The 57,671-nt window shown below is 47.5% G+C and carries 50 protein-coding genes and 2 pseudogenes (1 of these 52 only partly in view); 40 read left to right on the top strand and 12 right to left on the bottom strand.

Annotated elements, in window-relative coordinates:
* From DBK98_RS10795 to DBK98_RS10760, 8 genes are all read left to right on the top strand, one after another.
* On the top strand, positions 1-3,719 hold the 3' portion of the coding sequence (locus tag DBK98_RS10795; RefSeq protein ID WP_005809615.1) for an alpha-2-macroglobulin. 1,870 nt of this gene lie to the left of the window's left edge; the window shows 3,719 of its 5,589 coding nt (coding positions 1,871-5,589); the start codon falls outside the window, past its left edge; the stop codon is at positions 3,717-3,719.
* Between the two features lie 19 nt (positions 3,720-3,738).
* Positions 3,739-6,099: a penicillin-binding protein 1C gene (pbpC, locus tag DBK98_RS10790; RefSeq protein ID WP_005809617.1), complete on the top strand. Its 2,361-nt coding sequence runs from the start codon at positions 3,739-3,741 to the stop codon at positions 6,097-6,099.
* A gap of 24 nt (positions 6,100-6,123) precedes the next feature.
* On the top strand, positions 6,124-7,299 hold the full coding sequence (locus tag DBK98_RS10785) for an MFS transporter (protein ID WP_005809619.1): 1,176 nt from the start codon (positions 6,124-6,126) through the stop codon (positions 7,297-7,299).
* A gap of 31 nt (positions 7,300-7,330) precedes the next feature.
* A complete protein-coding gene (locus tag DBK98_RS10780) occupies positions 7,331-7,768 on the top strand; it encodes a hypothetical protein (RefSeq protein WP_005818972.1) in 438 nt (145 codons plus the stop codon).
* On the top strand, positions 7,720-8,652 hold the full coding sequence (locus DBK98_RS10775) for a VIT1/CCC1 transporter family protein (protein ID WP_234072732.1): 933 nt from the start codon (positions 7,720-7,722) through the stop codon (positions 8,650-8,652). The genes DBK98_RS10780 and DBK98_RS10775 overlap by 49 nt, the downstream gene beginning before the upstream one ends.
* 24 nt (positions 8,653-8,676) lie before the next feature.
* The gene (locus DBK98_RS10770; RefSeq protein ID WP_005776069.1) at positions 8,677-10,107 is read left to right on the top strand and encodes a Na+/H+ antiporter NhaC family protein; all 1,431 of its coding nucleotides are present in this window, start codon (positions 8,677-8,679) and stop codon (positions 10,105-10,107) included.
* A 68-nt stretch (positions 10,108-10,175) separates the two neighbouring features.
* The gene (locus tag DBK98_RS10765; protein ID WP_005776068.1) at positions 10,176-10,766 is read left to right on the top strand and encodes a DUF4251 domain-containing protein; all 591 of its coding nucleotides are present in this window, start codon (positions 10,176-10,178) and stop codon (positions 10,764-10,766) included.
* A 103-nt stretch (positions 10,767-10,869) separates the two neighbouring features.
* On the top strand, positions 10,870-11,547 hold the full coding sequence (locus tag DBK98_RS10760; protein ID WP_005809625.1) for a response regulator transcription factor: 678 nt from the start codon (positions 10,870-10,872) through the stop codon (positions 11,545-11,547).
* Between the two features lie 31 nt (positions 11,548-11,578).
* Here the strand turns inward: DBK98_RS10760 and mnmA are convergent, their stop codons facing one another.
* Both mnmA and DBK98_RS10750 read right to left on the bottom strand, forming a co-directional pair.
* On the bottom strand, positions 11,579-12,640 hold the full coding sequence (gene mnmA / locus DBK98_RS10755) for a tRNA 2-thiouridine(34) synthase MnmA (protein ID WP_005776066.1): 1,062 nt from the start codon (positions 12,638-12,640) through the stop codon (positions 11,579-11,581).
* 3 nt (positions 12,641-12,643) lie between these two features.
* Entirely contained in the window at positions 12,644-13,930 is a 1,287-nt protein-coding gene (locus DBK98_RS10750; RefSeq protein WP_005809628.1) for an O-acetylhomoserine aminocarboxypropyltransferase/cysteine synthase family protein, read from the bottom strand.
* Positions 13,931-14,098: 168 nt separating this feature from the next.
* Between DBK98_RS10750 and DBK98_RS10745 the strand changes: the two genes are divergently transcribed.
* Positions 14,099-14,920 carry a DUF4595 domain-containing protein gene (locus DBK98_RS10745; protein WP_005809630.1) on the top strand — a complete coding sequence of 274 codons (822 nt, stop codon included), beginning with the start codon at positions 14,099-14,101 and terminating at the stop codon, positions 14,918-14,920.
* A gap of 128 nt (positions 14,921-15,048) precedes the next feature.
* Here the strand turns inward: DBK98_RS10745 and DBK98_RS10740 are convergent, their stop codons facing one another.
* Together DBK98_RS10740 and DBK98_RS10735 are read right to left on the bottom strand one after the other, a co-directional pair.
* A complete protein-coding gene (locus tag DBK98_RS10740; RefSeq protein WP_005809632.1) occupies positions 15,049-15,867 on the bottom strand; it encodes an alpha/beta hydrolase family protein in 819 nt (272 codons plus the stop codon).
* Positions 15,868-15,899: 32 nt separating this feature from the next.
* Positions 15,900-16,337, bottom strand: a complete 438-nt coding sequence (locus tag DBK98_RS10735) for a putative signal transducing protein (RefSeq protein WP_005809635.1) — start codon at positions 16,335-16,337, stop codon at positions 15,900-15,902.
* 107 nt (positions 16,338-16,444) lie between these two features.
* Between DBK98_RS10735 and DBK98_RS10730 the strand changes: the two genes are divergently transcribed.
* The 4 genes from DBK98_RS10730 (at position 16,445) to DBK98_RS10715 (ending at position 21,620) form a co-directional block, all read left to right on the top strand.
* Positions 16,445-18,817 carry a TonB-dependent receptor gene (locus DBK98_RS10730; protein WP_005809637.1) on the top strand — a complete coding sequence of 791 codons (2,373 nt, stop codon included), beginning with the start codon at positions 16,445-16,447 and terminating at the stop codon, positions 18,815-18,817.
* 42 nt (positions 18,818-18,859) lie between these two features.
* A complete protein-coding gene (locus tag DBK98_RS10725; protein WP_005776059.1) occupies positions 18,860-19,660 on the top strand; it encodes a M48 family metallopeptidase in 801 nt (266 codons plus the stop codon).
* A 158-nt stretch (positions 19,661-19,818) separates the two neighbouring features.
* Positions 19,819-21,105, top strand: coding sequence for a hemolysin family protein (locus DBK98_RS10720; RefSeq protein WP_005776058.1), 1,287 nt, complete (start codon positions 19,819-19,821; stop codon positions 21,103-21,105).
* Between the two features lie 41 nt (positions 21,106-21,146).
* Positions 21,147-21,620 carry a copper resistance protein NlpE N-terminal domain-containing protein gene (locus tag DBK98_RS10715; RefSeq protein WP_005809642.1) on the top strand — a complete coding sequence of 158 codons (474 nt, stop codon included), beginning with the start codon at positions 21,147-21,149 and terminating at the stop codon, positions 21,618-21,620.
* Positions 21,621-21,699: 79 nt separating this feature from the next.
* Here the strand turns inward: DBK98_RS10715 and DBK98_RS10710 are convergent, their stop codons facing one another.
* Positions 21,700-23,289, bottom strand: coding sequence for a glycoside hydrolase family 31 protein (locus tag DBK98_RS10710; RefSeq protein WP_005809644.1), 1,590 nt, complete (start codon positions 23,287-23,289; stop codon positions 21,700-21,702).
* Between the two features lie 224 nt (positions 23,290-23,513).
* Between DBK98_RS10710 and DBK98_RS10705 the strand changes: the two genes are divergently transcribed.
* The gene (locus DBK98_RS10705) at positions 23,514-23,909 is read left to right on the top strand and encodes a PH domain-containing protein (protein WP_032530848.1); all 396 of its coding nucleotides are present in this window, start codon (positions 23,514-23,516) and stop codon (positions 23,907-23,909) included.
* A gap of 51 nt (positions 23,910-23,960) precedes the next feature.
* Positions 23,961-26,534, top strand: coding sequence for a hypothetical protein (locus DBK98_RS10700; RefSeq protein ID WP_005809648.1), 2,574 nt, complete (start codon positions 23,961-23,963; stop codon positions 26,532-26,534).
* Positions 26,535-26,723: 189 nt separating this feature from the next.
* Here DBK98_RS10700 and DBK98_RS10695 read toward each other — a convergent pair whose 3' ends face one another.
* Together DBK98_RS10695 and DBK98_RS10690 are read right to left on the bottom strand one after the other, a co-directional pair.
* A complete protein-coding gene (locus tag DBK98_RS10695) occupies positions 26,724-27,863 on the bottom strand; it encodes an acyltransferase (protein ID WP_005809650.1) in 1,140 nt (379 codons plus the stop codon).
* Between the two features lie 109 nt (positions 27,864-27,972).
* A complete protein-coding gene (locus DBK98_RS10690) occupies positions 27,973-28,536 on the bottom strand; it encodes a Crp/Fnr family transcriptional regulator (RefSeq protein WP_005776050.1) in 564 nt (187 codons plus the stop codon).
* A 461-nt stretch (positions 28,537-28,997) separates the two neighbouring features.
* Here DBK98_RS10690 and DBK98_RS23615 point away from each other — a divergent pair.
* The 12 genes and pseudogenes from DBK98_RS23615 to DBK98_RS10640 form a co-directional block, all read left to right on the top strand.
* Positions 28,998-29,150: pseudogene (locus DBK98_RS23615) on the top strand (TetR/AcrR family transcriptional regulator); the annotation flags it as partial.
* 231 nt (positions 29,151-29,381) lie between these two features.
* Positions 29,382-29,813: pseudogene (locus tag DBK98_RS23220) on the top strand (site-specific integrase); the annotation flags it as partial.
* Between the two features lie 81 nt (positions 29,814-29,894).
* The gene (locus DBK98_RS10680; RefSeq protein ID WP_007845707.1) at positions 29,895-30,449 is read left to right on the top strand and encodes an imm11 family protein; all 555 of its coding nucleotides are present in this window, start codon (positions 29,895-29,897) and stop codon (positions 30,447-30,449) included.
* Between the two features lie 688 nt (positions 30,450-31,137).
* Complete coding sequence (locus DBK98_RS10675; protein ID WP_033572529.1) at positions 31,138-31,839, top strand: PoNe immunity protein domain-containing protein; 702 nt, start codon at positions 31,138-31,140, stop codon at positions 31,837-31,839.
* A gap of 9 nt (positions 31,840-31,848) precedes the next feature.
* On the top strand, positions 31,849-32,370 hold the full coding sequence (locus tag DBK98_RS10670; RefSeq protein WP_007480238.1) for a hypothetical protein: 522 nt from the start codon (positions 31,849-31,851) through the stop codon (positions 32,368-32,370).
* Positions 32,371-32,455: 85 nt separating this feature from the next.
* Positions 32,456-32,653, top strand: coding sequence for a hypothetical protein (locus DBK98_RS23215; protein ID WP_005924149.1), 198 nt, complete (start codon positions 32,456-32,458; stop codon positions 32,651-32,653).
* 10 nt (positions 32,654-32,663) lie between these two features.
* Positions 32,664-33,215: a hypothetical protein gene (locus DBK98_RS10665; RefSeq protein ID WP_004326093.1), complete on the top strand. Its 552-nt coding sequence runs from the start codon at positions 32,664-32,666 to the stop codon at positions 33,213-33,215.
* A gap of 30 nt (positions 33,216-33,245) precedes the next feature.
* On the top strand, positions 33,246-34,088 hold the full coding sequence (locus DBK98_RS10660; RefSeq protein ID WP_033572530.1) for an AraC family transcriptional regulator: 843 nt from the start codon (positions 33,246-33,248) through the stop codon (positions 34,086-34,088).
* A gap of 31 nt (positions 34,089-34,119) precedes the next feature.
* Entirely contained in the window at positions 34,120-35,022 is a 903-nt protein-coding gene (locus DBK98_RS10655) for an RteC domain-containing protein (RefSeq protein ID WP_004326095.1), read from the top strand.
* A 35-nt stretch (positions 35,023-35,057) separates the two neighbouring features.
* Positions 35,058-35,486 carry a helix-turn-helix domain-containing protein gene (locus tag DBK98_RS10650; protein WP_007845709.1) on the top strand — a complete coding sequence of 143 codons (429 nt, stop codon included), beginning with the start codon at positions 35,058-35,060 and terminating at the stop codon, positions 35,484-35,486.
* The gene (locus DBK98_RS10645) at positions 35,449-37,521 is read left to right on the top strand and encodes a bifunctional DNA primase/helicase (protein ID WP_033572531.1); all 2,073 of its coding nucleotides are present in this window, start codon (positions 35,449-35,451) and stop codon (positions 37,519-37,521) included. Before DBK98_RS10650 ends, DBK98_RS10645 begins: the two co-directional genes overlap by 38 nt.
* A 406-nt stretch (positions 37,522-37,927) precedes the next feature.
* Positions 37,928-38,446: a dihydrofolate reductase family protein gene (locus DBK98_RS10640; RefSeq protein ID WP_033572532.1), complete on the top strand. Its 519-nt coding sequence runs from the start codon at positions 37,928-37,930 to the stop codon at positions 38,444-38,446.
* Between the two features lie 97 nt (positions 38,447-38,543).
* Here DBK98_RS10640 and topB read toward each other — a convergent pair whose 3' ends face one another.
* Positions 38,544-40,631, bottom strand: a complete 2,088-nt coding sequence (gene topB, locus DBK98_RS10635; protein WP_007845711.1) for a type IA DNA topoisomerase — start codon at positions 40,629-40,631, stop codon at positions 38,544-38,546.
* 26 nt (positions 40,632-40,657) lie between these two features.
* On the bottom strand, positions 40,658-41,980 hold the full coding sequence (locus DBK98_RS10630) for a DUF4099 domain-containing protein (protein ID WP_007845720.1): 1,323 nt from the start codon (positions 41,978-41,980) through the stop codon (positions 40,658-40,660).
* A gap of 544 nt (positions 41,981-42,524) precedes the next feature.
* Between DBK98_RS10630 and DBK98_RS10625 the strand changes: the two genes are divergently transcribed.
* A complete protein-coding gene (locus tag DBK98_RS10625; RefSeq protein WP_007845725.1) occupies positions 42,525-43,226 on the top strand; it encodes a DUF6088 family protein in 702 nt (233 codons plus the stop codon).
* A 9-nt stretch (positions 43,227-43,235) separates the two neighbouring features.
* The gene (locus DBK98_RS10620; RefSeq protein WP_005924177.1) at positions 43,236-44,252 is read left to right on the top strand and encodes a nucleotidyl transferase AbiEii/AbiGii toxin family protein; all 1,017 of its coding nucleotides are present in this window, start codon (positions 43,236-43,238) and stop codon (positions 44,250-44,252) included.
* A 43-nt stretch (positions 44,253-44,295) separates the two neighbouring features.
* Here DBK98_RS10620 and mobC read toward each other — a convergent pair whose 3' ends face one another.
* From mobC to mobA, 3 genes are read right to left on the bottom strand one after another with little or no spacing between them, the layout of a single operon-like run.
* Positions 44,296-46,305, bottom strand: a complete 2,010-nt coding sequence (gene mobC / locus DBK98_RS10615; RefSeq protein WP_033572569.1) for a conjugal transfer protein MobC — start codon at positions 46,303-46,305, stop codon at positions 44,296-44,298.
* Positions 46,306-46,325: 20 nt separating this feature from the next.
* Positions 46,326-47,594: a conjugal transfer protein MobB gene (gene mobB / locus DBK98_RS10610; RefSeq protein ID WP_087879958.1), complete on the bottom strand. Its 1,269-nt coding sequence runs from the start codon at positions 47,592-47,594 to the stop codon at positions 46,326-46,328.
* The gene (gene mobA / locus DBK98_RS10605; protein WP_007754154.1) at positions 47,579-48,001 is read right to left on the bottom strand and encodes a conjugal transfer protein MobA; all 423 of its coding nucleotides are present in this window, start codon (positions 47,999-48,001) and stop codon (positions 47,579-47,581) included. The genes mobB and mobA overlap by 16 nt, the downstream gene beginning before the upstream one ends.
* 562 nt (positions 48,002-48,563) lie before the next feature.
* On the opposite strand from mobA, the gene DBK98_RS10600 reads away from it, so the two are divergent.
* The 11 genes from DBK98_RS10600 (at position 48,564) to traM (ending at position 57,647) form a co-directional block, all read left to right on the top strand.
* Positions 48,564-49,346 (top strand): ParA family protein, encoded by a 783-nt coding sequence (locus DBK98_RS10600; RefSeq protein WP_028728951.1) that lies wholly within the window; start codon positions 48,564-48,566, stop codon positions 49,344-49,346.
* 1 nt (position 49,347) lies between these two features.
* Positions 49,348-49,776, top strand: a complete 429-nt coding sequence (locus DBK98_RS10595) for a DUF3408 domain-containing protein (protein ID WP_007478184.1) — start codon at positions 49,348-49,350, stop codon at positions 49,774-49,776.
* A gap of 2 nt (positions 49,777-49,778) precedes the next feature.
* Positions 49,779-50,408: a hypothetical protein gene (locus DBK98_RS10590; protein WP_007478186.1), complete on the top strand. Its 630-nt coding sequence runs from the start codon at positions 49,779-49,781 to the stop codon at positions 50,406-50,408.
* A gap of 170 nt (positions 50,409-50,578) precedes the next feature.
* Positions 50,579-50,875 (top strand): DUF4134 domain-containing protein, encoded by a 297-nt coding sequence (locus tag DBK98_RS10585; RefSeq protein WP_004308755.1) that lies wholly within the window; start codon positions 50,579-50,581, stop codon positions 50,873-50,875.
* A gap of 10 nt (positions 50,876-50,885) precedes the next feature.
* Positions 50,886-51,248 carry a DUF4133 domain-containing protein gene (locus tag DBK98_RS10580; RefSeq protein WP_055284436.1) on the top strand — a complete coding sequence of 121 codons (363 nt, stop codon included), beginning with the start codon at positions 50,886-50,888 and terminating at the stop codon, positions 51,246-51,248.
* Positions 51,245-53,758, top strand: a complete 2,514-nt coding sequence (locus tag DBK98_RS10575; RefSeq protein ID WP_055284438.1) for a TraG family conjugative transposon ATPase — start codon at positions 51,245-51,247, stop codon at positions 53,756-53,758. The genes DBK98_RS10580 and DBK98_RS10575 overlap by 4 nt, the downstream gene beginning before the upstream one ends.
* Positions 53,759-53,769: 11 nt before the next feature.
* Complete coding sequence (locus tag DBK98_RS10570; protein WP_007566703.1) at positions 53,770-54,396, top strand: DUF4141 domain-containing protein; 627 nt, start codon at positions 53,770-53,772, stop codon at positions 54,394-54,396.
* A gap of 19 nt (positions 54,397-54,415) precedes the next feature.
* Positions 54,416-55,411, top strand: a complete 996-nt coding sequence (gene traJ / locus DBK98_RS10565) for a conjugative transposon protein TraJ (protein WP_028728967.1) — start codon at positions 54,416-54,418, stop codon at positions 55,409-55,411.
* Positions 55,412-55,431: 20 nt separating this feature from the next.
* Positions 55,432-56,055: a conjugative transposon protein TraK gene (traK, locus tag DBK98_RS10560; protein ID WP_055284440.1), complete on the top strand. Its 624-nt coding sequence runs from the start codon at positions 55,432-55,434 to the stop codon at positions 56,053-56,055.
* A 4-nt stretch (positions 56,056-56,059) separates the two neighbouring features.
* Positions 56,060-56,356: a TraL conjugative transposon family protein gene (locus DBK98_RS10555; RefSeq protein ID WP_007754134.1), complete on the top strand. Its 297-nt coding sequence runs from the start codon at positions 56,060-56,062 to the stop codon at positions 56,354-56,356.
* Positions 56,334-57,647 (top strand): conjugative transposon protein TraM, encoded by a 1,314-nt coding sequence (gene traM, locus DBK98_RS10550; protein WP_007754131.1) that lies wholly within the window; start codon positions 56,334-56,336, stop codon positions 57,645-57,647. The genes DBK98_RS10555 and traM overlap by 23 nt, the downstream gene beginning before the upstream one ends.
* Positions 57,648-57,671: the final 24 nt, after the last annotated feature.

Here is a 57,671-nt window from a genome sequence, read left to right as displayed (position 1 = left end):
GCAAGGACATCCAAAAAGGCTTGAAAGGATTTGTGTACGGTGAAAGAGGAGTATGGCGTCCGGGAGACACTCTGCATATCTCGTTTATTCTGGAAGATCGTGCCAAACGTATCCCGGACAAACATCCTGTAGCATTGGAGCTCTATAATCCAAGGGGGCAATTTTATAGCAAACTTATTTCAACCAACGGACTGAATGGATTCTATACATTCAAGATACCGACGCAGGCAGAAGACCCAACCGGACTATGGAATGCGTACATAAAGGTGGGAGGTACTGCCTTTCACAAAGCGCTTCGGGTAGAAACCATCAAGCCGAACCGCCTGAAAATAAACCTGAAATTGCCGGGAGAAATCCTGAAAGCTTCAGATAAAGAAGTACAGGCACACCTTTCGTCAGCATGGCTGACAGGAGCCACTGCATCACGCCTGAAGGCAAAGGTAGAAATGTCTTTATCGAAAGTCAACACCCAATTCAAGAATTATGGAACTTACATTTTCAATAATCCGGTTACGGAATTCACCTCGGTAAGAACCGATGTATTCAGTGGTACACTGGACGAAAGTGGCAATGCCGGATTCATGCTGAAACTTCCTACCTCGGAAAATGCCCCGGGCATGCTTCAAGCCAACATCACGACTCAGGTATTCGAGCCGGGTGGAGATGCCAGTATCCAAACTCAGTCTGTCCCCTACTCTCCTTTCCCGTCATACGTAGGTATCAACCTGAACCAACCGCAGGGCAGATATATCGAAACAGATAAAGATCATGTGTTTGATGTCATTACAGTCAGTCCCGACGGAAAACCGGTGAACCGTTCCGGGCTGGAATACAAAATATACCGCATCAGTTGGAGTTGGTGGTGGGAAAACGATAACGAATCATTCGAAACATACATCAACAGCAGCTCCATCAGCCCCGTAGCTACAGGACGGCTCAACACAGTAGGCGGAAAGGGACAATTCAGCTTCAGAGTGAATTATCCGGATTGGGGACGGTATCTGGTTTACGTGAAAGACCGCGAAAGCGGACATGCTACGGGAGGTACCATCTATGTGGACTGGCCTGACTGGCGGGGACGTTCCAATAAGAGTGACCCGAGTGGTATCAAGATGTTATCTTTCTCCATCGACAAGGACTCCTACGAACCGGGAGAAACCGTAACAGCCATATTGCCGGCTTCCGCAGGAGGAAGAGCACTGGTAACACTTGAAAACGGTTCATCCGTAATTCAACGGGAGTGGATTGAAGTATCGGGGAAGGAGGACACCAAATATCAGTTTAAGGTGACTCCCGAAATGGCTCCGAATGTTTATCTTCATATCAGCCTGCTGCAACCCCATGCGCAAACGGTAAACGACCTCCCTATCCGCATGTACGGTATAATGCCGGTATTCGTAACTGATAAGCAAACGGTTCTTGAGCCGCAAATCAAGATGCCGGAAGTGCTTCGTCCCGAACAGGCATTCAACCTGACCGTAAGCGAAAGGCACGGTAAACCGATGACTTATACGCTCGCTATTGTAGATGACGGGCTGCTTGATTTAACCAACTTCAAGACACCGGATCCCTGGAACAGTTTCTATGCCCGTGAGGCACTGGGAATCCGTACTTGGGATATGTATGACGATGTACTGGGAGCCACAGCGGGAAGCTATGGATCGATGTTCAGCACAGGCGGTGATGAAACCCTGAAGCCATCGGACCAGAAAGCAAACCGCTTCAAGCCGGTAGTGAAATTCATCGGTCCTTTCAGTATTGCCAAAGGAAAAAGCCGCACTCACCAGATCACTTTACCAATGTATGTAGGTTCCGTACGTGCCATGGTAGTGGCCGGTCAGGACGGAGCATACGGAAATGTAGAAAAAACTGCTCCTGTACGCACTCCGTTAATGATTCTTTCGACACTGCCACGTGTACTGAGTATCGGCGAAGAGATTGAAGTTCCTGTTAACGTATTCGCATTGGAAAACAGTGTGAAGAATGTAAACGTATCCATACAGGCTTCCGGTGCCGGAGTACAAGTGAACGGCAGCAAGCAACAGACGCTTACTTTCAACCAAACCGGTGACCGGCTTATCTTCTTTAAATTAAAGACAGGTACGAAAACCGGGAAAGCTACCATCCATCTGGCTGCTAACGGTAACGGACAAAGTACCAAAGAAACAATCGAGATAGAGGTACGTAATCCGAATCCGGTAGTCACTTTGCGTGAGAGTAAATGGGTGGAAGCCGGAAAGAGTGAAGAGCTCCATTACCAGTTAAGTAACGATTCGGAAGGAAACAGTATACAGTTGGAGGTCTCACGCATCCCGTCTGTCGACATAAGCCGCCGTTTCGATTTCCTATACAATTATCAGCACAACTGTACAGAGCAACTGACTTCAAAAGCCCTTCCGCTGCTGTTCGTCAGCCAGTTCAAAACAGTAGACAACGAGGAATCGGAAAAGATAAAAACCAATGTACAGGAAGCTATCCGTCAACTATACGGGCGTCAACTTCCCAACGGAGGTTTCGTCTATTGGCCGGGAGATGCCTCGGCAAACGAATGGATCACCTCTTATGCAGGTATGTTCCTGGTATTAGCACAAGAAAAGGGTTATGCAGTGAACAGTAATGTATTGAACAAATGGAAACGCTTCCAAAAGGCAGCATCCCAGAATTGGCAACCCGTCACACAAGAGCAGAACTGGTGGTATTGGCAGGCAGACCTCCAGCAGGCTTTCCGCCTTTACACACTGGCTATGGCGGGATCACCTGAACATGGAGCCATGAACCGGATGAAAGAATTGCCGGCACTCTCGCAACAAGCCAAATGGCGTTTGGCAGCCGCCTATGCACTCAACGGCAAAGAGAAAGCAGCCGGTGAACTGGTATTCAGTGCTAAGACAACCGTAGAACCTTATTCATCGAATAACTATGTATACGGTTCATCCGATCGTGACGAAGCAATGATACTTGAAACCTTACTGCTGATGAACCGCCAGCGTGAGGCCATGGAACAAGCCAAAATCGTTTCACACAACCTGGCACAAGAGACATGGTTCAGCACACAGTCTACTGCCTTTTCATTGATGGCAATGGGACGTTTGGCAGAAAAACTGTCCGGTACGCTGGACTTTAACTGGACGTTGAATGGCAAACAGCAACCGGCTGTAAAATCAGCCAAAGCCATATACGAGGCATCACTCCCCACTTCACCACATGAAGGAAAAGTAATCCTGAAAAATAACGGGAAAGGGTCTCTAAACGCAGATCTGATCACACGTACCCAATTACTGAACGACACATTGCCGCCGATGGCCAATAATCTACGCCTGAACGTAAGGTATTTAGACAATAACGGCTCGCCGATAGATACACGTTCTCTGAATCAGGGTACGGACTTTATGGCAGTGGTAACTGTAGCCAACATCAGTGGTACGACGGATTATACGAATCTGGCACTGACACATATCATTCCTGCCGGCTGGGAGATCTTTAATGAACGAATGGCAGGACAGATTACAACCTCTGCTCCTTATAGCTATCAGGATATTCGCGATGACCGGATACTGACCTACTTTAACTTACAGCAGGGACAAGCCAAAACATTTACCGTCCGCTTACAGGCGACCTATGCCGGTGATTTTGTTATGCCGGCTATCCAGTGTGAAGCGATGTATGATGCTAATGCACAGGCAAGGACACAGGCCGGAAGGACGCAAGTCATCAGGTAAAACTATCAAATAAAACCTGATGAACCGTATTCTTAAACCAAACAATCTTCCCCCCTCCCCACAAGGGAGGGGGTGGAAGAAATATTTCAAAAGTTGGTGGAAGATTTCTCTCTTCCTCCTACTTCTCCTATACTTATTTTGTCTTCCCCGGCAATTATTCACCTCTCCCTATTCTACTGTCTTGGTCGACCGTAATGGGGAACTTCTCGGTGCCCGTATCGCCACGGATGGACAATGGCGTTTCCCTCCGCGCGACAACACACCGGAAAAAGTAGCTACCTGTCTGGTTGAATTTGAAGACCGTCAATTCTACCGCCATTGGGGAGTCAACCCCTTGGCAATAGGCAGAGCCGCCCTGCAAAATCTCAGACACAAGCGAATCGTCAGCGGGGGAAGCACTCTTACGATGCAAACGATTCGGCTGGCACGGAACAAGCCGCGTACATTCAAGGAAAAACTGATCGAGATGATAGGAGCCACCCGGCTGGAGTTCCGTTATTCCAAGAAGAAGATATTGTCACTTTATGTTTCGCATGCCCCCTTCGGAGGTAATGTAGTGGGACTGGATGCTGCTGCATGGCGCTATTTCGGACACTCGGCAGAAGAACTGTCCTGGGCGGAATCGGCTATGCTTGCCGTACTTCCCAACTCTCCCGCCATGATCCACCTTTCGAAAAGCCGGCAAGCATTACTTGACAAACGAAACCGACTGCTGACACACCTGCACCAAAAAGGTATTCTCGATACTTCCACTTATGAACTGGCTATCAGTGAGCCACTTCCCCAGGAACCTTTGCCTCTTCCACAGATAGCCCCCCATCTGACAGACCATTTCTATCAGACCCGAAATGGAGAATATTCCGTATCGACCATCGACAAGGGTATACAAACTCAGATAGAAAGTCTGGTAGAACGGTGGAACAGCGAATTCAAGCGAAGTGATATCCGAAATATGGCCATCCTCGTAATTGACATTCGTACCAATCAGGCCATTGCTTATTGCGGCAATGTACACTTCGACAAGAAAAAGAGCGGTAACCAGGTAGATGTAATCCGGTCACCACGCAGCACAGGAAGCATTCTCAAGCCCTTTCTTTATTATGCAATGCTACAGGAAGGAGAGATTCTTCCCAATACTCTGTTACCGGACGTTCCGGTCAACATTAATGGCTTTACTCCACAAAACTTCAACCAGCAATTCGAAGGTGCCGTACCGGCTTCGGAAGCCATCGCACGTTCGCTCAACATTCCTTCGGTCACAATGTTACAACGGTATGGAGTACCCAAGTTCCACAATTTTCTGAAGCAGATAGGGCTGACCACCTTAAACCGTCCCTCAGGACACTACGGACTTTCTTTGATTCTGGGAGGAGCGGAAGCTACCCTTTGGGATGTCACTTCGGCCTATGCCAATATGGGACGCAGCCTCAACGGACTGGTACAGACCCCTTGTACCTTATTATTATCGGACTCCCTCTCCGCCCACCGATCCCCGGCCATCATTCAACATCCGCCATTCCAACCCGGAGCAGTCTGGCAGACATTTGACGCCATCAAAGAAGTAAACCGCCCCGAAGAGATAGACTGGCGTACCATTCCTTCCATGCAAACCATTGCCTGGAAAACGGGTACCAGTTATGGTTTCCGGGATGCTTGGGCAGTGGGGGTAACTCCAAAATATGCCGTAGGTGTATGGGTCGGAAATGCTACGGGTGAAGGCAAGCCCGGACTGGTAGGAGCCCGTACAGCGGGGCCTGTCCTGTTCGATGTATTCAATCTGCTCCCCTCCTCTCCTTGGTTCGAGCGGCCACAAGGTAAACTGGTTGAAGCAGAGATCTGTCGGCAATCCGGACATTTGAAAGGACGGTTTTGTGAAGAAACAGATACCCTGTTTATTCTTCCGGAAGGCCTCAGAACGGAAGCCTGCCCCTATCACCACCCGGTCACCCTATCAGCAGATGAACGGTTCCGTATCTATGAAAACTGTGCTGACAGTGAACCGGTTGCCCGCCAAAACTGGTTTACCCTTCCACCCGTATGGGAGTGGTATTATAAACAGCATCATCCTGAGTATCATCCGCTCCCCCCCTTCAAACCCGGATGCGGAGAAGACCGTTTCCAGCCGATGCAGTTTATCTATCCTCCGATGGGAGCGCGGATCCATCTGCCTAAACAGATGGATGGTAACCAAGGACAGCTGACCGTCGAATTGGTCCACAGCCATCCCAACACAACTGTCTACTGGCATCTGGACGAAACCTACCTGATGCAGACACAAGACTTCCATAAATTCTCTCTACGCCCTGCTCCGGGAAAGCACTCGCTGACAGCAGTAGACGACGAAGGAAATACAATTTCAACAACGTTCTTTGTGGAATAGCCCCCAAAATGGTAACTTTGCGCCATGAAACAGATTTTGAAAGAAAATGGTGGATTACCAGCTTCGATACTCTGGACACTCGCCATTGTTGCAGGCATATCGGTAGCCAACCTTTACTATAACCAGCCCTTACTGAACATGATTCGCCATGAACTGGGCGTTTCGGAGTTTAAAACCAATCTGATCGCCATGGTGACACAGATCGGTTATGCGCTCGGATTATTGTTTATCGTTCCTTTAGGTGACTTATACCAGCGGAAACGTATCATTCTTACCAGTTTCTCCGTATTGATTCTCTCGTTGCTCGTCATCGCAATGGCTCCCAACATCCATATCATTCTTTGTGCTTCGCTTCTCACAGGTATCTGTTCGGTGATGCCACAAATATTTATCCCGATAGCCTCTCAGTTCTCGCGTCCGGAAAACAAGGGACGGAACGTAGGGATCGTAGTTTCGGGATTACTGACCGGCATCTTGGCTTCACGAGTGGTCAGCGGATTTATAGGAGAACTGTTTGGCTGGCGCGAAATGTATTATATCGCCGCAGGTATGATGCTGTTATGTGGCATTGTGGTCATGCGGGTATTGCCGGACATACGCCCTAACTTTCAGGGGAGGTATAGCGACTTAATGAAGTCTTTGTATTCATTATTGAAGCAATATCCCGAACTTCGCATTTTCTCTGTCCGTGCTGCACTTGCTTTCGGTTCATTTCTGGCTATGTGGTCGTGTCTGGCATTTAAGATGGGAGGTGCCCCATTCTATGCCGACAGCCATGTCATCGGTATGTTAGGGTTGTGTGGCATTGCCGGTGCTTTGTCAGCTTCCCTCGTAGGAAAGTATGTACGGAGAGTCGGGGTCAGACGATTCAATTTCATCGGATGCGGACTGATTTTATTGGCTTGGTTCCTGCTGTTTGCAGGGGAAAACTCTTATTGGGGTATAGTTGCCGGCATCATTATCATCGATATAGGTATGCAATGTATCCAATTAAGCAACCAGACCCGCATCTTCGAACTCTGTCCGAGTGCTTCTAACCGCATTAATACGATTTTTATGACCACTTACTTCATAGGTGCCTCTACGGGGACGTTTCTGGCAGGAACATTCTGGCAGGCATTCGGTTGGCATGGAGTTGTTGGTACGGGAATAGCATTGACCATCGGTTCACTGCTGATTACTTTTTTCTCAAAACGATAATCCGAAGTCACCTAATAATTGTTATATAGACATGAAGTACGGAGTAAACAGACAAGTATTATTAATCACAGCCGGTATCGTTTGGATAATAGCGGGGGCCAATCTCCTGCGTATAGGTATTGTGACCTGGCTCAATGACTCACGACACTGGCACTTCAAGGTAGGCGAAGCTACGGTCGTCTTCCTATTGTTTTTTATTCTCGTCTTCCGAAAGCTCTACTATAAACATACCCGCCGGATCGAACAAAAGAAAAAGGAAAAAAATTGCCCCTTCTCTTTTTTTGACGCAAAGGGCTGGATTGTCATGTGCTTCATGATAGCGATGGGAATTACCATTCGTTCGCTACATCTGTTACCCGACACGTTCATCTCGGTTTTCTACACCGGACTCTCACTGGCACTTATGTTCACAGGGATATTATTTATCCGCTATTGGTGGTGCAGAAGACAGGATATCCTGCAAAATTAAGAGTTATGAAAACGAACCTGAATAAAGAAATGAATGAAGAGTTTATCCGTTTCCAAAGAAACGAAAAAACCGAAAGCATCGTATACGAACGGCTGGCCTCTATTGAAAAAGACGAATCGAACCGCAGAGTATTACGCCTGATTTCAGAAGAAGAAAAGGCACATTATGCCACACTGAAGAAGTATACAGGAACCGATGTAGCACCCGACCGGATGCGTATAGCCAAATACTACTGGTTGGCACGGGTCCTGGGTATTACATTTGCAATTAAGCTGATGGAATCGAGCGAAGAGAACGCACATCATGATTATGCCAAATATACCGATTTTCCGGATCTCCAGCAGTTGGCCAAAGAAGAGGAAATCCACGAACAGAAACTAATCGGACTGATCAACGAAGAGCGGCTTGAATATATGGGATCGGTAGTACTCGGCCTAAATGATGCCTTGGTAGAGTTTACCGGAGCACTGGCCGGTTTCACTTTGGCATTAAGCGACTCCAGGCTGATTGCCCTGACCGGAAGCATCACCGGAATAGCGGCAGCTTTATCAATGGCTTCGTCCGAATACCTCTCGACCAAATCGGAAGGCGGAGAAAACAAACACCCGGTGAAAGCAGCTATCTATACGGGAATCGCCTATATCATCACGGTGGCGGCACTGGTTGCTCCGTTCATCCTGATTGAAAACGTACTGATAGCTTTAGGGGTAATGTTGGCCATGGCTTTAATGATCATCGCATTGTTCAATTACTACTATTCCGTGGCACGCGGAGAGAGCTTCCGCAAAAGATTTACCGAAATGGTGGTACTCAGTTTCAGTGTAGCCGGTATCAGCTTCCTGATAGGTTACGCACTGAAAACATTTACAGGAATAGATGCTTGAAAATAAAAAAGGAAAAGAAGAATCATGAAAAAAATCCCCTCGCCCCTTGTCTCGTTGATCCCCTTGATCGTACTGGTTGCCCTGCTATTTGCCACCATACGCACATTTGGCAGCGATGCACTCAGCGGAGGCAGCCAGGTGTCCCTCCTGACCACAACAGCTGTTTGTGTACTGATCGGCATGGGATTCTACAAGATAGGATGGAAAGACTTTGAACTGGCTATTACGAACAATATTACCGGTGTATCTTCCGCACTGATTATCCTCTTAATTATTGGCGCCCTGAGTGGTGCGTGGATGATCAGTGGCGTAGTTCCGACACTGATTTATTACGGTATACAAATCATTCATCCCAGTTTTTTCCTGACCTCTACCTGCATTATTTGCGCATTGGTATCGGTTATGACCGGAAGTTCCTGGACCACGATTGCCACCATCGGGATCGCCCTAATGGGAATCGGGAAAGCACAAGGTTTTGAAGAAGGATGGATCGCCGGAGCTATTATTTCGGGAGCTTACTTCGGAGATAAAATCTCACCGTTATCGGATACTACGATATTAGCCGCCTCGGTTACCGACACCCCCCTGTTCAAGCACATCCGCTATATGCTGATAACCACTGTGCCATCATTAATCATCACCTTGATAATCTTCACTGTAGCCGGGCTGTCACACAATGCCGGAAATACAGAACATATAGCAGAGTTCTCGGCAGCACTGGCAGGAAAATTCCACATTACGCCATGGTTGCTGATTGTACCGATAGGAACAGGCATACTGATTGCCCGTCGGGTACCTTCCATTATCACCTTGTTCTTGTCGGCAGCATTGGCAGGAGTATTTGCGGTATTCTTCCAACCCGATCTGTTGCAAGAAATATCCGGTGCTCAGAATTCCGAAGGTATTCAGTCCATCTTTAAAGGATTGATGATGACCCTTTATGGAGGAACCAGTTTACAGACAAGCAACGAAGCGCTCACCGAACTTGTGGCCACCCGCGGCATGGCGGGCATGATGAATACGGTATGGCTTATCATCTGTGCCATGTGCTTCGGAGGAGCCATGACTGCCAGCGGAATGTTGGGAAGTATCACTTCCGTATTTGTCCGCTTCATGAAAAATACGGTTAGCATGGTGGCTTCTACGGTCTGTTCGGGTATCTTCCTGAACCTCGCCACAGCCGACCAATATATCAGCATTATCCTGACCGGAAACATGTTCCGGGATATATATGAAAAGAAAGGTTATGAAAGCTGTCTGCTCAGCCGGACTACGGAAGATTCTGTTACAGTAACTTCCGTCTTGATACCATGGAATACCTGCGGAATGACACAGGCCACGATATTAAGTGTTCCGACACTGGTTTATCTTCCTTATTGCTTCTTCAACATTATCAGTCCGTTAATGAGCATTACGATTGCCGCTATCGGATATAAAATTGTGAGACGCAAGTGAACAATCTGAAAAGGGAGTTGTTCTTGGAATAAACGAACAACAGTTTTAAACCTAAACAAAAAAAAGTTATGAAAAAGTTTATTGCATTAGTAGCATTGGTATTAGTAAGTGCATCGACCATGATGTATGCACAAGAGTCTAACAGGGAGGTGCGTCGGGCAGACCGCAAGGCACAAAGAGACGCCGAAAGAGCCAGACTGAAAGCCGAAGAACAGGCTGCCGACCAAGTAGCGTATCAACAAGCCGTACAAGCTATCAAAGACAAACAGTTTGTACTGGAAGCCGACCAAGTGATTTTCAAACGTGGCCAGACCGCTTTCGTGTCGTCAAACACTAACTTTGTGATGCTGAATGGACAGAGAGCAACTGTGCAGGTGGCATTCAACACTCCGTACCCCGGCCCTAACGGAATTGGTGGTGTAACTGTGGATGGAACTACTTCGGACGTAAAAGTGACTACCGATAAAAGAGGAAACGTAAACTGTAACTTCAGCGTACAGGGTATCGGTATCTCGGCTCAGGTATTTATCACATTGACCAACGGTGGAAATAACGCTACTGTAACCATTAACCCGAACTTCAACTCCAATACATTAACTCTGAGCGGTAACCTCGTTCCGCTGAGTCAGTCGGATGTATTTAAAGGCCGTTCATGGTAATAAAAGTAACGAGTGGTTCTCTACTCGTAACTAATTCACATAACTCCGTTGCAAATCGCACAAAAAGTGTACATTTGCAACGGAGTTTTTTTATGGATAGATTATGAGAGAATATATCATCGCAGATAACCAGGACATCACGAAAGCAGGAATGATGTTTTTGTTAAGCAAGCAGAAAGAAGTAAGCCTGTTGCTGGAAGCCGACAATAAAATAGAGTTGGTTCAGCTATTACGCATTCATCCGCAAGCGGTGGTTATTTTAGATTATACATTGTTCGATTTTTCCGGTGCGGATGAACTGATTATCCTTCAGGAACGATTCAAAGAGTCGGACTGGCTCTTGTTCTCCGACGAATTGAGTATCGGCTTCCTGAGGCAGGTCTTGTTCAGCAGCCATGCGTTCGGAGTAGTGTTGAAAGATAACTCCAAAGAAGAAATTATGTCGGCTCTGCAATGCGCATCACGCAAAGAACGCTTTATCTGCAATCACGTAAGCAATCTGCTGTTATCGGGAAGCGGAAATACAAACACTGCTTCATCCGTGCATACTTTCGTGCCGCAGGAAGACCGTCTGCTTACACCGACAGAAAAAATAATCCTGAAAGAAATAGCTTTGGGAAAAACGACCAAAGAGATAGCCGCAGAGAAGAATCTGAGCTTCCATACCATCAACAGTCACCGAAAGAATATATTCCGTAAACTGGGAGTGAACAATGTGCACGAGGCCATCAAATATGCCATGCGGGCAGGCATTGTTGACTTGGCGGAATATTATATTTGAAAAAACGAAAGAAAGATTTTCGGGCGAGGCATCATCCTATTTCACCACTCCCGAAACAAATTCTGGATTCGGCATCATAAATCACCCCGAACTGTCCCGGAGCAATTCCCTGTAATTTCTCGGAAGAGATAATCCGGTAACCGTCTGCATCCTGTATCAAGCGCCCTTTGATAAACTCCGGTGTATGCCGGATCTTAAACGTAACGTCCTCCTCGCCTGTCGAATCTTTCCACGGATTACTTGTGATAAAGTTGAAGTCTTTCATCCTGAATTCGTATCCGTACTGTTTATCAGCATCGTACCCATGTGAGACGTAAATAATGTTATCCTGAATATCCTTTTTCACAACGAACCAAGGGCCTCCCCCCAATCCCAACCCCTTTCGCTGGCCAATGGTATGAAACCAATAGCCGCGATGGGTTCCAATCTTTTTACCTGTTTCGAGTTCGATCACCGCCCCTTCTTTTTCACCCAGAAAGCGACGGACGAAATCGTTATAATTTATCTTGCCTAAAAAACAAATTCCCTGGCTGTCTTTCCGGCGGGCACTGGGCAACCCGGCCTTCAAAGCTATCTCGCGAACTTCATGCTTCATCAGTCCTCCTATCGGAAACAGTAACTTTGAAACTTGCAGATAATCAATCTGAGCCAGAAAATCGGTCTGGTCTTTTATAGGATCTTTAGCTGTACCCAACCAAGTTTTCTCCCCCAGTTGCAAAGTCGTAGCATAATGCCCGGTTGCCGTAAGATCGAAATCTTTTCCTACCTGCTGTTCAAAACATCCAAACTTGATCAGTTTATTGCACATCACATCCGGATTCGGTGTCTGTCCCTTCCGTATCTTCTCGATGGCATAAGCAGCCACATTATCCCAATATTCCCGATGCAGGTCCACAACTTCCAGTTCCAAACCGTAACGCCGGGCTATGGCAGTAGATAACTCGATATCCTCTTCGGCAGAACAATCCATGTATTCCGCTCCGTCCATCCCTATTTTTATGTAAAAAAGTGTAGGTTTATATCCCTGCTCACAAAGCAAGTGTACCACAACCGAACTGTCTACTCCTCCTGATAATAATGCTGCTATATCCATTTTTTAAATTTTCTCTAATGCCTGACGCAAGTCATCAATAATATCTTCAATATGTTCCGTACCTATCGAAAGTCTTACCGTTCCGGGCTTAATTCCCTGCTCCGCCAACTCCTGTGCATTCAGTTGCGAGTGTGTGGTAGTGGCCGGATGAATCACCAGCGACTTCACATCGGCCACATTGGCCAGCAAAGAGAATATCTGCAGACTATCGATAAATTTCTGCGCTTCCTCCGTTCCTCCTTTTACCTCAAAAGTGAAGATAGAACCTGCTCCATCAGGGAAATAACGCTGATAGATAGTATGATCCGGATGATCGGGCAGCGATGGATGATTAACAGCTGCTACCTTCGGATGGTTCACCAGAAAATCAATAACCTTCAAAGCATTGGCTACATGTCGTTCTACACGCAAAGACAAAGTCTCTAATCCCTGTAACAGAATAAAAGCATTGAACGGACTGATGGCAGCCCCCGTATCGCGCAACAGTACGGCACGTATACGGACAATATAGGCAGCTGCCCCGGCAGCATCTACAAACCGTACACCATGATAGCTTGCATCAGGTTCGGTCAGTTGAGGGAATTTACCGGAAGCGACCCAATCAAATTTACCGGAATCGACAATAACCCCTCCCAACGAACTGCCGTGTCCACCAATGAATTTAGTGGCAGAATGTATTACAATATCTGCTCCATGCTCAATGGGACGGATAAGGTAAGGCGTACCGAAAGTATTATCCACAATCAGCGGAATCCGATATTTATGGGCAATGGCGGCTACGGCATCCATATCGATAATATTGGAATTGGGATTTCCCAGAGTTTCGATAAATATCGCCTTTGTATTTTCACGAATAGCCCGTTCGAAATTAAAAAGGTCGGACGGATCTACAAAAGTGGTTGTTACTCCATAAGTAGGCAGAGTATGTGCCAGCAAGTTGTATGTGCCCCCATAAATGGTCTTGGCAGCTACAATATGGTCACCGGAACGAGTGATATTCTCGATAGCATATGTCACGGCTGCGGCTCCGGAAGCAACGGCAAGACCGCCTACTCCACCCTCGAGAACCGCTATACGCTCTTCCAATACTCCCTGAGTGGAATTGGTAAGACGTCCATAAATATTCCCCGGGTCCTGCAATCCGAAACGTGCGGCAGCGTGGGCCGAATCCCGGAATACATAGGAAGTTGTCTGATAAATAGGTACGGCACGTGCATCAGTTGCCGGATCGGGAGTCTCTTGTCCAACATGGAGTTGTAAAGTCTCAAAATGTAATTTCTTCGTTTCCATTTGCTATCTATATTTAGAGTTCATTGTCAGTGTCCAATTTTTATATGTTGCAAAGATAGAAGAATCCGACCGGGGAAGAAATCGCACATTGAAGGCATTTTTATACCATAATCGTGGTAGATAAAGAGGTTATTAACTACATTTGCAGGCGAATAAAACATTATTGATATGAATAAACTTTTATACTGTTTCCTTTTATCATTTTCTGTCATGGCTGTTTCGGCATGTACCGATGATAAGGAAGAGCAGAATCTTCCCCCGGTTCCCGATTTCAACCAAATGACCCTGAAGGAAAATTTGCACAGTGACGGAGGCGATGTATACCGCACGGATACTTACGTATTCAATAACAATAAATTAACGACCCACACCACTGTACAGGAGTTCTACGGACAGAGCCTGACACACGAAGTGACTCTTTCCTACTCCGGCAACGAAGTGACGTTGACAGATGAAAACGGGAATACGGGTACCTATATTTTAGGAGATACGGGATATGCCACCGAATGCACTTATAAATTGTCCAGCCAGATCAGAAAGTATAAATTCACATATTCCAGCGAATATCTTACCCGGATCGACGAAGAAATAGACGGTACACCTTATTCTTCTGTGGAATTGGCATACGATAACGGAAATTTAAGCCATATCATAGCCAATGGCCAGCAAACCAATTATCAGGTGGGAAATACGAAGAACCTGTATCAGCTTCCCTGCCTGCAGGTTTGTGATATTTACCCCCTGTCCCTCCACACCGACGCTATTTATGCCAGACTGTTGGGCACCCAGTCAAAGTATCTGATTATCGGAAACACTCCGGAAGGAAACGAGGAGGAATATACAAAATACACTTATGAACTGGATAAAGACGGCAAACCAACCGGAATCATAGCAAAGACTACCTCTACGGGTACTGTGATCGATATAAACGGTAATGCATACAATGAAACGAAAACAGATACGAGAACCATCAATATCAATATTGAATAAGAAGAACGGCTTTGCCTCTGCCCTCACGAAGTAGTGAAGTAATGCCCCATCCAAACCTACCCAGGCTTCATATACAGTGGGAGAAGAGTGGCACTTATAATCCCAGAATGCTCTTTATCACCTGTTCCCTACTTCTTGGCAAAGAACTTACTGAAGAAGAGGATTTGATAATCAATGGAATTATTCCAGTATTTCCCGTTATGTTCACCGGGACGGGTAATAAAATCATGATTGATCTTGCGCCCCAACAACCGGTTATGAAAGTCTTTGTTTACATTCAGAAAAAAATCATCTTCACCACAATCAATAATCAAAGCGAGATCGCCATTCTGAATTTTATCAAGTTGATTGACTACCGTATGTTCATCCCACACCTTTTTATTGGAAGCCATTTCACCCAACTGTTTGTTCATACTCCAATTCTGCGGAAAAGGGCGGATATCGACACCTCCACTGGTGCTTCCTGCTGCTCCAAACACATCTTTATGACGGATGCCGAGCCACATAGCCCCATGTCCTCCCATACTGAGTCCGGTGATGGCACGCCCCTTACGGTCGGCAATCGTTTTATAATTCCGGTCAATATAACTCACTAACTCCGAAGAAACAAATGTTTCATACCGGTACGCCGGATTCTTGGGGCTATCCCAGTACCAACTGTCTTTCCCGTCGGGACATACAAAAATAATCCCTTTTTCATCTGCGATTTCCGGTAAGTTCGGTTTTATCTGAATCCAAGTCTTGGCATGGCCGCCATAACCATGCAACAAATAGAGCACAGGACACTCCACCGCCTGTTTTCCAGAAGCAACATCAGGAGTCACTACCACTACTTGAACCTCCTTATTCATAGAGGGGCTCTTCACCATCAGCGTATCCACTTTTGCAGCGCTAAGAGGTAAAGCGAGTAAGAGCAGACAAGCCAAAATAAAGTTTCTTCTTTTCATTTTTAATCTATGTTTTTTAGCGTTTACCTTTGTTAATCCCCCACTTCGGGAACAACAGGATTGAATTCCGCAACCGGTTTCTCAAAAGCTTTTCCACAGTGGCTGCAAATATATTCCCAATGATTATCTCCCGGCGGAACACCTGCCAGCATAGAAGCGATGGCAGCGCTGATGGCTTTCATCCGGTGCTCCTTTTTAAGAACAAACCTGATTTGATCCGAACCGCAGAAAGGACAAAACTTCTGTTCTTCAGGAATCATCTGATTCTGCTGTAACAATCGCACGGCCGCTTCGTAATCACAATCGGCCACCAAAACATCTACTCCGGAGATGTCACGGACATAACCTCGCAACAATGTCGACATATTTTCATTATGTAACAGAGAGTCGATGCCTTCGTTAGCAAGTGCTCCCTGAATGATATGAGCTTGAACGGCATCATTACAAGTAATCAGCTTTATGGTTTTCATAATTTATATTTAAAACTTCCCCACAAAAATAGCAGATAAAAACGAGAGCCAAAACCTTTTTTATATAACTTTGCACAGAATTCACAAAGTATATCGAAACCAGGCCAATGAAAAAAACTGTTTTCTTCCTGTTTCTTTTGGGCTTGCTCACGGCAGCCGGTGCGCAACCAACGCACAAAATCAAGGGGACTGTAATTGACAAAGCCAGCCGTCAACCACTGGAATTTATCAATGTACTGATCTTGGGGCTGGGACGTGGAGCGGTGACAGATGCTGAAGGGCACTTCAACATCCAGGAAGTCCCCCCCGGTATTTATCGCCTTCAGGCATCTGCGGTAGGATATAAAACGGTACTTACCCCCGAATATATTGTCTCCACTAAAGATCTTACCATCCAAATCGAAACGGAAGAGAACCTGACCGAACTGGAAGGAGTCACAGTCACCGCCTCCCCTTTCCGGCATGATCTGGAAAGTCCTGTCGGACTACGCATCATCGGCCTGCAGGAAATCGAGAAAAGTCCGGGGGCCAACCGGGATATTTCACGCATCGTACAGTCATATCCGGGGGTTGCTTTCTCTCCGGCAGGATACAGGAACGACCTGATTGTCCGGGGTGGTTCTCCATCCGAAAACCGATTCTATCTGGACGGAGTGGAAATACCTAACATTAATCATTTCAGTACACAAGGGGCATCGGGTGGTCCCGTAGGAATCATCAATGCCGACTTGGTCCGTGAAGTGAATTTCTATACCGGAGCCTTTCCTGCCGACAAAGGCAATTCACTCAGCTCGGTGCTTGACTTCAAATTGCGTGACGGCGACATGGAACGCAATTCACTCAAGGCGACACTGGGTGCCTCGGAGGTATCTTTAGCATCTAACGGACATCTTGGTAAAAAGACTTCCTATCTCGTTTCAGTACGGCAGTCTTACCTCCAATTCCTGTTCGATATGCTGGGCCTACCATTTCTGCCTACATTTACAGATGCGCAATTCAAATTGAAAACCCGTTTCAATACGACTAACGAACTGACTGTACTGGGGCTTGGCGGCATCGACAACATGAAACTGAACACGAAACTCGACGGAGAAAAAGCCGAATATATCCTCAGCTATTTACCTAAAATTCAGCAGGAAACCTTCACACTGGGAGCGGTATACCGTCATTATGCCGGAGCCCATGTACAATCTGTTGTTATAAGCCACAGTTATCTGAATAACCGCAACACCAAATATCTGAACAACGACGAAAGTAGTGTAAAAAACCTGTCATTGAAATTACGCTCGGTGGAACAGGAGACCAAGTTCCGGATAGAAAATGCCTCGACGTTCGGAAACTGGAAAGTAAATTTGGGAGCTAACCTGGACTATTCGCAATATACCAATACCACTTTCCAGCGGGTTTATATCGATGGAGGCAAGACCTTCGATTATCATACCTATTTGGGATTTTGGCGCTGGGGATTATTCGGAACCATTAGTTATGCTACACCCGACGAACGGTTTACCACCTCACTCGGAGTACGGACTGATGCCAACAACTTCTCTTCCGGCATGAAGGGAATGTCCGATCAGTTGTCTCCCCGCCTGTCACTCTCCTACCGGCTGACGGATGGAGTCTACTTGAGCGGGAATGCCGGACTGTATTATCAGTTGCCTCCTTATACCGGATTGGGATTCAAGGATAACAATGGCAAACTGGTCAACAAATACCTCCGTTACATGAGAGTCAGTCAGGAAAGCATAGGGCTGAGTTGGCGTCCGCGCAATACCTTCGAGTTATCTATTGAAGGTTTCTATAAAAAATATGATAAAATACCATTCTCTATTGTCGACGGGATACCTCTGGCCTGTAAAGGAAACGATTACGGAGTGATCGGGAATGAAGCATTAAGTTCTACCTCACAAGGAAGGGCATATGGAGCAGAAATACTGATGAAATGGCTGATAGCCAAAAAGCTGAATCTGTCCACTTCGTTCACGTTATTCAAAAGTGAATACCGCAACAACAAAGAATCCGAGTACATAGCTTCCGCCTGGGACAACCGATACATATTCAATATGAGTGGAACCTATAACTTTCCTCACAACTGGAGTCTGGGAATGAAGGTCAGTTGCATCGGCGGAGCCCCCTACACACCTTACGATATTGACAAATCCTCTCTGGTGACGGCATGGAATGCCCAAGGACGGCCCTATTATGATTACGGCCAATATAATACGGGACGCTTGCCGGCCTTTGGGCAACTGGATGTCCGCGTTGACAAAACATTCTATTTGAAACGCTGTATGCTCGGTTTTTACATTGACCTGCAAAATGTGACAAACAGCAAGTTCCGCCAGCCGGACATATTGATGAGTACGGGAGTCATCGAAAATCCGTCGGCTCCGATAGCCGAACAACGCTATAAGATGAAATACATCTCTCAAAAAAGCGGAACTTTAATGCCTACATTAGGAATCACATTTGAATATTAAACACATAGACAACTATATTATTAATTACAAAAACTTACTAAAATGAAAAAGAGAATTGTTTTTATCGCAGCACTGTTATGTGGAATGTGCTTCACGACTGCCTCGGCACAATTTAAAATCGGCGGTAAAAAAATCAATGTAGGCAAAGTGGTACAGGCAGGAAGTGACGCAGCTAAAGCAATCACGCTGTCGGATGCCGACATTGCAGCTATGAGCAAAGAATATATGCAATGGATGGATACCCACAATCCGCTGACAGCTGCTGACAGTGAGTATGGCAAACGACTGGAGAAACTGACCGGACACATCAAAGAAGTGGACGGACTGAAAGTAAATTTCGGCGTATACGAGGTTGTGGATGTGAACGCTTTTGCATGTGGTGACGGCAGTGTACGCATTTGTGCCGGTCTGATGGACATTATGACAGACGATGAAGTAATGGCTGTAGTAGGACACGAAATCGGACACGTGATTCATACAGACTCAAAAGATGCAATGAAGAATGCTTATCTCCGTTCGGCCGTAAAAAATGCCGCAGGAGCTGCCAGCTCGACTGTAGCTAAACTGTCAGATTCTGAACTGGGTGCCATGGCGGAAGCATTGGCCGGTGCGCAATACTCTCAGAAACAGGAGACAGAGGCGGACGACTATGGTTTTGAATTTAGCATCAAACATAATATCGATCCATACGCAATGTACAATGCATTGAACAAATTATTGGAATTATCGGCCGAAGCCCCAAAAGAATCCAAATTCCAGAAAATGTTCTCTTCACATCCGGATACAGCCAAACGCGTAGCCCGAGCTAAAGAAAAAGCTGACGAATACACCAAGAATAAATAAACCCGGATACAACATTTTCTGATCCTACATAAGGCCGGCCCCCACATCCGGAGGGTCGGCCTCAACTTTTTTTGAAAAAATTCATTAATAATTTCGATAGATTTTGCATGAGTCCGTACTTTAGTGTAATTTGCGGTCATGAAACTATTCACATCTATATGGAATTCTTAATCATTATTCTTTTACTCGTACTGAATGGTATTTTTGCCATGTACGAGATCGCCTTAGTATCTTCAAGTAAAGCACGCCTTGAAACCCTGGTAAGCAAAGGAAATAAATCTGCACGGGGAGTACTGAAACAATTGGAAGAACCCGAAAAATTTCTTTCTACCATCCAGATTGGTATTACGCTGATCGGTATCATATCGGGTGCTTATGGTGGAGTGGCCATTGCCGACGATGTAGTTCCCCTTTTCGCTATGATTCCGGGAGCCGAACCTTATGCAAAAGACCTCGCTATGATTACCACAGTAGTCATCATTACTTATTTGTCGTTGATCATCGGAGAGCTGGTTCCCAAATCCATTGCTCTTAGTAATCCGGAACGCTATGCAACCCTGTTAAGCCCCGTCATGATTCTGCTGACTAAAATTTCTTATCCTTTCGTATGGTTACTCAGCATCTCTACCCGCCTGCTTAATAAGCTGATTGGGCTGAAAAGTGAAGAGCGGCTGATGACCCAAGAAGAATTGAAAATGATTCTGCATCAAAGTTCGGAACAGGGAGTCATCGACAAAGAAGAAACCGAAATGTTGCGCGATGTATTCCGGTTTTCGGATAAACGTGCCAACGAACTGATGACCCATCGTCGCGACCTGATCGTTCTGCATACGACAGACAGTAAAGAAAAAGTCCTTCAGACCATCGAAGATAAACACTTCAGCAAATACCTGCTGATCGATGATAATACAGAAGAGATAGCAGGCGTCGTTTCTGTAAAAGATATTATCTTAATGGTAGGCACCGAACAGGAGTTTGATCTGAAAGAAATCACCCGTCCGGCACTATTTATACCGGAAAGTTTGTACGCAAAAAAAGTTTTAGAGCTATTTAAGAAGAACAAAAATAAGTTCGGAGTTGTTGTTAACGAGTATGGCAGCACGGAGGGCATTATTACCCTGCACGACCTGACCGAAAGTATCTTTGGAGACATTCTGGAAGAGGACGATACTGAAGAAGAGGAAATCGTTCGCAGACAGGACGGCTCTTTGTTGGTAGAAGCTTCGATGAACATCGGGGACTTTATGGAAGAGATGGGAATTCTCTCCTATGATGACATCGAGTCGGAAGACTTTACCACATTGGGCGGACTGGCGATGTTCCTGATAGGACGCATTCCAAAAGCCGGAGATATATTCATTTATAAAAACCTGCAGTTCGAAGTAGTGGACATGGACCGCGGGAGGGTCGATAAGCTGCTTGTCATAAAGAAAGAAGAAGAGTAGGAATAGCACTCACTTTTTATATTAATTTAAAGCACTTAACAATGAAAAAAGTAATTATGTTGGCAGCCGTTGTTGCTGCATTGGTATCCTGCCAATCAAAAGGAACAAAAGCTGAAGAAGCAGCCGCAGACAGTTTGGCAGTGGTTATGGAACCCACTATGGAAGAAACTCAGGTTTACGAAGGTGTACTTCCCGCTGCTGACGGTCCGGGTATCCGCTACGTGTTAACCTTGAACACACTGGCGAATGCGGCCGATACAACGTATACACTGGACGTCACTTATCTGGATGCCGAAGGCAAAGGTAAAAACAAAACCTTCACTTCTAAAGGAAAACCGGTGACAGTGGAGAAAACCGTAAAGAATAAAAAGAAAACGGCTCTTAAACTGAACCCGAGTGACGGAAGCGAACCTGTTTATTTCGTAATCGCTAATGATACTACCCTTACCCTGGCTGACGACAGCCTGGAAGTATCTGCCAGCGACCTGAATTACAACATCATTCGTGTAAAATAACACAGAAGTAGTTTAAACCCAAAACAAAAGCCACGCTATGTAATGTTAGCGTGGCTTTTCTCTTTAATTATAGAAATTACTATTTAGTCAGCTTCTCAAAATACGGCAAGCGCTCCAGCGGGACATCTATTGTTATTGTTTTCGGACCTTTAAATACCTTCCCTCGATCATCTCTCCATTTACCTTTGGGCAGCATCACCGTACGGCTTGTCCCGGAAGTCAGCATCGGAGCAACCAAGTATTTGTCACCCAACATAAACTGGTCTTTACAATCGATAAATCCTTGATGGGGATACTGGTATTCCATGTGCCGAACAATAGGTTCACCCGTTTCGGAAGCATGCTTTGCCAATCCCAGAATATAATCTCCCATTTGTTGGTGCAAATGGGCATACTTAGCACAAATCGCTACATTTTCTTTACTCAGGATGCGCCAGGGAGCCACGGAGAATTGCATCATCGGCATCAGGGCGTGTACCTGACAGGAGCGTACAATCAACTCTTCATCAAACTTCTTCACATTCAGAAAAGCACCAAACTGGCCTCCGCCTACCATGTCCGGACAGGTATAATAATGTCCCAATAATCCCGCAGCAGTCATATCGGGAATTAGCAACTGAGTCGCACGCCAGGAATAATCCTTATCGCCCAGCCTCTGTACCAATGCCTGACCACCCAACTTCCAGGCAGCACGCAATTCATTGTAGGGAAAGCTCAAACCTATCTCGGCCCATTTCTCCATAAAAGTATTCACATCGGCCTCTTTATCATGAAAAGCATATTCTCCTGTCATATAAGCAACGTCTCCACCATCAAATTTAAATCCGTCGATACCATATTTCTCCTGATTGGCTTTTAACTGTTGCTTCAGATGATTCATAGCCTCCGGATTCGTGGTGTCATAACAGGCACTGTAACCATTCCACCAATGGATGATGGCTGTACGTCCATTCTTATCTTTCAATAAATATCCCTTTGCTTCCAGTTCACGGAATTCAGGACTGTCCGGCGATACATAAGGAGCAACCCACAGCATTACTTTGAATCCCATCTTGTGCAGTTCGTCGGTCATTCCTTTCGGGTCAGGAAATCTTTCGGATTTGAAGTCAAAGTTACCATAATATCTCTGCCAGTTATCATCTACCATGAATACGCCTTGGGGAAATCCGTTTTCTACGGCTTTATGGGCATAATTCATAATGTCCTCCTGATTCTGATCATACATCAGTTCAATCCATGTATTATACTGTGGAAGAGAAAAGAAAGCAGGTTCCGGTATCTGTCCCGAAGGTGGAAAGTGTTTCGCCGAAGCTGCCAGTAAAGCTTCTTTCAGTGTATTCCCCGCTTTTACCGGTTCTATCTTTTCCGAATCCGAATAGATAATCAATTGTCCGTCTTTCACCTCAAAACAGAAAGATTTCTCGGCCCATATATATCGGCCTTCGGAAGAAAGCATGAACGGAACTACCTGATTATTCATATTATTGCGTGACATATCCTGCATCCGCAAATGATCACCAAACGGCATCTGGTTACCTAAAGCTACGAATCCTCCCCACCATCTTTCATTTTTCAAGGGTTCGATCACTGTTTTCATTTTTTCCTGTGCCACTGCGCCAAGCAGTAGTCCGAATGTTACGAGCAATAGTAAAGTCGCTTTTCGTCTCATGATAGTTAGATTAATATTAAAAAAATTCTCAAGTGGCAAAAATAGATAAAAAGGCAGAATTAATGGTTTACCGGCAAAGAATTATTTTTCCGGTCTATCTCTGCACGGATAGGACCCAAATCAATCTTTTCATAGCCAATACTCAAAAAAAGAAAGTTATTTCATTCTTTTATTCTATTTTTTCCTATCTTTATCAGACAGTTACAAACATAATCTTAAAAAAGATGGAACAAACATTTAAAGCAAGAAATCCCAAGATAGGGCTTTGGCTATTCGCTATAGGCATAGTAGCTTGCATTGTCATCAGTTTCATAACAATTCAGGCAATATGGATAGGCGCTGCATGCTTAGGTCCGGGTGCGACAATCTACTTTTCGCAAGCAACCAGTAGATACATCGTCAAAGAAAACGGAATGCTGCAAATTGTGAACAGCTTCCATCAAAAACGCTCTTTCAATCATATCACCAGTATTACATATACTCCCCATGCCTTGGGTATACAGAAAATAAAAATCAAACATGCCACTGGATTTGTCATGGTAGACCCGGAGTCACCTCAGGAACTGATAAAAGCCCTGCAAGAGGTAAATCCCGGCATGACAGTAAGGAACTTTACCTGAAACAAGATATAGCAGAAAATAAGAATAACCGTTTAACCAAGCTATAATAAGATGAAAACAACAAAAAAATGGACGGGATACTTATTCCTATGCCTGTTTTGTCTTCATGTATCTGCACAAAACAAAGACAGCCTTGTCCAAAAGTTGAGCCAATACGCCTGTCTGATAGAAAATTTCTCAAAACATATTCCACAGGAGAAAGTTTACCTGCAATTCGATAATACCAGCTATTATCAAGGTGATGATATCTGGTTTAAATGTTTTCTGGTCACCTCCGATCTATACCCGGCCACAAACCTGAGTAAAACTTTATATGTCGAATTATTGAATCCCGGAGGTGAAATAATCGACAAACGGATATTAAAAATAGAGAACGGTCAATGTCACGGAGATTTCACTTTAAACCAAATACCCTTTTATTCGGGCTTTTACGAGGTTCGTGCCTATACGAAATACATGCTTAACTTTGGGGAAGATATTATTTTTTCAAGACTTCTGCCGGTCTTCGACAAGCCCCAAACAGAAGGAAACTTCGCTGAAAAAGAGATGCGGAAATATTCAACAGGAAATTACCCGATGGAGCGCCCCAAACCGACAAAAGGCAAAAAAGTAAATTTAAAGTTCTTCCCCGAAAGTGGAAACCTGATTCAGGGAATAGAGTCACAAATCGCTTTCGAAGCGACAGATGCCTATGGCAACCCCATAACATTGAGTGGTACTGTTATCAACGACGAAAAACAGGAAACAGCCCATTTCACCGCAATCCATGACGGACGGGGAGTTTTCAATTACACACCTACAGGTGATAAACAAAAAGCAGTCGTCGAGTTTAATGGTAAAAAACACCAGTTTAATATGCCGGAAGCCCTGCCAGCAGGGTATGCGCTACATGTTGATAATCTGTCATACACAGACAGTGTGGAAATTGCTTTGCAAAAGAATCCCAATACTCCCGCCACTCTATTGGGATTAGCAGTTATCAGCGGAGGAAAGCTTCACAAGTTTTGTCTGATCGACGTTGAAGGAAATGAAATCATTCGCTTCAAAATAGATAAAAGCAGATTAACACCCGGAGTCTCCCGTATCGCGTTATTCAATGGTGGCGGAGAAGTCCTGTCCGACCGTTTGATATTCATTCACCCTCAAAAACGATTATCTATAAAAGCACGGACAGACAAAGAAACATACAATCCCTATGAATTAGTAAATCTGGAATTTACCTTAACCGGAGCTGAAATGCAACCGGTACAAAACACATTTGCTTTATCCGTAAGAGATGGCATGAATGAAGTGGAATCAGGACGCAATATACTAACCGACCTCCTATTAATGTCCGAGATAAAAGGGTATGTCCGCAATCCCGGCTATTATTTTGAAGCGGAAGACGACACACACCGCATGGCAATCGATCTGTTATTGAGGATACAGGGTTGGCGCCGCTACTCTTGGAAGCAAATGACCGGAATTGAATCTCTCAACCTCAAATATGGTCCCGAAAGAGGTATCGAAACACGGGGCCAGGTTGTTTCTTTCGTCCGGCAACTTCCAAAACCCAACGTAGAAGTATCGTGCTTTTTGAAAAAACGGGGAGAAAATGAAGAAAACAGCAGCTTCATCGAGGCTATTACTACCGATAGTTTAGGACGTTTTTCACTGATATCGGATATCTATGGGAAATGGGACTTGATATTGGCAGTGACAGTCAACAGAAAAAAGAAAGATTATCGTATTCTATTAGACAGATTGTTCAGCCCTCCCCCCGCAAAATATCATTATGCCGACATGCAGGTGAACATCGCCAATACGAAAAAAGAAGAAGATACTATTCTGGATAAAGAAACAAATGTCTTGACAGAAGACGACATCGAAACCTTCTTTGCCGCCTATACAGATTCACTGGCTAAAGCAGGCAACCACGAAAAGAACTATCGATTGAAAGAGGTGACCATCAAAGCTAAAAAAAGAAGTAAAGAAAAAGAGATTTACGACAGTCGTTCAAAATCAATAGCTTATTATGACGTCCATTCTGAACTGGACGACATAAAGGACAGCGGAAAATTCATCGGTGACGACATACACGAACTGATGCTGAATATGAATAAGAATTTCAGCCCTGTCCCACAAAGGAATTATCTATATTACAAAAGTAAAATGCCGCTCTTCGTTATCAATTATGAATGTACCCGACATACTGAGATGGACTATAATAAATACAAATATATAAGGCTTGAAGCCATCAAATCGATTTATATTACTGAAAACCTTTCCACTATTTGCCGGTATGCAGACCCACGGCTTTCACCCTTCGATGTATCCGACTTATATGGTTGCGCCGTATTGATTGAAACCTATCCGGAAGGCAAAATACCGACAGAGGCAGGCAAAGGTGTCAGAAAAACATGGCTTGACGGATATAGTCCGGTCAAAGAGTTCTATCAGCCGAATTACTCCGCACTTCCTCCCGTTCCCGATTATCGCCGTACTCTTTACTGGAATCCCTCAGTTAGTACGGACAAGGACGGCAAAGCCCACATCCGCTTCTACAATAATAGCAGATGCCGGAAACTAAAAATAAATGCAGAAACCATCACGGCGGATGGGCTAATCGGAATATACGAGAATTGATTTTCTTATATACACTGAAATCTGTCTTGTATAAGATGGAAAGATTAAATTTATTCTTTGGCCCATCTCTGTACGCAGGATAATGGGGAGCAGGGGGCCAGACTTTAAGTTTATATGCCGGGCATAAATGAAGGGGTTGCAAAAAACGATTTTTGCAACCCCTTCATTTATGATACAGTGATGTTATTTTTATTTCTTTGCCAGAAACTTCTTAGTCAACCATCTTCTGACTGGTTCATCATAGAACTTCAGGCAGAGATAAGCCAGTAAGATGTTTCCGAAAAATACAACCAATGCCATCGGCCACGCCTGTGAAAAGCTGAGTTCTTTACTCCATACCCACGCATAAAACAGATACATGAAAGGGTAGTGTACTATATACAACGGGTAAGATATGTTTCCTAAGAATTCACAGATTTTAGATGACTTTTTATCTGTTGTTTTTCCCGAAGCACCCAGATAGACAAGTAACGGAAAAATAATGATGGCACATACAGAATCATAAATACCATTCATCCACGGAAATTCACTACCACCGATATAAGGCATGGAAAGCAAAACAATAATTGCCAGACTGCATATCCAAAAGGCGCCTCTAATCTGAAGCGGTTTAAAAACACGCGTCATCAACAATCCGATAGAGAATGAAAACAATAAACGCAGGAAACCTCCGATCAGATTATAATCTGCCATTGACCATCCCACACCCAAGTGACCATAACCGGAAAAATTGAATATGGCAAATGAAGCCAGTCCGATTCCGGCCAATACAACCAGCACCGTGAGAGCCTTCGTAGACAACTTGCGAATAAACAATGCATATAGTATGTTTCCGATATACTCAAAAAACAAAGACCAACTGGGACCATTCAAAGGGTACATCTCACCGTTTCCACGGACTTCAGGACCTGCCCCCGGCGCAACAGGAATCAAAAATATCCCCATAAGCATAGCCAACATTACCATCGAAATGGAAACCTGTGAACCATCCCACTTCTCACAACCCTGTATGCAAAACGTAATGCTACCCAAAACAGCTCCCAGAACCACCATCGGATGCAAACGAATTAATCTGCGTTTGAAAAAGTCTTTTGTTTTCATCGTTTTCCAACGGTCATCATAAGCATAGCCGATAACAAACCCCGATAAGATAAAGAAGAAATCGACAGCCAGATATCCGTGATTAAATCGCTGGTCCATGGGACTTGTTGCAAAACCTTCGAATATATGGTACCATATTACCATGAGAGCAGCGACCCCTCTCAATCCGTCAAGAAGTTCATAATGAGGTTTTGTGTCTAAAAATGCAGTAGTAGTTCCTTTTTGCATGATAATTTACAAATTTGTTTTTTGTTAACGGTTACATAATAATGCGGCAAAGTTACGCAACTTGAAAAACATAAAATTTGTTCTATGGCAAAATCTTATCGTATAAAAATCATTTTTGGGCCCTAAGACGACTAAGTGTAGAAAGCTTGATCCCCAGATATGATGCGATATATCCCAAATTAGCCCGCTGGCACACTTGAGGAAACTGCTGCTTAAACTCTTCGTAACGTTCTTTGGCCGGCAATGCAAGCCGTTCCTTATGTGAACGCTGCAAACGTCTATATTCATTTTGATGGATAATCCGTCCCCAGTTAGCCAGTTCGATATTGGTTTGAAAAAGCCTGTTCAAGTCAGCCAGTGATATTTTGTATGCAACAACGTCTTCAAGTGTTTCTACAAATTCTTCACTCAACTTATTATAATATAATTCATCCATGCTAAAGACAATTCCCCCTTCACAAGAAAAAGAAGTAGTTATTTCTTCCCCGTTCACAAGCCAGAAAGAACGGGTCATCCCTTTTTCTATAAAATAAGCGAACTTGCAAAATGTATTTTCCTTTATCAACAAATGTTTTTTGGGAAAATGGCATAAGGTCACACTCTCTTTCAACGCTTGTATTGTATCGTCAGAAAGCAGACACACAGAATTTATCTTATCTATAACATTCGTCATAAAGCTTCGGATAATTGAATATCTATAAAAGTCATTCAGACTAAGCCTTAAAATAGAAACACCCAACTTTACAGTTTGGACGTAAAGTTGGGTGTTTATCCTGTAGAACATTGATTATCAATGTTTCTTGCGGAGAGACAGGGTTTTGAACCTACAACCCTAACCGCTTATATTTCAGCTACTTTGCTTTCAAAATTTCAAATAGGTAACGAAACAGTAACGATTTTCAGATGTTGGGTTTGTCCAACTTTGACCGCTGTTTGTCTGCCTAACTTTCGGGTTCAAAGATACGGCTTTCTTTTGAAACTCGCAAATATCTGATAATAAATATTTTTGGGTTAGTGCAAGGTGCAAGCTATATATATAAATATATACTTGCACCTTGCACTAAAAAAAAGCACTGGGGTACAAATGCTTAAAACAAAATCCGTATCTTCGTAACCGATTAAAAACAAACGTGTATGATAATAACTAACCGTGAAGAAGTAATAGATAAAGCGTTCGGCGTATTTGTCAGGATGAACTACGAGAAAGCAAGCATCATCACGCTTGCCAAAGCCTGCGGGGTGACAAAAACGGGTATCGTTTATTATTTTCCGCACAAGCTGGATTTATTCATGGCTGTGGCGGACAAATACGTGTTGCAAATGCACGAACCGGAAAACAAGTTTGCCGCTCCTGCCGATACGTTGGCGGAGTTCATCGGGCAATACGTGGCGGGGGTAGCCGCTTCCATGAAAAGGATTGTTGAACTGATTGGTGATAATAGCAGCCCGCATGATTGTAGTCCTAACTTCTACTACTTTCACTTTCTGTCACAAGTGCGTATGTACTATCCGGGCATCAGGCAGAAAATTGAGAAAATCTACCGACAAGACTATGACCTATGGGAGAAAGTCATACAGAAAGCAAAAGAAAGCGGGGAAATCAGGAGTGACACGGACGTGAATGTCCCCCTGCTGGATATTCCCAAGATGATTTTGAAGAAGTACAAGGGCAAGTTGCCGGACGGCAAGATACTTCCCGTAATCAGCAATCAGAAGCTAAACGCCTACTTGAAAGAGATTGCCGATATATGCGGTATTAAAAAGAACCTGACATTCCACCTTGCCCGGCACACGTTCGCCACCCACCTGCTGGAACAAGGGACAGACCTAAGAACCATACAGGAACTTATGGGACATACCGATATAAAAACAACAGCAATTTATCTGCACGTATCGAACGCCTATAAAGCAAAAATCCCCAATCCGCTGGATTGTTTGGATGATGATTAGGCAATGATTTAATAGTGAATAGGAACTACACCATAAGGTGCGTTTATCGAAAAATTATCAGTAATTAAATAGTGTAATATTATGAATATATATAAAATTGAACAAGACTTTGATAATTATAAGTTCTTTGTATTCAAGGAAGATGATGAATTACATAAAGACCGTTTAAATTTCAAAGGTCAAACTCTTATCAATAGGTGGAAAGGGTTTAGTTTAGAACTGTTCAGAGATAAAAGGAAAAAGAAAGACAAACGAAGTGAGGACTTTGATGCATCTTGTTATTTTTCTGGTTGCCTGATAGTAAACGAAAGAACTTCTTTATTGCTCGCTGAAAAGCTGAAAGGACAAATAGAAGCTTTACCTGTTAATGTTGGCGGTAACACTTCAGACTATTATTTTATAAATGTTCTAAATACGGTAAAAGCCATAAATACAGATTCTAAGAGCAATGAAGAAATCTTAAAGATGATGAGAGATAATAACTGTGATTTTAATAAAGAAAATATAGGTTCATATATCATATTTCGGGATAGCCTATTTTATAGCAGTTATTATTGTACAGATGAATTTGTAGATTTCGTGAAGCAAAATTCAATCACTGGATTAAAATTTACGTGTGCAGGTATTGCTGAATAAATCACTGATAACAAAGTCGAGATAACAGCTGAACGCTGTTCCTCACCAAACCATTAGCGAAAACATATCAAAATGAAACGAATAGAATTATTTTGGAACATATTATACTATTGTACTTATACACTTTTGTATAGTTGCTTCTGTGCAATCGATCCTCACCGTTTGATTGACAACAAATACACACGGAAGTTTTATAAGAAAGAAAATATCTTTTGGCAAGTATTGGATTATATGAAGAGAACAGAAGAAAGAGAAAAGGATTTTTCACCTTTTATTCTTATGGAATCCATTGGGGGAACTTGTATTTTCTTGATATTACTAATCTTTACTTTCTTGAATGTGATAATGGTAACAACCCATATACCTTTGTATAGCGTTGTATTTCGTGACGTTAGTAACTTCATTATTAGTTTTTTGCTTCTTGTCCTCTTACTTTATGTTCCAAATCAAGTATTCCTATTTAGGAACGATAAGTATATCTCCTATTTCAAACAATTCAGGAAAGAGCGTACTAATAAATATCTAAAATGCTATTTTTTATCCTATATACTGGCTTTGATTGCTTGTTCTTTTAGTTTCATTTTGATAGAACTAACAAAGGATAGAATAGAATATTTCGCTAACAACGCAGGATAACGGACAAGCCGTTCCCTGCTGAACCATTAACATCAAAAAGCAGTGTACCATAATGGAAACAAGAGATAAACTTTTTACAGAAGAACTGTATTTGAAGCAACTGAAAATGTATGATGAAGATATTAGTTATTATGAACAAATGCATCTTTCAGGAAAACATATAGGTTACGATTCTTTGTTCAATTATAGGCTTCGTTATTTATTAGTACAGTATTCTATGGGACAGGATATTGATAAGCTGAAAAACAATTATGTGAAAGCCCTCAAAACAATGCCGAGATTTTGGACGGACAACGGATTTTATATTGAAATGTTGTGGCTTCTGTCAATAGGCATTATGTTGGATTACGAAGACGACCTTATACATGGTCTGGTGCAACTGATAAAAGACAGAGAAGCTAAAGACTATATTTATGATACATTGATTAGATACAGATTTCCTGATTGGGAAAGGACAACAAACCAAGTATTATATCCGTCACCCTATCGAATTGCTATCACTGTTACAGAGTTGGCTGAACAAGACAAAGCAGAAGCGGTGAAACGATTGGAAAAATACCTCAAAAAAGAATGGTATCGAGGACATTCTGATTTATCTTGGCATGACGACCATAAATATGGTATCAACCATGACGGTTATTGGTGTTTTGAAAGCGGTGCATTGGTCAAGGTCTTGGGGCTGGATGATAGCAGCCTGAAAGGGTTGCCCTACTATCCATACGACATGGTACACTGGAATGACAATATTAAATGAAGAAAAGGTATGAGTTACTCTGTTTGTGCATATTTGACAGAAGCCGATAAGGTAAAGTCTGTTTATGGAACTTGTGATAATCAGCTTATAAACCAATTAAAGGTTGCGTTGAAGCAGGAACTTGACACTCTGAACGATTATTTCAGCGATAGCCTGAACACGGATAAAGATGCTTATGCAGCGTTGGCAGATATAGTGAACGGAGAAATCCGTTATCCCGAAATTGCTTTCATGTACGGGTATGTATATGAAAAGATTTGCAACCATTATGGAACGCAAATCTACTGTGCGGAAAACCTTTGGCAATTGGATAGCCAAAGTACATTCATCCCTATTCCATTGAGCAGTGATTTTCCCTATATCATCAGCATACCCGTTTCAGATTTGGAGAGCAAGCGGACGGAATACACCTCACTACAAGAGGGTAACGGTATCGGAGATTATGATTACGAGCAGGAAATGGACGACTTGAATTTCATTTTCGATGAAGCCGTTGAAGCGCAAAAAGACCTTGTTATTATGGTGTATTGATATGGTACACTGGAATGAGAATAAAATATGATGTTAACGAAGCAGGATAACGGACAAGCCGTTCCCTGCTAAACCATTAATCAATATGAGTAACCTTATCACAGTAAATAGATTTGGAAAAGTTCTGATATGGGTATGGAACAGATGTATAAAGAAAACTGCCATTCCTTATGAAGAACTTGATTTCCATTACCCCGATTGGGCTTTCATTATTACAGGTTGTATCTTTTTCGGGGTTGTGGTAGGTGTTACCCTCCTTTATTTTGCTTTTATAAAACAATAGACTATTTACAATGAAAGCCCGACTTAAATACCCGATATTCAGCTTTGCCCCCAAAGGCAACATGATATACGTGTTTCGCAAGGAAGAACTGTACACAACGACCAATACCGAGTTGTTGAAGAAGCGGAAGAACTACATTGTAGTGGATGCAACCGGGACGAAATATGTTGAAAAGGGGGCGCACAAAGTGAAGTGGCAAGGGATATTCGGATATTGTATCAGGATGCAGGGACGTGTGATTTCCATTGAATACGAGTACGGGGACAACCCCGAACCGTTCCCACTACGAAAACTGCAAGAACTGGTAGCGGAACGATACCCCAAGACACGGTGGTTCAAGGAAGAATGCTGGAACAGCGCAGACGAGTTCCGGCAAGCGATTTTCGCCTGCAAGACCTTTGAGGAAGTGGCGGACATACTGATGCCCGAACGAAAAACGAGCGTTTGGCAGCGCATTGAAGAATATTTCCTGCGGGCAGGTTTTCTTATGCTTGCCGCCATGTTCCTTTATCACGTGGTTTGGCGGCTAATCCAAAAGTTTTGGCTATGGGCTACCGGGTAACGTACAGAAAACAAATCAATTTATTCAGATATGGAACAACGGATTACATCATTATTGCTTCCCGCTCCCGAAGCGGAGTTGGAAGCGTCCTGCAAGGAACTGGACGAAAAGGTAACATGGCTGCTGCACAACAGCCGGAAAATGGACAACTACTTGGAACTTGAACCGTTCAGCAAGGACGTGCGGCTGTGCGCCCACGTGTGCGACACGCTCAAGAGCCTGCCGGAAACGCCGACACTGGCGGCATACAAGGACTACAAGGCAATCATTATCCTGCTGGGTATGTCCACCACACATTACGCCATACTTGACGAACTGGCGGAACAGCACCGCAAGCGGGACGAGATACCCGAACTGACCGCCTACTGCGATGCGCTCCACTGGATGCGACCGGGACGGCAGTACCTCTGCAACGTGTACAACACGGTATGCCACGCTTTCCACCTGCTACGGAGAAACCCGGTAAGGGACAACCGCCTGCTGGTGACGGAAAAGGAACTGCGCCACGCCGAACGGATGCTGCCGGAGCTGGGCAGGCAGACATTCACCGAAATGGTGCGTCTGAAAGGCTACATGGTCTATGATGCCGAGCAACTGGCGGACAAATGCGGCATGGAATACGGCTCGTTCCGACGGAAGGTAAAGAAAATGACCGGGTACACGGCTAAGGAATGGGTGATAAAGGAGCGTGCAAAGGACGTGGAACACTACCTGAAGAACACCAACCTCACGCTTACGGAAGTGGCGTTCACCACGGGGTTCGCATCGACATCGAACCTGAACGACTTCTGCAAGGCTTACTTGCTGGACACACCGGGCGAGATACGCAGAAAAGCGCAGGAAACAAGAAAATGCACAGTTACAAGAACGTAATGTGAAAAATCAAGAATAAAACAGATTTTTTATGCCCGTAACTTTGTGCTTCATAAAAGATAAGCACAAGGTTATGGAACATAAGATACCGTTGGAAACATACTTCGCCGGACTGCTTCAAAAAGTGGAATGGCAGATACAGGAATACGAGGACACCGCAGCGGACACGCTGACGCTCTGCCGCCTGTGCGTGGACTACCTGCAAGAGATACTGGGCGAACTCAAAAACTTTATAATCTCCTACCCGTTCGCCAGCACGGAAGAGGAAATACACTTCTTCAAGGAACTGAAACCGCTTTTAGCGAGCAAAATCATCTATTACAACACCGTTTACAAGATAGAGGTGCGCTTCCCCAGCGGCAGCGAGGAAGTGCAAAGGGACTACCTGCTGTCGGAAACCGACCGGATTTCAAAGTCGTTCCAGCGGAACTTGGCGTTCTACCAGTACCACCGAACGAAAGCCACCTACTTGGACAGGCAGTATTTCATGCGTGGGAAGCCTGACATACAAATCATCGTGGACAGTTTCTATTACGAAACAGACCCACAGTTCAGCACCAGTCACGATTTCAAGGTAGCCAAGATTTTAGCCAACGAACTGCTGGAAATATACCTCACCAACCGTCTGCACGAGCTGGAACGCCGGGAACAACGCAAGCGGGTGAAGAACGGCTTCATGGGAAAGGTGTTGCGCTGGACGGGGACGAAAAGGGCGTTGGTGGAACTTATCTACGCACTGGACGCCTGCGGCTGTCTGAACAAGGGGACGGTTGATATTAAGGAGATTGTAGCCTACTTTGAATACGTGTTCGACATCGACCTCGGCGACTTCTACCACACCTACATGGAACTAAAAGCCAAGACCAAAGACCGAACGGGCTTCCTCTCCACCCTGAAAGACAGGTTGCTGATGCGCATGAGGGAGCAGGATTAGGCAACCGTGCTTTAACAAAATTTATTTCGCCACAGGTGGGTACATCTGTGGCGTTTTATTTTTCAGGACACCCGAACTTTGCGGCAAATCAATCAGTTACCGTTATGGAAATAATAACATTCGAGTCCAAAGCCTACAAGGAACTGGACAACAAGATTACCGCCATTGCCGACTACATCTTCAACCACATGGAAACGGCAAGGCAAAGCGAGGAAGACATGTGGGTGGACAGCTACGAGGTCTGCACGTTCCTGAAAATAAGCGAAAAGACCCTGCAACGCCTGCGGGTGTCGGGAACTATCGCCTATTCCAACATCAGGGGACGCTACTTCTACAAGGTCAGCGAGATACGCCGGATGCTGGAAGAACGCCTGATAAGGAGCAACAAGGAGAACATCGACAACCTGATAACCAACCACCAGTTGTATGCTAAGGAAAGAGGAAATCTTAGAAAGAACAAGTAACGGGCTGGCGGTGTTCAAACACTACCTGCCCGGCAATTGGCGCATAGGTCGCAACTTCCTTAACCCGCTGTACGAGGACAGCAAGGCTTCCTGCAACATCTATTTCGACCGCCGGGGCGGTATCTACAAGATGAAAGACTTCGGCAACGACAGTTACAGCGGCGACTGTTTCTTCCTCGTGGGGCAGTTAAAGGGGCTGGACTGCAACCGGGCGGCTGACTTCGTGGAGATACTGGAAATCATCGACCGGGATTTGGGCTTGGGGCTGGCTTCCGGCATTCCGGTTTCCGTTCCCCCGGCAACCGTCTGCCGGGCAGTGCCGGACAAACCCGAAGAAACGCCCGAAAAGCCCGTCAAGCCCTACCAGTTCCGGGAACAGAAGTTCCCGCTTGCCGAACTGGTGTACTGGCAACAGTACGGCATCACGCCCGAACTGCTGGAACGTTACAAGGTCTGTTCGCTCCGGGAATACAACAGTGAAACGGCAGAGGGCAAACCGTACACCTACACTTCATCGGTGGCAGAACCCATGTACGGCTACAAGGGCAAACAGCACATCAAGCTGTACCGCCCGTTCTCCACGCCCCGTTTCCTCTACGGCGGCAGCTTCGGTGAGAACTACTGTTTCGGGCTGGAACAACTGCCAGCCAAAGGCGACACGCTATTCATCACGGGCGGCGAGAAAGACGTGCTTTCGCTGGCGGCGCACGGTTTTCACGCTATCTGCTTCAACAGCGAAACGGTGACAATACCGCCCACGCTGGTTTATCGGCTGATATTCCGGTTCAAGCACATCGTCCTGCTCTTTGACATGGACAAGACGGGCAGGGAAAGTTCATGCAAACAGGAAAAACTACTGGAAGAATTTGGAGTGAAACGCCTGCTGCTCCCGCTTCCGGGAACGAAAGAGGAAAAGGACATATCCGACTACTTCAAAGCCGGGAACACCCGTGAAGATTTCCTGAAACTGTTTATCGAATTTTTAGACAACCTGTATAGCGACACATTGATTATGCTTAAATCATGCGAAATAGATTTCAACAACCCGCCCGCCAAAGCGCAAGAGATTATTTCGGCGGGTGACGTTCCGCTGGGGACACAAGGCAACCTGTTCGGCATCACCGGGGGCGAGGGAACGGGAAAGAGCAATTATATAGCCGCAATCGTGGCGGGCTGCATCTGCCCGGCTGGTGCGGAAGTAGATACGCTGGGCATACAGATAACCGCCAACGGCAAACACAAGGCGGTCTTGCTCTACGACACCGAACAGTCGGAAGTGCAACTGTTCAAGAATGTAAGCAACCTGCTGGCACGTGCCAAACAGCCGGACAAACCCGATGAACTGAAAGCGTTTTGTCTTACCGGCATGTCACGCAAAGAACGCCTGAACGCCATTGTACAAAGCATGGACAAGTTCTACTACCAGTACGGCGGCATCCAGTTGGTCGTCATTGACGGCATCGCAGACCTTGTTAAGAGCGCCAACGATGAAGCGGAAAGCGTGGCGGTGATAGATGAACTTTATCGGCTGGCGGGTATCTACAACACGTGTATTCTGTGCGTGCTGCACTTCGTCCCCAACGGATTGAAACTGCGGGGACATTTGGGTAGTGAGTTGCAGCGTAAGGCGGCTACAATCCTTTCGATAGAGAAAGACGAAGAACCCGCCCAGTCGGTCGTGAAAGCCTTGAAAGTAAGGGACGGAAGCCCGTTGGACGTTCCTTTGATGCTCTTTGCATGGGACAAGGAAGCGGGGATGCACGTGTACAAGGGCGAGAAGCCCCGTGAGGAAAAGGAGAAGCGCAAGGAAAGGGAACTGGTGAATGTCGCACGTGACATCTTCGGGCGGCAGACACGCATCACCTACATAGACCTTTGCGAGCAGTTGCAGCAGGTATTGGACATCAAGGAGCGCACCGCAAAGAGCTATATCCGCTTCATGCGGGAAAGGGACATCATCACCAAAGACACGGCGAACCAAAGCTGTTTTGTCATCGGTTCATATCATCTTCAAAGGAACGCAAGCTGCCCGTAGGCGTATGGGCTGAACTTGTGTATTTTTAGGTGCTTGTGTCCTGCCCTGTTGTGATAACACGGCAGGATTTTTTCTGTTTGCACGTGATTTTTCAGGGTATTTGCTTAACTTTGCAGAAGTTACACGGAAAAGTAACGGCAGTTGGACGGCGGTTGCCGGAATATTGCCTTTATATATAACATATACGTTCGCCGAACGTCCCGATGCGAAAACTGGCACTTTTCAAAATGTGGGGATATTCAGCGCAGGATATGCTATGCGTTTGTCATAGCGTGGCTGCACTGTTTCCACATTTGGGTATGCCAGTACCTCGCATCGAAACAGCGTCATGCCACGCTTTCTTTTTTGGGGTTGCGGCTAACGTGCCAAGACAGTAGGGATTTATATCACTTTAATACCTGATAATATGGAACAAATCAAAGCGCACATCGCCGTATCGCTGGACGGGCATACCGCCACGCCGGACTATGAACTGGACTGGATGCCCCGTGAGGTCAAGGAACTGGCGGCAAGGGAACACGCCGCCGCAAGCTGCCTGCTTATGGGGGCGAACACCTACAACTACATCTTTGAACACTGGGGCGGGTGCCCGCACAAAAGCAAACGGTCTTTTGTGGTGTCACACTACGACACCAACGTTACACCGGACTGCGGGGTGGAGTTCCTGACCGAAGAACCGCTGCAAAGGGTTTATGAACTGAAACAGGAAACCGACATGCTGGTGGTGGGTGGCGGCAAGCTGCTTACTTCATTGATTAAAGCCGGACTGCTGGACAGCCTGACAATCTACACCGTCCCGGTCATGGCGGGCAAAGGCATCGGTTTTGTCGGGGAAACATCCGGCTCGCTGTGGAAGCTCTCGGAAAGCAGGGTGCTGGATAACGGGGTGGTCTGTTCGACCTACCTGTTTGGCGGGAACATATAAAAAATGCGCCCGGTTTCCCTCCGGGCGCAACCACTAAAATTTCAATTATTATAAGCTGTAAAACCTATCACAATGAAATTTCAGCGGCAAAGATAGGCTATTTCTTCGGTTTCGCTTTCTTTTCGGGGAATGAAAAACCGACATTGAACTGCTCGTCCAGTACCAGCGAAGCATCGAAAGCCTTGCCGTTCTTGCCCTTGAAGCCCTTGATTAGCCCGGTCTTGCGTTTCGTCACCAGCTCGACAATCTGCTTGTCGGAAAGCTGCTTGTCGCACTTGTTGCGGAATATGGTAAGCGTGCAGTCCACGTTGGAACACTTCGCCACTTTCGGGTAGAACAGGATGCGCCCGCTGCCGCATTTCGGGCAGGGGCAGGTTTCACCAGTAGCGACAGATAGCTGCACCGATAGCAGTTCTGCGGTGATTTGCGTTGCGTACACCTCGATGCCCTTCCGGAACGTGTCGGCATCCATGCTGCCCGCTTCTATCTTGGCAAGGGCGGTTTCCCACATGCCCGTCATTTCGACATCGGCAATCTTCTTGTCCTTGACTATCTTGTAAACGGCAAGCCCCTTGTCGGTAGGCACAAGGTTCTTCTTCTCACGCACGATGTACTGGCGGGCGAACAGCGTTTCGATAATCGCCGCACGGGTGGCGGGCGTGCCTATCCCGGCATCTTTCAGGCTGGCTTTCAGTTCGGCATCTTCCAGTTCCCTGCCTGCGTTCTCCATTGCCGCCAACAGGCTGCTTTCCGTGTGCAGCGGTTTCGGCTTGGTCTGCTTTTCGAGCAGATCCACGCCGGAGAGTGGCAAATATTCTCCCTCTTGGAGTGGCGGCAGGCTGGCGGCTTCTTCATCCCCGCCCGTTTCCTGCTCGCCGAACACGGCACGCCACCCGGCTTCTTTCATCACAGACCCTTTCACCGTGAAGTCGGTATCTCCCCCTGACAGCAAGGCGGTGGTAACGTCTTTCACGCACTTGCCCGAAAAGGCTTCCAGCATACGCCCGGCTACCAGCTCGTAAACCGCCCGCTCGTCTTTGGAAAGTTCGCCGGGCAGGTTCTCGGTAATGATTAAGGCGTGGTGGTCGGTCACTTTGCCGTCATTCACGCTGCGGCGGTTCAGGGGTGTGCCGTCCAGCCCGGCGGCATACCCGGCAAAGCGGGGGTATTGCCCTAACAGGGCGACACGTTCCGGCATTTCATCGAAAACGTCCTCCGGAATATAGCGGCTTCCGGTTCTTGGGTAGGACATCACTTTCTTTTCATACAGGCTTTGCGCTATGGAAAGCGTCTTGTCAGCCGAGAAGTTCAACTTCGTGTTCGCTTCCTTTTGCAGCGTGGTAAGGTCGTACAAAAGCGGCGGTTCTTGGCAGGCTTCTTTCCTCTCAACGGATTTAACCACAAGTTGCCCGGCATCCTTTACCCGTTGCAGGACGGCTATGGCTTCGGGCTGCTGTTCCCACTTGGCGGTCGATTGGGCGGTAAAATTTATTCCCCCGCTGGCGGTCGCCGCTTTGAGTTGCCAAAACTTGGCGGGTACGAAATTCTTGTTCTCCAAATAGCGGCTGCATATCATCACGAGCGTGGGTGTCTGCACCCTGCCCAGCGAGAACACCCCCTGCCCGGCGGCAACGCTCAACGCTTGGGTGGCGTTTATCCCTATCAGCCAGTCCGCTTCGCTGCGGGACTTGGCAGAGAGGTAGAGGTTATCGTAACGCTCTCCCGGCTGCAAGTTATCCAGCCCCTCACGGATTGCCTTGTCGGTAAGGCTACTTATCCACAGGCGCACAAATGGTTTCCGGCAGTTCAGGTAATGGAAGATATAGCGGAAGATTAACTCACCCTCACGCCCGGCATCGGTGGCGACAATAATCCGGTCGCACCGGTCGAACACTTCCTTTATCACTTTCAACTGTTTCAGCACGCCGGGGTCTGCCTTGTAGCCTTTCTCCGCTTTCACCTGACGGGGGATTAGCTGGAAATCGGGCGGCAGTATGGGCAGGCTCTCCCTGCGGAAGTTCGCCACGCCGTAGGCTTCCGGCATGGCAAGCTGGATTAAGTGGCCGAACGCCCATGTCACCATATACCCGTTGCCGGAAAGATAACCGTCATTACGTCCGGTCGCACCGATGATGCGGGCGATGTCCTTTGCCACGCTGGGCTTTTCTGCTATCAATGCAATCATAATTCTTTACTTTTTAATGGTGGATATTACATTTTCATTCCTCTGGACTTCTTGGGCTTGTCAGCTTTCAGGCTCTTGTCCTGCGCTTTCTCCTGCTTCTCTTTCTGCTTGGCGGTGGGCTTGTCCTGACCCTGTTTCAACGGCTCTTTGCCCTGCTTGGTGGCTTCGTTGGTCTTGCCCCCCGAATTGACCGCTACCTGCGTCCGGCTCTCGGCGGCGGGGGTAACGTCTTTCGGCTGCACCTTGTCGGGGGATTTGCCCTGTGCGCCGGGCTGCACATGACCGTTGAACTCAACGCCCTTACCGTCCTTTAGCCCGGCGACCTGCCGCTCTGCGGGCTGCTGTCCCTGCTGCAAGAACTGGACGGCGGCACGGGGCAGGAACTCCAAGCCACGCTCCACCGCACTGACCTGCAAATAGGCACTGCGCTGCGTGCCGTCTCTGAATTGCAGGTTTTCCATTTTCACCGCTTGCCCGGCTTCAAAGGCGGCTTTCTGTTCCGGGCTGACTTGCACGTTACAGATTGTATCGGGGCATTTCCACTTGTCAGCCCGCATATACTCCAGTTCGTGCGTGTACCTGTCCCGGCTGACGAACACGGGGATTTGCTCGCCGCTTTTCGGGTCTTTGATTTCAGCGATGCCGCCCAAGTTGCCAGTGCCTTGCAAGTTGCCCTGTTCCTGCTTGGTGAACTCGTGTTCATGGAACGGGCGTTGTAACAGTTTCTCGTCCTGCTGCACGCCGTGTAGCTTGGGTACTACCGTGCCGTCCTTTGCCTGATAGAAAGAGAGCTTGACATCGGTAGGTTTGAGGTAGAAGCCGCCCACCGTCCCCGAAACGGTGTAGGTGTTGCGGGACTTGTAGCCACGCATCACCCGGTCGAAGTCCCTCGTGTTTTTCAGGGTGTCGGCGGTGATGCCGACTTTTTTCAGGTTCTCCCAGTCGATTTTTGACGGGTCGAAGCGGTAGCCCTGCTTGAACTCGTGGAAGTCGGGCTTCGGAACTCGAAGCATTTCAGCCCGCTTGTCACCCTCCGGTGTAGGGTTGCGGTGGTTGTCCTCGATTGCCTTTGCGTCCTGCTCCGCTTCGGAAGCCTTGACGCTGAACAGTTCCAGCCCGGAAGTGTCCTGATACTTGCGGTAGAAGTTGGAAATGAAGTTGCTGAACACATCGCTGTTCTTGTCCACCTGCATGAACTCGCCGCCGTGTCCGGTAGTGGGTGGCACGGTCTGCAAATTGCCGTCCTTGTCGATACCCTTAACGGCACTCACCTTTCCCTGCTGTTTATCCAAGACCAGCAGCACGTCTTTTTCCTGCCCCTCTGCGGGTGGGGTCATTCTGTTTGCCATAAATAATTGGAATTTTAGTGGTTACGGGAATAGTCCCGCCCAAAGGTAGCGACTAAATATGCTATATTTGGACGGGCGGCAAGGACTGTCCGAATTTGTCCTGCGCTGTCTGAAATTGTCCGGTCGGGGTAAATCTCCAACTGACGGTTGGAGAATTGAAAAGGGCATAAAAAAAGAGAGCGAAGTTAATCACTCTCTTGGGGTGAGCCATTTATGAGCCATTTAATTATAGGTCTTATACCTTATAATCAACGACTTATTAAAATTTGCATTATGCTTGCGAGCCATTTGTGAAGCGTTTATGAAACGTTTGCTATTTTATCAATAGGCTAATAATGAGCCACATATCAAAATTAACACTGAAATACAGCTTATTTTTGGAACGTTTGTGAAGCGTTTGGCAAGCCTTTGATTGAGTTTCCGTTATTCTCCTATTATCAGGTGACACGACAAAAAGAAAACATCTTCGGCAAAATCTTTGTTATGTTTTTGCAGGTGATTACATAATATACTATCTTTGCATATAGAAACAAAGGACATAAATATGGCTTCATTCAGAAAAGAGATACTTGGGCAGATTGAACGGATAGATACCGGGCGTATATTCACGTTCCGGGATTTGTCGTTTGAAACGGAAAAGACCGCCAATGTTGCGGTGCTACTTTCCGAACAGAGCCGCAAAGGGGTACTGGTACGGGTTGAAAAGGGGGCGTACTACCGTCCCAAGAAATCAGTGCTGGGACTGGGAAAGCTGCCTGTCTATCAGGATGAACAGTTCCGCTACCTGACTGAAAAACTGAACGGCTATATCACTGGTGCTTACGTCTATAACAAAATGGGGCTGACCGAACAGGTAGCCACAACCATAACGATAGCCACTCCTAACCCGGTTCGCCGTTTCCGTTTCAAGAACTTGGATATAGAGTGCGTGAAAGCCTACTGCATGGACTACCCGGATGAAAGCCTTGTCCCGTACTTGCGGCTGCTCGATGCGATAAAGGACATGAAGCGCATACCCGGAACAACCGGGCAGGACATCTACAACCGGGTCAAGAGCCAATATTTCAACGGGTACAGCCTGCCGGAACTGGAAAAAATCGTATCTTTGGCGAAAAGTTACCCGCCACGTGTCAGAAAGGTGGTGGCGGACATACTGGGCGACATCAGACAAACCGTGTTGCAAACAGAAATGGCAAAGACCATTCTTCCCACGACACGGTTCAACTTGGATTATAAAACGGCATAGGACAGAAATATGAATTTACATTCGGACAAGGAAGCGTTCAAGGAAATCATCGCACTGGCGGCTGAACATTTCGGCTACGAGCAGTCGCACGTGGAAAAGGATTACTGGGTATCGAAGATACTGCGGGATATTTCCATGTCCGAATATGCGGATAAGACCTACTTCAAAGGCGGAACTTCACTTTCCAAAGCCTACGGGCTGATAGAACGTTTCTCGGAAGATTTGGACTTGTTCGTGTTCACGGGTGACAAAGGTGCGTCCAAGCAGGCTGAAAAGACATTGAACAAGAAACTTTCCAAATACATAGCCGAACTTAACAGTGACATATACAAGGAAGATTTGTCGGAAACGGGCGGTAATTACCGCAAACTGTATTTCTCGTATGACAATGTATTTCAAGGCGTGGGACTTAAAGAGCATTTGGAAGTAGAGATAAAATCCTGTGACCTGCCGGACAAAAAACTGATGTTCTACCCGGCGGACAAGCGGGTTATCAAACCGATTGTGACCGCCTTTCTTGAAAGCATCGGGCAAGAGGAACTGATAAGCACCTACGGGCTGGGAAGTTTTGAAACGCAGTGTATCAACCCCCGAAAGACTATCTGCGACAAGGTTTCAAGGCTGGTAAAGCTGTCTTACAATGAGGATGCAGCCGCACTGTTGGCAAAGCATATCCGTGACGTTTACGACTTGTCGGCACTCTACCACAATCAGGAATATAACGATTACCTACATTCGGAAGATTTCTTGGATGCCATGTACCGGGTGACGATAGAGGACGGACTAAATAAAAACTCCCGTTCGCACTTGTCGCTGGCTGATGCTCCGATATTCAAGGATGCCGAAGCGGTCATGGCGTTGCCCGAAGTGGCTACGGCGTACACTGCCGATTTGAAGAAACTGACTTTCGACAAAAGCAAGATGCCGCCGATAGGCAAGGCTGTGGAAGCATTGAAGAACCTGCACGAAATATTAGTGCGTTTTGAAGCCTACCGCACCAAAAAGCAAAATGAAGAACAACCGTAAAGCTACATCGGCTGTTCTTCACTCCATACATTATTATATACAGCTATTCTTCCTCCTTAATCAAGTGGCATAGCTCCGGGTCGTTCTTAATCCGGGTTATCTCGTCCTCGACTATCTGCCGGACTTCCTGACGGATGCGGTCATAGTTGGCTTGTATCTCCTCCTGCATCCGGTCGTTGCCGTCCTTGTCGGTGAAGTCGATTATCTGCGGCAACTTCACGTAACGGGCGGTTTCCCGCTTCACCTTTTCATTGTCCACCACGATTTCGCAGTGGAAAATCTTCTGCTCTATCCGTTCATCGAAGTTGTCCGCCACAGCCCCCACGAACATACCTTGCGTGAGGTTGGATATTTTGCTGGCGGGTATCAGGCTGTCCATTTGGGTGCTTATCGAGGTGGACTTCTCCCGCTGGTTGATTGTCATGCTCTGCCGTTTCTGCAACACCTTTCCGAAACGCTCCGACAGTATTTTTGCCGTTTCACCGACCACCTGACCGCTGAACACGTTGCCCACAGTATTTTGTATCACCCGGCTTTCCTTGTCCCCGTAGTCACGGGTAAGCTGGCTGTAATCCTGAAAGCCTAACAGAACCGCTACCTTGTTGCTTCGTGCGGTTGCAATCAGATTGTCAAGCCCTCGAAAATAAATCGTTGGCAGCTCGTCTATAATCACCGAACTTTTAAGCTGACCTTTCTTGTTTATCAGCTTCACGATACGGGAATTATATAATCCCAGTGCTGCCGAATAGATATTCTGACGGTCGGGGTTGTTACCGACAACCAGTATTTTAGGCTCTTGGGGATTATTTATATCCAGTGAAAAATCATCGCCCGTCATTACCCAGTAAAGAGCGGGTGAAATCATCCTTGAAAGCGGGATTTTCGCACTTGCTATTTGACCCTGCAACTGCTCTTGAGCGTCTGATTCCCAAGCATCCACGAACGGGGAAAGGTAGTTTTCCAGTTCGGGATAACTGCGCAAAATAGTGAATACATCGGCGTATTTCTTGTTCAATAGTTCAATGGCATGGGGGAACGTGCAATACCTGCCGCCCTGATAAATGCGCAAGTACCAAATAATGGCTGCAAGCAGGATAATCGGGCTTTCCACGAAGAAATCGCCCTGCTTGCTTATCCAAGAGCGGTTAAGGTTAAGCATAATCGTGTAGCTGGCTTCGTAGGCATCCGCAATGTCCGACATGAAGCTGGCGTTTATCGGGTTGCATCGGTGGCTCTTGCGTGGGTCGTCAAAATTGATAATGTAGAATTTAGGCTTTACCTTATACCCGTCCAAGTGGTTAAGCAAATGATTATAAGCGATTTCCGATAAATCGGGAAACTTATAATCATAGCAGTAAAGCGCAAAACCTTTCTCGATTTGCTGTTTTATGTAACTGTTTACCACCGCATACGATTTGCCACTACCCGGCGTACCCAACACAAGGCTGGCACGGAACGGGTTCACGACATTTATCCAGCCGTTATTCCATTTCTTCTTATAGTAGAACCGGGTAGGCAGATTTACGGAATACTCGTTCTCGATAAGCCTTGTTTCCTGCTGGAAACTTTCGTTCTCTGTATTAAAGACATCATCCATTAGGTTGTTCTTCAACAGCCGGGACATCCATGTACCCGCCATGAGCATACAGATATAGCCCGCCGACAGCGTGGCGATATAAAACACAGTGTCCGCCGTGTGTGGCAGCGGAAGTTCCAGCAGCCACCAGTTCAGGAAAAACAACACGACACCCGCCGCAAGGCTGCAATGTATCTTCGCCCACGTTATCTTTTCCTCTTTCACGCCCTTAGTGCCGATGCACGACAGGGCGAGGAACACCACCGCAAAAAGTTTTGTCCAAAGGACGGACGAGAACAGCCCGGTGGTGCGCTGGAAATTCCACAGTATCTTGTCTATCACCTCAAACGTCACTCCCCATTCTTTCAGGGTGGAGTAACAGAACCAGTACACGTTTATTCCCACGAATAGAATACTGACAGCCCGCATAAAGTCCATGACCCGTGCAAGCCCTCTCAAATCATCTTCCTGTTGCATGATTGTAATGTTTTTTCAAGTTAGTCGATGCGCCTTGTGCGCTTCTTTTTCTTCTTTCTCTTTTGGCGGGCGGTGTCCTGCGGCTCGTCACCGCCTGATGCACCGCCGCCCAGCAATCCACCGAAAGCACCCAGCACAGAAGCCACGCCCGGAACGATGTCGGATTTCGGCATGAACCCCGGTTGTTCCTGATGCGTGGGCTGGTCTTGCTGCGGTGCTGACACTTCGGGCTGGTGCATCTTTCCGGTTTCGCCCGAAAAACGTTCGTTGAACACGTTCGCCGAATACTCCTTGCCCAAGCGTGAACCGTTCAGCACCACCCGGCTGTCGTGGTCGATGAACGTAACGCCGTAGATGCGCCCGCTGTCATTCTGACGGAATACCACGTCAATGCCCTGCTTCTTTAGCTGTTGTTCCAGTTCTTTGCGGCTGCGGGCGGTCTGCATGGCAGTGGCTACAATCTTCCGGGTGCGTTCTTTCAGTTTCCCGTTCTTGATTGCTTCGCCCGATTTCTCCATTCTGCGCTGCACCGCTTCATAACCCACCGACTTGCCGATGCGGGAAGCCTTTACCGGATTGCCTGTCTTTTCGCCCTTGTCGTTCATGGCGGAATAGACAATGCCCTGATAGGGCTTGCCGTTTATCTCGCCCTTGACTTCCTCGGCGCACACGTTGTAAGAGGCAAGCAAAGCCTTGTACTCCCCGAACGACTGAAAACGATAGCCATAGCAAGCCGCTTTCACGGTATTGCCGATTTGGTGCTTCACATCCCCGGCGGCATAGTCCACCTTTTTAAGTTCCGGGCGTTCGGCACGTTCCTTTCGCTCTGCCGGGTGCAGCCCGTATTTCTTTTCCAGTTCACGGGTGATTTGCTTGCTGCGCCGATGCTCGAACTTGTCATTCAGCGGCTTGCCGTTCTCGTCCACCCGCAACCCCACGATGTGGATGTGGTGGCGGTCGATGTCGGTATGCTTGTACACCAAATAGGGCTGGTCGCCATAGCCCAACTTCCGCATATACTCTTTGGCGATGTCGGAAAGCTGCTGGTCTGTCAGCACGTCTTCCGGGTGCGGGTTTATGGAAATATGAAGTATCGGCTTCTTGGTGGATAGCTGGACGGGCATCTGCATTTCAAAGCTGCGCATACACTCGCCGATAGAGAAATTCCCGTCCTCGCTCAACAGCATCCGGTTGGAGAAAAGCACCTTTGCTTCCCCGCTGTCCACCTTGTTTTGGTTGTACGCCAGTGCGCCGAACATATTGCCGCCCGTGCTTATTTTGGCAACCATAGTTCCTTGCACTCGTTTGTCAGGTCGATAACCTGACGGTTCAACATCGCCAGTTCGGTGGTCGCTTTCTCCAGTTTATAGAGAAAAGCCAGTGTCTTTTTCTCCGAAAAGTTGTTGTGCAACGCCTTTACAACTTGGTTGTAATTGACCGCCACGGCTCTGAATTGTGCATAAAATTCGGTCAGCCGGGCACAATATTCTACTGCCGACTTGTCCACTTTCACCACCCGGAACGGCTCGCCGAACAGCCGGGCGGCGATGAAACGGGACTTGCTCGTGACGCCCGACTGCTCCCATTGCGAGAGGAAGCGGGCGTTCTCCCGGTCGTTCAGGTAAAGGACATGGCGATGCTTCGCCGGGTCTGCGAGGGCGGGGCGACCGCCCTTGTTAGGTTTTCTTGTTTCCATGCTTCTTTGGATTAAAAAAATTACGACTTCGGAGTGATTTTTACCCCCGCAAGGGGCAAGGCGTTTTCAGGCACGGAAAACGGTTTTGTAGCATACAAAACACACCTTGCTATTTTCTGACGAAAATCGAAATCCGTCACGGACGGATTGGGGTTAGCGTGGAACGGTAAGCCCAGCCATTCACCAGCCCTGTTTTACACCTGCGCCCCCTGCGGTTCGTTACTCCGCTGCAAAGTAACGGTGATTTATAATGCTGTAAAATAGGTGGTTGGTGGACAAAACGGGACAGCGCAGGACAAATCGGGACAAGGTTTTCAGGGGACGTTTTTTCTCCCTTTTTTTGCATCGGATTTCAATATTGAAAGCAAGATTGAAAGAAATATTCCAATCAGGAAAGAATGATTGAAAGCAGGATTTCAATAAAACATGATTGCAGGATTTCAATATTTCAAGAAAGAATGAAAGCAGGAAAACAAGATTGAAATAAAACAGTCTTTCAATATTTCAAGATTGCAATATGGAAAGAATGATTGAAAGCAATAAACAAATCTATCAACCAATAATGAACGGAAGCAATATGGAAAACGAGAAAACACCCCTTTATGTCGCCTTTTCCACACAAAAGGGCGGGGTCGGCAAAACCACCTTTACCGTGCTGGCGGCGAGTTACCTATACTACCTCAAAGGCTACAATGTGGCGGTGGTCGATTGCGACTACCCCCAGCACTCCATTGCCGGGATGCGCAAGCGGGATGCCGAGCAGGTCGGGGCGGATGAAGATTACAAGCGCATGGCGTATGAACAGTTCACCCGGCTGGGGAAGAAAGCCTACCCGGTACTGTGCAGTTCGCCCGAAAAGGCGATTGCAACGGCTGACGGATATATAGCCGCCGGACACGTGCCGGATATAGTGTTTTTCGACCTGCCCGGCACGGTGAACAGCGAGGGCGTGATAAACTCCCTTGCGGGCATGGACTACATTTTCACCCCCATTTCAGCCGACAAGGTGGTGCTGGAAAGCAGCCTGTCGTTCGCAATGGCTATCCAAAAGCTATTAGTGAAGAATGAAGCCTGCCGACTTGCAGGGCTGTACCTCTTTTGGAACATGGTGGACGGTAGGGAGAAAACAGACCTTTACACCGCCTACGACAAGACCATTAAGGAACTGGAACTGCCGCTGATGAAAACCTTTATCCCCGATACCAAACGCTACAAAAAGGAACTGGTGGCGGATAAAAAGGCGGTGTTCCGCTCCACGCTCTTTCCCGCCAGCCGCCCGTTGGTAAGGGGAAGCAACTTGGAAGAACTGATAACCGAAATAGTGTACTACATCAAATTAAAATGATATGGCAAAGCAAAGCGGCGGGATGCCGAAGATAGACGAGGATTTTATGCGGGAACTTATCTCGCAGGGTGTACCCGCCAAGCGGGAGAGCCAGCCGGATGATGAACCGCAGCCCGGCAGCGAAACGGAAACCGCCCACGAGGGACGGCAGGCTGAAACAGTGCAAGTAGAGAAACCGACACCCCGCAAGCGCAAGGGCGGTTCGGGCGACTACCGGGAAACCTACTTTCAGAAAGTGGAACTGGCAGACCGACAGCCCTTGTACGTGAGCCGAACCACGCATGAGAAGCTGATGCGTATCGTGACGGTGATAGGCGGGCGAAAGGTGACGGTAAGCAGCTACGTGGAAAACATTCTGCTGCGCCACTTCGAGCAGTACCAAGACGAGATAAACACCCTGTACGAAAGCCACTTCCAAAAGCCTGTCTGACTATGGTAATCTATTGCATACTTACCGGGCTTTTGGTGTACTACATCGCCCTGTGGCTGTGGTATCGCTACACGGACAGCCGGACATCACCGGGCAAAACGGATGATGCGCCGCTTCCACGAAACGGGGTTTCAGGCTACACGCTGATAGGTGAAAGCCGATACAAGAGCGGACAATTTCAGACAGCGCAGGACAAATCGGGACACCTCCCGCAAGCGGCTGAAAATGATACTATTTTTGCGCCGCAGGCTGACGGACTGCCGGAAGAAACGCCCGGTTACGAGAATGACGAACCCGACTACGAGGACGAGGAAATAGCCGGGTACATGGACGGTGACGATGATACCGGGCGGGCTACGGGCGTGAGCTTTGATGAACTGGGCGAAGCGGTACGCACGGCGAACGCCGACAACCCCACCGAAACGGAACAGCGGCAAGCCGCCGGGACACTGGCAAGGATTGAGGGGACGAACCTCTACGATGCGGTGGTGGAGAACATCAACGGCGGGCTGGCAAAGGTGGCGGAACTGCTGGGACGCAACGAAGCGGAACTGGCTGCGGCTGCTGTCCCTGCCGAAGCTGGCAATAAAAGCAAGGAACACGAAGCGTTCGACATGAACGATTTCCTATAATATAATAATGTATAAGCCTGACAGCATGAAACAGCGTGATTACGGTTGATTGGCAACCTGAAAACCAAACAGACAAACGGGACTATCCCCGACCACTAAAATTTCAAATTATTCACCAGCCGGGAAAGGCGGACTATCCACCCGCCGCCCGGCATTAAAAACAAATCACAATGAGAAAGAAAATCTTCTTGTCGGCGGCTATACTTGCCGCCGTGGTAAGTGCCTACGCACAAGGAAACGGGCAGGCGGGCATCACCGAAGCCACGAACCTAATCACCGGGTATTTCGACCCCGGAACAAAACTGGTGTACGCAATCGGGGCGGTCTGCGGCTTGATTGGCGGGGTAAAAGTATATAACAAGTTTTCAAGCGGCGACCCCGACACCTCAAAGACCGCCGCCAGTTGGTTCGGGGCGTGCATCTTCCTGATTGTAGCCGCCACTATCCTGCGCTCGTTCTTCCTCTAAACCTGCGGCTATGTCTGACGAGTTGTTGAGGGCTAAGCCCGAAAAATATCAGGTAAACAGGGGTATCGGGAAGCCCGTGGAGTTCAAGGGGCTGAAAAGCCAGTACCTCTTTATCTTTTGCGGCGGCTTGCTCGCCGTCTTCGTGGTGTTCATCGTCCTGTTCATGGCGGGCGTGAACCAGTGGCTATGTATCGGTTTCATCGTGTCGGCTTCGCTGCTGCTCGTGTGGCAGACGTTCCGGCTCAACGCACGGTACGGCACGCACGGGCTGATGAAAGCAGCCGCACGCAAAAGACACCCACGCTTCATTATCAGCCGAAAGGCGATACCCCGATTATTCACCTACAAAAAAAGAAAGGAAGAAAGACCATGAGAAATATGTTAAAGGCTACCACGCTGGAAAGGAAATTCCCCCTTTTGGCGGTGGAGAACGGCTGCATCATTTCAAAGGATGCGGACATAACGGTGGCTTTCAGGGTGGAACTGCCCGAACTGTTCACCGTCACCAGTGCCGAGTACGAAGCCATACATTCGGCATGGTACAAGGCAATCAAGGTGCTGCCCGACTACTCCATAGTACACAAGCAGGACTTCTTCATCAAGGAGAACTACCAGCCCGACACGGAAAGGGACGAGCTTAGTTTTTTAAGCCGCTCCTTTGAACGGCACTTCAATGAACGCCCGTTCCTGAACCATTACTGCTACCTGTTCCTGACAAAGACGACAAGGGAGAGAAGCCGCCGACAGAGCGACTTCTCCACCCTATGCCGGGGCAGGATTGTACCGCAGGAGATAGCCGACAAGGAAGCGGCGGCAAAGTTCATCGAAGCGGTCGGGCAGTTTGAAAGGATTATGAACGACAGCGGGTTTGTCACCCTTACCCGGCTGGTGGCATCGGAAATCACCGGGCAGGACGGAAAGGCGGGCATCATCGAGAAATACTTCTCGCTATCGCAGACAGATACCACCTGCCTGAAAGACATCGGGCTGTACCCGGAAGAAATGCGTGTCGGGGACGACATACTGTGCCTGCACACGCTTTCGGACGTGGAAGATTTGCCCGGAAAGGTCGGGACGGACACACGGTTTGAGAAGCTGTCCACTGACCGGAGCGACTGCCGACTGTCATTCGCCGCCCCGGTGGGCGTGCTGTTGTCGTGCAACCACGTCTATAACCAGTTCATCTTCATAGACGACCACGCCGAAAACCTGAAGAACTTCGAGCAGACCGCCCGGAACATGCAATCGCTCTCCCGTTATTCCCGTGCCAACCAAGTGAACAAGGAATGGATAGACGAGTACCTGAACGAAGCGCACAGCAAGGGGCTTGTATCGGTGCGCTGCCACTGCAACGTCATGGCATGGAGTGACGACCGGGAAGAACTCAAACGCATACGCAACGATGTGGGAAGCCAGCTTGCGCTAATGGAGTGCAAGCCACGCCACAACACGGTCGATACGCCCACGCTCTTTTGGGCGGGCATACCCGGAAACGAAGCGGACTTCCCCGCAGAGGAAAGTTTCTACACGTTCTTGGGGCAGGCTCTCTGCCTGTTCGTGGAAGAAACGAACTACAAGAGTTCGCTTTCGCCGTTCGGCATCAAAATGGTGGACAGGGTGAGCGGTCGCCCGCTGCATATCGACATATCGGATTTGCCCATGAAGAAAGGCATCACGACCAACCGCAACAAGTTCATACTTGGGCCGAGCGGGTCGGGTAAGTCTTTCTTTACCAACCACATGGTGCGTCAGTATTACGAGCAGGGGGCGCACGTGCTGCTGGTAGATACGGGTAACAGTTACTTGGGGCTGTCCCAGCTTATCCACAACCGCACGCACGGCGAGGACGGGATTTATTTCACCTACACCAACGAGAACCCGATAGCGTTCAACCCGTTCTATGTCGAGGACGGGGTATTCGACATAGAGAAGAAAGAGAGCATCAAGACCCTTATACTCACCCTGTGGAAGCGGGATGATGAAGCCCCGAAGCGGTCGGAAGAAGTGGCGTTGTCAAACGCCGTGAGTGCCTATATCGAACTGACAGGCAAAGACCGTTCGGTAACGCCCTGCTTCAACACGTTCTACGAGTTTGTCCGGGATGATTACCGCCGACAGCTTGAACAGAAGAACGTCAGGGAAAAGGATTTTGACATAAACAATTTCCTGAACGTGCTTGAACCGTACTATCGTGGCGGTGAGTACGACTACCTGCTGAACTCCGACAAGGAACTGGATTTGTTGCACAAACGCTTCATTGTCTTTGAGTTGGACAACATCAAAGACCACAAGATTTTATTCCCGGTAACGACTATCATCATCATGGAAGCCTTTATAAACAAGATGCGCAAGTTAAAGGGAATAAGGAAGTTAATACTAATCGAGGAAGCGTGGAAAGCGATTGCATCGGCGAACATGGCGGACTATATCCGCTACCTCTACAAAACCGTCCGAAAATATTTCGGGGAAGCGATTGTAGTCACGCAAGAGATTGAGGATATTATTTCTTCCCCTATCGTGAAAGAGAGTATCATCAATAACTCGGACTGCAAAATCCTGTTAGACCAAAGAAAATATCTCAACAAGTTTGACAGCATACAGAACCTCTTGGGACTGACCGACAAGGAGCGTTCGCAGATATTGTCTATCAACATGGCGAACCACCCCGGACGGAAGTACAAGGAAGTTTTCTTCTCGCTGGGCGGCACGCAGTCGGCGGTGTACGCCACAGAAGTTTCATTGGAAGAATATTACACCTTCACGACAGAGGAAAGCGAGAAAATGGAACTGTTCGCACTTGCCGACAAGCTGGGCGGCAACCTTGAACTGGCTATCAAGAGGCTTGCAGAAAGCAAACGTAATCCCCAATCATCAACAACTTAAAAATCAGGAACATGAAAAGAACAATTCTCCTTATGGCGGTATGCCTTTGCTTCATCGGCAACGCATCCGCACAGTGGGTGGTGTCAGACCCCGGCAATTTGGCACAGGGCATCATCAACACCACCAAGCAGATAGTGCAGACTTCCACCACAGCCAAAAACACGCTGGACGGCTTCATGGAAGCGCAGAAGATTTTCCAGCAGGGAAAAGTCTATTACGATGCGCTCAAAGCGGTACACGATGTTGTCAAGGGCGGCATCAAGGTGAAGAAGTCCATTGAACTGGTGGCGGAAATATCCGAAATCTACGTGCGAAACTACCAGAACATGCTGGCTGACCCGAACTACACGCCGGATGAACTCACCGCCATTTCAGCCGGGTATGCCAAGCTGCTCTCCGAAAGTGCGGACGTGTTGCAGGACTTGAAGAATGTAGTGAACGTGACGGGTATGTCGCTGACGGATGCCGAAAGGCTGGCGGTAATCAACAACGCCTACAAAAGCCTGCTCAACTACCGCAACCTCGTGAACTACTACACCCGAAAGAACATATCCGTGTCCTACCTGCGGGCAAAGAAGAAGAACGACACAGACCGGGTGCTGGCTCTTTACGGCTCGGCGGATGAACGCTACTGGTAACATATAAATCGGTATGCCTATGTTATTAGCAGCGGTGGATTTTGACAACCTGCACCAAGTGTTGCGGGTGCTGTACGATGAAATGATGCCCTTGTGCAGCAACATGACGGGGGTAGCCAAAGGAATAGCCGGGCTGGGTGCGCTGTTCTATGTAGCCGCCAAAGTGTGGCAGTCGCTCGCACGTGCCGAACCCATAGACGTGTACCCGCTCCTGCGTCCCTTTGCGCTGGGGCTGTGCATCATGTTCTTTCCCACGTTCGTGCTGGGGACTATCAACACGGTATTGTCGCCAGTGGTGAAAGGGTGCAACCAACTTATGGAAACGCAGACTTTCGACATGAACGAATACCGGGCACAGAAAGACCGACTGGAATATGAAGCCCTGATGCGTAGCCCCGAAACGGCTTACCTCGCTTCGGACGAGGAATTTGACAGGCAACTGGAAGAACTGGGCTGGTCGCCCTCCGATATGGTAACTATGACGGGTATGTATATGGACAGGGCGGCGTACAATATAAAGAAGTCCGTCCGGGACTGGTTCAGGGAACTGCTGGAAATGCTCTTTCAGGCGGCGGGGCTGATTATAGACACGCTGCGCACGTTCTTCCTAATCGTGTTAAGCATACTGGGTCCGCTGGCGTTTGCGATTTCCGTCTATGACGGTTTCCAAAGCACGCTGACCCAGTGGATTTCACGCTATATATCCATTTACCTGTGGCTACCCGTGTCGGACTTGTTCAGCAGCGTGCTGGCACGCATACAAACCCTGATGCTACAAAAAGACATCGAGCAGCTTTCAGACCCGAATTTCATTCCTGACGGGAGCAGCACCGTGTATGTAATCTTTATGATTATCGGCATCGTGGGCTACTTCACCATTCCAACGGTGGCAAGCTGGATAGTGTCGGCTGGCGGTACGTCTGCCTATAACCGCAACGTGGCACGGGCTGGGTCAATCGCCGGGGCGGCGGTCGGTGCGGCAAGCGGGAAAGTAACCGGGAAACTACTCAAATAACCAACATCAATATTTAGTATATGGAATTTAATTCATTAACGAACATCGAAACGAGTTTCCGGCAAATCAGGCTCTTTGCGCTGGTATTCATCTGCCTGTGCGCACTGGTGACGGGCTTTGCCGTGTGGAACTCGTACAGCTTCGCCGAAAAGCAGCGGCAGAAGATATACGTCCTCGACAACGGCAAAAGCCTGATGCTGGCACTCTCGCAGGACATGGCGCAGAACAGACCCGTGGAAGCCAAGTCGCACGTGCGGCGTTTCCACGAACTTTTCTTCACGCTCTCACCCGACAAGGGGGCTATCGAAAGCAACATCAAACGCTCGCTGTTCCTCGCCGACAAGACCGCTTTCAACTATTACAAGGACTTGGCGGAAAAGGGCTACTACAACCGGGTGATTTCCGGAAACGTCACGCAGACGGTGGAGATTGACAGCGTGAAGTGCGACTTCGACCAGTACCCCTACAAGGTGAACACGTATGCCCGCCAGTTGATTGTCCGGGAAAGCAGCCTGACGGTGCGAAGCCTTGTGACCTCGTGCCGCCTGCTCAACGCCACACGGAGCGACAACAACCCGCACGGCTTCATCATCGAAGCGTTCACCATTACCGAGAACAAGGATTTGCAGACCATTAAGAGATAGCCTTATGGAAAGAAAACGAAACTACATCGGAAAGGTGCGGGACTGGGCGGACGACCGCCTGCGCCGAATGTGCGGACGGATTACGCCGGGCAAAAGGCTGGCGGTTATCCTCGTGATGTTCTTCTTCCTTGGCGGCTTGTCTATCTACATTACCGTTTCATCAATCTACAACATCGGGAAGCGGGACGGCAGGCGGCTGCAAATAGAACACATCAGGCAACTGCCGTTGCACGGCAACGACACAACCAAAAGTATCAACCCCTTAAACAGACCGCAATATGGAAGAAGTACAGAAGAATGAGAACGGCACGACCGTACCGCAGGCGGACGGGAAGCCGAAAAAGGAAGATAAACCCAAACGGGAACTTACCCCGCAGCAGGTGCAGCAGCGCAGGAAAATGATAGTCTTCCCGCTGATGTTCCTTGCCTTTGCCGGGTGCATGTACCTGATATTCGCACCCTCCGGCAAAGAGGACGTGAACGTGGAAAGCGTGGGCGGCTTCAACGCCGACATACCCCTGCCCGCAGAGGACGGGATTATAGCCGACAAGCAAAAGGCTTACGAACAGGCGATGATAAGCCGCAGGCAGCAGGAGAAGATACAGTCCTTGCAGGACTTCGGTTTCACCGGGAACGATGAAGCGGAAGAACCGCAAGCGGAAATCGACCTGATGCCGGAAGAGGATGCGAAGCCCCAAAGGGGCGGCGGTGCTTCTTCGGCATACGCTTACCGGGACATCAACCGCCAGTTAAGCACGTTCTATGAAACTCCGGCGGTGGACGAGGAAAAAGAGGACTTGAAGCGGCAGGTAGCGGAACTGACCGATAGGCTGCAACAACAGAACGCCACACCCACCGCTGACGACCAAATGGCACTCTTGGAAAAGTCCTACGAGCTGGCGGCAAAGTACATGAACGGCGGGCAGGGACAAGTCGCACAAGTCCCGGTAACGGGCGACATTGACCGCAAGCCGGATGCGGTGGCGGTGCAGGCTGTCAGGGAAACGACCGTTTCGGGATTGCGGCAGCCCATGAGCGATGCCGACTTCATCCGGGCTTACAGCCAGCCACGAAACTACGGCTTCAACACGGCAGTAGGCACGGGGTACGCTATGGGAAAGAACACGGTAGCCGCCTGCATCCACCAAGACCAAACCCTGACGGACGGGCAGGCGGTGAAACTACGGCTGCTCGAACCCATGCAGGCAGGGAACATAGTCGTGCCGAAGAATACCCTCGTGGCGGGGACGGCAAAGGTGCAGGGCGAGCGGCTTGACATACTGGTGTCCTCGATTGAGTACGCTGGCAACATCATCCCGGTGGAACTCGCCGTGTTCGACACGGACGGGCAAAAGGGGCTGTCCGTCCCGTCCTCTATGGAGCAGGAAGCGTTCAACGAAGCTATGGCGAATATCGGAAGCGGGCTGGGTACAAGCATTTCCTTTGCCCAAAGTGCCGGGCAGCAGGTGGCTATGGACGTGACAAGGGGATTGCTGCAAGGAACGTCCGGCTACCTCGCCAAGAAGTTCCGAACCGTGAAAGTGAAGCTGAAAGCCGGGTACAGGGTGATGCTTTACGCCAAACAACAATAACCATTTTATCAACCGTTAAAATTT

The sequence above is a fragment of the Bacteroides sp. PHL 2737 genome (assembly GCF_004115325.2).
Taxonomy (GTDB): domain Bacteria; phylum Bacteroidota; class Bacteroidia; order Bacteroidales; family Bacteroidaceae; genus Bacteroides; species Bacteroides hominis.
The sequence above is the reverse complement of the archived record's forward strand: the minus strand, read 5'-3'. Positions and strand labels throughout refer to the sequence as shown.

Excerpts from the sequence above, each read along its gene's own strand:
- mnmA (WP_005776066.1), bottom strand. The coding sequence starts at position 12,640 with ATGGATATAGCAGCATTATTATCAGGAGGAGTAGACAGTTCGGTTGTG.
- DBK98_RS10750 (WP_005809628.1), bottom strand. The coding sequence starts at position 13,930 with ATGGAAACGAAGAAATTACATTTTGAGACTTTACAACTCCATGTTGGA.
- DBK98_RS10715 (WP_005809642.1), top strand. The coding sequence starts at position 21,147 with ATGAAAAAAGTAATTATGTTGGCAGCCGTTGTTGCTGCATTGGTATCC.
- DBK98_RS10645 (WP_033572531.1), top strand. The coding sequence starts at position 35,449 with ATGCTAAGGAAAGAGGAAATCTTAGAAAGAACAAGTAACGGGCTGGCG.
- DBK98_RS10670 (WP_007480238.1), top strand. The coding sequence starts at position 31,849 with ATGAGTTACTCTGTTTGTGCATATTTGACAGAAGCCGATAAGGTAAAG.
- DBK98_RS10765 (WP_005776068.1), top strand. The coding sequence starts at position 10,176 with ATGAAAAAGTTTATTGCATTAGTAGCATTGGTATTAGTAAGTGCATCG.
- DBK98_RS10695 (WP_005809650.1), bottom strand. The coding sequence starts at position 27,863 with ATGCAAAAAGGAACTACTACTGCATTTTTAGACACAAAACCTCATTAT.
- DBK98_RS10675 (WP_033572529.1), top strand. The coding sequence starts at position 31,138 with ATGGAAACAAGAGATAAACTTTTTACAGAAGAACTGTATTTGAAGCAA.
- DBK98_RS10580 (WP_055284436.1), top strand. The coding sequence starts at position 50,886 with ATGTCTGACGAGTTGTTGAGGGCTAAGCCCGAAAAATATCAGGTAAAC.
- DBK98_RS10620 (WP_005924177.1), top strand. The coding sequence starts at position 43,236 with ATGAATTTACATTCGGACAAGGAAGCGTTCAAGGAAATCATCGCACTG.
- DBK98_RS10720 (WP_005776058.1), top strand. The coding sequence starts at position 19,819 with ATGGAATTCTTAATCATTATTCTTTTACTCGTACTGAATGGTATTTTT.
- DBK98_RS10770 (WP_005776069.1), top strand. The coding sequence starts at position 8,677 with ATGAAAAAAATCCCCTCGCCCCTTGTCTCGTTGATCCCCTTGATCGTA.
- DBK98_RS10735 (WP_005809635.1), bottom strand. The coding sequence starts at position 16,337 with ATGAAAACCATAAAGCTGATTACTTGTAATGATGCCGTTCAAGCTCAT.
- DBK98_RS10555 (WP_007754134.1), top strand. The coding sequence starts at position 56,060 with ATGGAAAGAAAACGAAACTACATCGGAAAGGTGCGGGACTGGGCGGAC.
- traK (WP_055284440.1), top strand. The coding sequence starts at position 55,432 with ATGGAATTTAATTCATTAACGAACATCGAAACGAGTTTCCGGCAAATC.
- DBK98_RS10780 (WP_005818972.1), top strand. The coding sequence starts at position 7,331 with ATGAAGTACGGAGTAAACAGACAAGTATTATTAATCACAGCCGGTATC.
- DBK98_RS10570 (WP_007566703.1), top strand. The coding sequence starts at position 53,770 with ATGAAAAGAACAATTCTCCTTATGGCGGTATGCCTTTGCTTCATCGGC.
- DBK98_RS10600 (WP_028728951.1), top strand. The coding sequence starts at position 48,564 with ATGAACGGAAGCAATATGGAAAACGAGAAAACACCCCTTTATGTCGCC.
- DBK98_RS10760 (WP_005809625.1), top strand. The coding sequence starts at position 10,870 with ATGAGAGAATATATCATCGCAGATAACCAGGACATCACGAAAGCAGGA.
- DBK98_RS10740 (WP_005809632.1), bottom strand. The coding sequence starts at position 15,867 with ATGAAAAGAAGAAACTTTATTTTGGCTTGTCTGCTCTTACTCGCTTTA.
- DBK98_RS10630 (WP_007845720.1), bottom strand. The coding sequence starts at position 41,980 with ATGGCAAACAGAATGACCCCACCCGCAGAGGGGCAGGAAAAAGACGTG.
- DBK98_RS10785 (WP_005809619.1), top strand. The coding sequence starts at position 6,124 with ATGAAACAGATTTTGAAAGAAAATGGTGGATTACCAGCTTCGATACTC.
- DBK98_RS10660 (WP_033572530.1), top strand. The coding sequence starts at position 33,246 with ATGGAACAACGGATTACATCATTATTGCTTCCCGCTCCCGAAGCGGAG.
- DBK98_RS10700 (WP_005809648.1), top strand. The coding sequence starts at position 23,961 with ATGAAAACAACAAAAAAATGGACGGGATACTTATTCCTATGCCTGTTT.
- DBK98_RS10680 (WP_007845707.1), top strand. The coding sequence starts at position 29,895 with ATGAATATATATAAAATTGAACAAGACTTTGATAATTATAAGTTCTTT.
- mobC (WP_033572569.1), bottom strand. The coding sequence starts at position 46,305 with ATGCAACAGGAAGATGATTTGAGAGGGCTTGCACGGGTCATGGACTTT.
- mobB (WP_087879958.1), bottom strand. The coding sequence starts at position 47,594 with ATGGTTGCCAAAATAAGCACGGGCGGCAATATGTTCGGCGCACTGGCG.
- DBK98_RS10690 (WP_005776050.1), bottom strand. The coding sequence starts at position 28,536 with ATGACGAATGTTATAGATAAGATAAATTCTGTGTGTCTGCTTTCTGAC.
- DBK98_RS10640 (WP_033572532.1), top strand. The coding sequence starts at position 37,928 with ATGGAACAAATCAAAGCGCACATCGCCGTATCGCTGGACGGGCATACC.
- traM (WP_007754131.1), top strand. The coding sequence starts at position 56,334 with ATGGAAGAAGTACAGAAGAATGAGAACGGCACGACCGTACCGCAGGCG.
- DBK98_RS10745 (WP_005809630.1), top strand. The coding sequence starts at position 14,099 with ATGAATAAACTTTTATACTGTTTCCTTTTATCATTTTCTGTCATGGCT.
- DBK98_RS10625 (WP_007845725.1), top strand. The coding sequence starts at position 42,525 with ATGGCTTCATTCAGAAAAGAGATACTTGGGCAGATTGAACGGATAGAT.
- DBK98_RS10655 (WP_004326095.1), top strand. The coding sequence starts at position 34,120 with ATGCCCGTAACTTTGTGCTTCATAAAAGATAAGCACAAGGTTATGGAA.
- DBK98_RS10665 (WP_004326093.1), top strand. The coding sequence starts at position 32,664 with ATGAAAGCCCGACTTAAATACCCGATATTCAGCTTTGCCCCCAAAGGC.
- DBK98_RS10590 (WP_007478186.1), top strand. The coding sequence starts at position 49,779 with ATGGTAATCTATTGCATACTTACCGGGCTTTTGGTGTACTACATCGCC.
- pbpC (WP_005809617.1), top strand. The coding sequence starts at position 3,739 with ATGAACCGTATTCTTAAACCAAACAATCTTCCCCCCTCCCCACAAGGG.
- DBK98_RS23215 (WP_005924149.1), top strand. The coding sequence starts at position 32,456 with ATGAGTAACCTTATCACAGTAAATAGATTTGGAAAAGTTCTGATATGG.
- DBK98_RS10725 (WP_005776059.1), top strand. The coding sequence starts at position 18,860 with ATGAAAAAGAGAATTGTTTTTATCGCAGCACTGTTATGTGGAATGTGC.
- DBK98_RS10710 (WP_005809644.1), bottom strand. The coding sequence starts at position 23,289 with ATGAGACGAAAAGCGACTTTACTATTGCTCGTAACATTCGGACTACTG.
- mobA (WP_007754154.1), bottom strand. The coding sequence starts at position 48,001 with ATGGAAACAAGAAAACCTAACAAGGGCGGTCGCCCCGCCCTCGCAGAC.
- DBK98_RS10595 (WP_007478184.1), top strand. The coding sequence starts at position 49,348 with ATGGCAAAGCAAAGCGGCGGGATGCCGAAGATAGACGAGGATTTTATG.
- DBK98_RS10705 (WP_032530848.1), top strand. The coding sequence starts at position 23,514 with ATGGAACAAACATTTAAAGCAAGAAATCCCAAGATAGGGCTTTGGCTA.
- topB (WP_007845711.1), bottom strand. The coding sequence starts at position 40,631 with ATGATTGCATTGATAGCAGAAAAGCCCAGCGTGGCAAAGGACATCGCC.
- DBK98_RS10575 (WP_055284438.1), top strand. The coding sequence starts at position 51,245 with ATGAGAAATATGTTAAAGGCTACCACGCTGGAAAGGAAATTCCCCCTT.
- DBK98_RS10585 (WP_004308755.1), top strand. The coding sequence starts at position 50,579 with ATGAGAAAGAAAATCTTCTTGTCGGCGGCTATACTTGCCGCCGTGGTA.
- traJ (WP_028728967.1), top strand. The coding sequence starts at position 54,416 with ATGTTATTAGCAGCGGTGGATTTTGACAACCTGCACCAAGTGTTGCGG.
- DBK98_RS10730 (WP_005809637.1), top strand. The coding sequence starts at position 16,445 with ATGAAAAAAACTGTTTTCTTCCTGTTTCTTTTGGGCTTGCTCACGGCA.